The organism is Bartonella sp. CM120XJJH, from assembly GCF_042194715.1.
Taxonomy (GTDB): domain Bacteria; phylum Pseudomonadota; class Alphaproteobacteria; order Rhizobiales; family Rhizobiaceae; genus Bartonella.
The window spans coordinates 1-47,778 of the sequence record NZ_JBHINE010000018.1 but is presented as its reverse complement, the minus strand read 5'-3'; the positions used below and the strand labels follow the sequence as shown (position 1 = coordinate 47,778).

43 protein-coding genes, 3 tRNA genes and 1 pseudogene are annotated in these 47,778 nt (G+C 36.6%); 26 read left to right on the top strand and 21 right to left on the bottom strand.

Going from position 1 to position 47,778, the window contains the following annotated elements:
• Positions 1–119 precede the first annotated feature (119 nt).
• On the top strand, positions 120–905 hold the full coding sequence (locus ACFIKU_RS07395; RefSeq protein ID WP_375657120.1) for a DNA adenine methylase: 786 nt from the start codon (positions 120–122) through the stop codon (positions 903–905).
• Between the two features lie 99 nt (positions 906–1,004).
• Here the strand turns inward: ACFIKU_RS07395 and ACFIKU_RS07390 are convergent.
• The 3 genes from ACFIKU_RS07390 to ACFIKU_RS07380 all read right to left on the bottom strand — a co-directional run bounded on the left by ACFIKU_RS07390 (position 1,005) and on the right by ACFIKU_RS07380 (position 3,276).
• Positions 1,005–1,079, bottom strand: a tRNA-Val gene (locus ACFIKU_RS07390).
• Positions 1,080–1,176: 97 nt separating this feature from the next.
• The gene (gene cpdR, locus ACFIKU_RS07385; RefSeq protein WP_005773448.1) at positions 1,177–1,539 is read right to left on the bottom strand and encodes a cell cycle two-component system response regulator CpdR; all 363 of its coding nucleotides are present in this window, start codon (positions 1,537–1,539) and stop codon (positions 1,177–1,179) included.
• Between the two features lie 819 nt (positions 1,540–2,358).
• Positions 2,359–3,276 carry a serine aminopeptidase domain-containing protein gene (locus ACFIKU_RS07380; protein WP_375642364.1) on the bottom strand — a complete coding sequence of 306 codons (918 nt, stop codon included), beginning with the start codon at positions 3,274–3,276 and terminating at the stop codon, positions 2,359–2,361.
• 259 nt (positions 3,277–3,535) lie between these two features.
• On the opposite strand from ACFIKU_RS07380, the gene ACFIKU_RS07375 reads away from it, so the two are divergent.
• Positions 3,536–4,003 carry an Hsp20 family protein gene (locus ACFIKU_RS07375; RefSeq protein WP_375642363.1) on the top strand — a complete coding sequence of 156 codons (468 nt, stop codon included), beginning with the start codon at positions 3,536–3,538 and terminating at the stop codon, positions 4,001–4,003.
• 254 nt (positions 4,004–4,257) lie between these two features.
• Here the strand turns inward: ACFIKU_RS07375 and ACFIKU_RS07370 are convergent.
• Positions 4,258–4,334: transfer RNA gene (locus tag ACFIKU_RS07370), tRNA-Pro, on the bottom strand.
• Between the two features lie 614 nt (positions 4,335–4,948).
• Here ACFIKU_RS07370 and ACFIKU_RS07365 point away from each other — a divergent pair.
• Entirely contained in the window at positions 4,949–5,314 is a 366-nt protein-coding gene (locus ACFIKU_RS07365) for an iron-sulfur cluster assembly accessory protein (protein ID WP_015856470.1), read from the top strand.
• Positions 5,315–5,384: 70 nt separating this feature from the next.
• Here ACFIKU_RS07365 and mazG read toward each other — a convergent pair.
• From mazG to ACFIKU_RS07325, 8 genes and pseudogenes are all read right to left on the bottom strand, one after another.
• Positions 5,385–6,199 (bottom strand): annotated as a pseudogene (gene mazG, locus ACFIKU_RS07360) (nucleoside triphosphate pyrophosphohydrolase).
• Positions 6,200–6,231: 32 nt separating this feature from the next.
• The gene (locus tag ACFIKU_RS07355) at positions 6,232–7,161 is read right to left on the bottom strand and encodes a lipid A biosynthesis lauroyl acyltransferase (protein ID WP_375657122.1); all 930 of its coding nucleotides are present in this window, start codon (positions 7,159–7,161) and stop codon (positions 6,232–6,234) included.
• Between the two features lie 5 nt (positions 7,162–7,166).
• Positions 7,167–8,195, bottom strand: a complete 1,029-nt coding sequence (locus ACFIKU_RS07350) for a zinc-binding dehydrogenase (RefSeq protein WP_375657119.1) — start codon at positions 8,193–8,195, stop codon at positions 7,167–7,169.
• 58 nt (positions 8,196–8,253) lie between these two features.
• A complete protein-coding gene (locus tag ACFIKU_RS07345) occupies positions 8,254–9,528 on the bottom strand; it encodes a beta-ketoacyl-ACP synthase (protein ID WP_375642360.1) in 1,275 nt (424 codons plus the stop codon).
• A gap of 15 nt (positions 9,529–9,543) precedes the next feature.
• A complete protein-coding gene (locus tag ACFIKU_RS07340) occupies positions 9,544–10,719 on the bottom strand; it encodes a beta-ketoacyl-ACP synthase (RefSeq protein WP_375642359.1) in 1,176 nt (391 codons plus the stop codon).
• An 8-nt stretch (positions 10,720–10,727) separates the two neighbouring features.
• Positions 10,728–11,012, bottom strand: a complete 285-nt coding sequence (locus ACFIKU_RS07335) for an acyl carrier protein (RefSeq protein WP_375642358.1) — start codon at positions 11,010–11,012, stop codon at positions 10,728–10,730.
• Between the two features lie 188 nt (positions 11,013–11,200).
• Positions 11,201–13,519, bottom strand: coding sequence for an NADP-dependent malic enzyme (locus ACFIKU_RS07330; RefSeq protein ID WP_375642357.1), 2,319 nt, complete (start codon positions 13,517–13,519; stop codon positions 11,201–11,203).
• Between the two features lie 1,037 nt (positions 13,520–14,556).
• On the bottom strand, positions 14,557–19,116 hold the full coding sequence (locus ACFIKU_RS07325) for a hypothetical protein (protein ID WP_375657118.1): 4,560 nt from the start codon (positions 19,114–19,116) through the stop codon (positions 14,557–14,559).
• Between the two features lie 652 nt (positions 19,117–19,768).
• On the opposite strand from ACFIKU_RS07325, the gene hfq reads away from it, so the two are divergent.
• The 4 genes from hfq (at position 19,769) to ACFIKU_RS07305 (ending at position 24,601) form a co-directional block, all read left to right on the top strand.
• Entirely contained in the window at positions 19,769–20,008 is a 240-nt protein-coding gene (hfq, locus tag ACFIKU_RS07320; protein WP_005773461.1) for an RNA chaperone Hfq, read from the top strand.
• Positions 20,009–20,062: 54 nt separating this feature from the next.
• The gene (gene hflX / locus ACFIKU_RS07315) at positions 20,063–21,406 is read left to right on the top strand and encodes a GTPase HflX (RefSeq protein WP_375642355.1); all 1,344 of its coding nucleotides are present in this window, start codon (positions 20,063–20,065) and stop codon (positions 21,404–21,406) included.
• Between the two features lie 144 nt (positions 21,407–21,550).
• The gene (locus ACFIKU_RS07310; protein ID WP_375657117.1) at positions 21,551–23,377 is read left to right on the top strand and encodes a hypothetical protein; all 1,827 of its coding nucleotides are present in this window, start codon (positions 21,551–21,553) and stop codon (positions 23,375–23,377) included.
• 147 nt (positions 23,378–23,524) lie between these two features.
• Positions 23,525–24,601 carry a COX15/CtaA family protein gene (locus tag ACFIKU_RS07305; protein WP_375657121.1) on the top strand — a complete coding sequence of 359 codons (1,077 nt, stop codon included), beginning with the start codon at positions 23,525–23,527 and terminating at the stop codon, positions 24,599–24,601.
• Positions 24,602–24,621: 20 nt separating this feature from the next.
• Here the strand turns inward: ACFIKU_RS07305 and argC are convergent, their stop codons facing one another.
• The gene (gene argC / locus ACFIKU_RS07300; RefSeq protein WP_375657116.1) at positions 24,622–25,554 is read right to left on the bottom strand and encodes an N-acetyl-gamma-glutamyl-phosphate reductase; all 933 of its coding nucleotides are present in this window, start codon (positions 25,552–25,554) and stop codon (positions 24,622–24,624) included.
• Between the two features lie 322 nt (positions 25,555–25,876).
• Here argC and glyA point away from each other — a divergent pair, with 322 nt between their 5' ends.
• From glyA to nusB, 6 genes are all read left to right on the top strand, one after another.
• The gene (gene glyA / locus ACFIKU_RS07295; RefSeq protein ID WP_375642351.1) at positions 25,877–27,190 is read left to right on the top strand and encodes a serine hydroxymethyltransferase; all 1,314 of its coding nucleotides are present in this window, start codon (positions 25,877–25,879) and stop codon (positions 27,188–27,190) included.
• An 11-nt stretch (positions 27,191–27,201) separates the two neighbouring features.
• Positions 27,202–27,684 carry a transcriptional regulator NrdR gene (gene nrdR, locus ACFIKU_RS07290; RefSeq protein ID WP_375642350.1) on the top strand — a complete coding sequence of 161 codons (483 nt, stop codon included), beginning with the start codon at positions 27,202–27,204 and terminating at the stop codon, positions 27,682–27,684.
• Positions 27,677–28,804 (top strand): bifunctional diaminohydroxyphosphoribosylaminopyrimidine deaminase/5-amino-6-(5-phosphoribosylamino)uracil reductase RibD, encoded by a 1,128-nt coding sequence (gene ribD / locus ACFIKU_RS07285; RefSeq protein WP_375657115.1) that lies wholly within the window; start codon positions 27,677–27,679, stop codon positions 28,802–28,804. Before nrdR ends, ribD begins: the two co-directional genes overlap by 8 nt.
• Positions 28,786–29,403, top strand: coding sequence for a riboflavin synthase (locus tag ACFIKU_RS07280; RefSeq protein WP_375657114.1), 618 nt, complete (start codon positions 28,786–28,788; stop codon positions 29,401–29,403). The genes ribD and ACFIKU_RS07280 overlap by 19 nt, the downstream gene beginning before the upstream one ends.
• A gap of 82 nt (positions 29,404–29,485) precedes the next feature.
• The gene (locus ACFIKU_RS07275) at positions 29,486–29,941 is read left to right on the top strand and encodes a 6,7-dimethyl-8-ribityllumazine synthase (protein ID WP_375642347.1); all 456 of its coding nucleotides are present in this window, start codon (positions 29,486–29,488) and stop codon (positions 29,939–29,941) included.
• 2 nt (positions 29,942–29,943) lie between these two features.
• Positions 29,944–30,414 (top strand): transcription antitermination factor NusB, encoded by a 471-nt coding sequence (gene nusB, locus ACFIKU_RS07270; protein ID WP_375642346.1) that lies wholly within the window; start codon positions 29,944–29,946, stop codon positions 30,412–30,414.
• 77 nt (positions 30,415–30,491) lie between these two features.
• Here nusB and ACFIKU_RS07265 read toward each other — a convergent pair whose 3' ends face one another.
• Positions 30,492–30,971 (bottom strand): outer membrane protein assembly factor BamE, encoded by a 480-nt coding sequence (locus tag ACFIKU_RS07265; RefSeq protein WP_375642371.1) that lies wholly within the window; start codon positions 30,969–30,971, stop codon positions 30,492–30,494.
• A 222-nt stretch (positions 30,972–31,193) separates the two neighbouring features.
• Between ACFIKU_RS07265 and ACFIKU_RS07260 the strand changes: the two genes are divergently transcribed.
• The 5 genes from ACFIKU_RS07260 to ACFIKU_RS07240 all read left to right on the top strand — a co-directional run bounded on the left by ACFIKU_RS07260 (position 31,194) and on the right by ACFIKU_RS07240 (position 35,077).
• The gene (locus ACFIKU_RS07260) at positions 31,194–31,751 is read left to right on the top strand and encodes a DUF177 domain-containing protein (protein ID WP_375657113.1); all 558 of its coding nucleotides are present in this window, start codon (positions 31,194–31,196) and stop codon (positions 31,749–31,751) included.
• Positions 31,752–31,891: 140 nt separating this feature from the next.
• Positions 31,892–32,962 (top strand): phosphate acyltransferase PlsX, encoded by a 1,071-nt coding sequence (gene plsX, locus ACFIKU_RS07255; RefSeq protein WP_375657112.1) that lies wholly within the window; start codon positions 31,892–31,894, stop codon positions 32,960–32,962.
• Positions 32,963–33,011: 49 nt separating this feature from the next.
• The gene (locus ACFIKU_RS07250) at positions 33,012–33,986 is read left to right on the top strand and encodes a beta-ketoacyl-ACP synthase III (RefSeq protein WP_375657111.1); all 975 of its coding nucleotides are present in this window, start codon (positions 33,012–33,014) and stop codon (positions 33,984–33,986) included.
• 77 nt (positions 33,987–34,063) lie between these two features.
• Positions 34,064–34,378, top strand: coding sequence for an integration host factor subunit alpha (locus tag ACFIKU_RS07245; RefSeq protein ID WP_015856447.1), 315 nt, complete (start codon positions 34,064–34,066; stop codon positions 34,376–34,378).
• A gap of 195 nt (positions 34,379–34,573) precedes the next feature.
• Complete coding sequence (locus ACFIKU_RS07240) at positions 34,574–35,077, top strand: MerR family transcriptional regulator (protein ID WP_375657110.1); 504 nt, start codon at positions 34,574–34,576, stop codon at positions 35,075–35,077.
• A 1,049-nt stretch (positions 35,078–36,126) separates the two neighbouring features.
• On the opposite strand, the gene thrS is transcribed toward ACFIKU_RS07240, so the two are convergent.
• The 3 genes from thrS to ACFIKU_RS07225 form a co-directional block, all read right to left on the bottom strand.
• On the bottom strand, positions 36,127–38,103 hold the full coding sequence (gene thrS / locus ACFIKU_RS07235) for a threonine--tRNA ligase (protein WP_375657109.1): 1,977 nt from the start codon (positions 38,101–38,103) through the stop codon (positions 36,127–36,129).
• Positions 38,104–38,214: 111 nt separating this feature from the next.
• A complete protein-coding gene (gene yidD, locus ACFIKU_RS07230; RefSeq protein WP_375642340.1) occupies positions 38,215–38,565 on the bottom strand; it encodes a membrane protein insertion efficiency factor YidD in 351 nt (116 codons plus the stop codon).
• Positions 38,566–38,994, bottom strand: a complete 429-nt coding sequence (locus tag ACFIKU_RS07225) for an iron-sulfur cluster assembly scaffold protein (protein ID WP_375642339.1) — start codon at positions 38,992–38,994, stop codon at positions 38,566–38,568.
• Positions 38,995–39,119: 125 nt separating this feature from the next.
• On the opposite strand from ACFIKU_RS07225, the gene folE reads away from it, so the two are divergent.
• The 6 genes from folE to ACFIKU_RS07195 all read left to right on the top strand — a co-directional run bounded on the left by folE (position 39,120) and on the right by ACFIKU_RS07195 (position 44,625).
• Positions 39,120–39,731, top strand: coding sequence for a GTP cyclohydrolase I FolE (gene folE / locus ACFIKU_RS07220; RefSeq protein WP_375657108.1), 612 nt, complete (start codon positions 39,120–39,122; stop codon positions 39,729–39,731).
• 136 nt (positions 39,732–39,867) lie between these two features.
• Positions 39,868–39,952 (top strand) — tRNA-Leu (locus ACFIKU_RS07215).
• A 192-nt stretch (positions 39,953–40,144) separates the two neighbouring features.
• Positions 40,145–41,317, top strand: a complete 1,173-nt coding sequence (locus tag ACFIKU_RS07210; protein ID WP_375642337.1) for an alpha/beta hydrolase — start codon at positions 40,145–40,147, stop codon at positions 41,315–41,317.
• A gap of 137 nt (positions 41,318–41,454) precedes the next feature.
• Positions 41,455–41,961, top strand: coding sequence for a hypothetical protein (locus ACFIKU_RS07205; RefSeq protein ID WP_375657107.1), 507 nt, complete (start codon positions 41,455–41,457; stop codon positions 41,959–41,961).
• A 700-nt stretch (positions 41,962–42,661) separates the two neighbouring features.
• Positions 42,662–43,819 carry a tyrosine-type recombinase/integrase gene (locus tag ACFIKU_RS07200; RefSeq protein WP_375657106.1) on the top strand — a complete coding sequence of 386 codons (1,158 nt, stop codon included), beginning with the start codon at positions 42,662–42,664 and terminating at the stop codon, positions 43,817–43,819.
• A 275-nt stretch (positions 43,820–44,094) separates the two neighbouring features.
• Positions 44,095–44,625 (top strand): antA/AntB antirepressor family protein, encoded by a 531-nt coding sequence (locus tag ACFIKU_RS07195; protein WP_375657105.1) that lies wholly within the window; start codon positions 44,095–44,097, stop codon positions 44,623–44,625.
• Between the two features lie 166 nt (positions 44,626–44,791).
• Here the strand turns inward: ACFIKU_RS07195 and ACFIKU_RS07190 are convergent, their stop codons facing one another.
• From ACFIKU_RS07190 to ACFIKU_RS07180, 3 genes are all read right to left on the bottom strand, one after another.
• Positions 44,792–45,004, bottom strand: coding sequence for a hypothetical protein (locus ACFIKU_RS07190; RefSeq protein WP_015856478.1), 213 nt, complete (start codon positions 45,002–45,004; stop codon positions 44,792–44,794).
• Between the two features lie 131 nt (positions 45,005–45,135).
• Positions 45,136–45,363 carry a hypothetical protein gene (locus ACFIKU_RS07185; RefSeq protein WP_375657104.1) on the bottom strand — a complete coding sequence of 76 codons (228 nt, stop codon included), beginning with the start codon at positions 45,361–45,363 and terminating at the stop codon, positions 45,136–45,138.
• Positions 45,360–46,022, bottom strand: coding sequence for a lysozyme (locus ACFIKU_RS07180; RefSeq protein ID WP_375657103.1), 663 nt, complete (start codon positions 46,020–46,022; stop codon positions 45,360–45,362). Before ACFIKU_RS07180 ends, ACFIKU_RS07185 begins: the two co-directional genes overlap by 4 nt.
• Positions 46,023–46,182: 160 nt before the next feature.
• Here ACFIKU_RS07180 and ACFIKU_RS07175 point away from each other — a divergent pair, with 160 nt between their 5' ends.
• Entirely contained in the window at positions 46,183–46,485 is a 303-nt protein-coding gene (locus ACFIKU_RS07175; RefSeq protein ID WP_273783482.1) for a type II toxin-antitoxin system RelE/ParE family toxin, read from the top strand.
• On the top strand, positions 46,472–46,792 hold the full coding sequence (locus ACFIKU_RS07170; protein ID WP_273783426.1) for an addiction module antidote protein: 321 nt from the start codon (positions 46,472–46,474) through the stop codon (positions 46,790–46,792). Before ACFIKU_RS07175 ends, ACFIKU_RS07170 begins: the two co-directional genes overlap by 14 nt.
• Positions 46,793–46,838: 46 nt before the next feature.
• Here the strand turns inward: ACFIKU_RS07170 and ACFIKU_RS07165 are convergent, their stop codons facing one another.
• A complete protein-coding gene (locus ACFIKU_RS07165) occupies positions 46,839–47,366 on the bottom strand; it encodes an antA/AntB antirepressor family protein (protein ID WP_273783424.1) in 528 nt (175 codons plus the stop codon).
• Positions 47,367–47,778 lie beyond the last annotated feature (412 nt).

The window sequence follows — 47,778 nt, the reverse complement described above, 5'->3', positions numbered from 1 at the left end:
TTTATTGCCTTTATGTTTGTAATAGATTTTTCCCGTTTTGTGGACGCCATAGAGAATAGCTTCTCACACCTTAAAAAGTGGATAACAAAAAGTTAAATATTAAACCTCTCCTTTAAAATATGATGAAACAAGAATTTACACAAACATTGTTTGCGTGGATGGGTGGTAAACACTATCTACGTAAGAAAATTATACCGATTTTAAATAATATTGACCATGAAACCTATGTTGAACCATTTTTAGGTTCTGGTGTTATTTTCCTCAATAAAAGACCAGCAAAATATTCCGTTATTAATGATTTGAATGGAGAGATCACGAATCTGTTTCAATGTGTTCAAAATGACTTTGAAGATTTAGCCAAACGACTAGAGTGGTTTGTTTGTTCAAGACAGTTGTTTTTTGAACTTGCGGCTATTGAAGCAGAGAGCCTCTCCAAAGTTGAAAGAGCCGCACGTTTTTTGTTTCTCCAACGTTGTGTGATGTATGGGAAAAAAGAGTATGTCTCTTTTAGCTTTGGAAGGAAAAAGCCTATAGCATTTAATCCCGATAAGCTGTTATCAAGGATGAGACGTGTTAGACAGAAGCTTCTTGATACGACGATCTTAAATTTGTCGTGGGATCGGGTTGTCGAACTTTTTGATGCACCAGACAGTTTATTTTACCTAGACCCGCCTTATCTTGTGAAGAAGAAGTGTTACAGCTCTGGGAATTTTGTTGAAGATGATTTTGTGAACATGGCAAAAGTTCTCAAAGGGATCCAAGGTAAATTTGTCTTGAGTCTGAATGATTGTGATGCGGTTCGAGAGATTTTTAGGGATTTTGACTTTTTAGAATTAGAGACCCTTTGGACAGCAGGTACGGCTAAAAAAACACCCCGAAAAGAACTCTTGATTCGCAATAATTGAGAGCACGCTACAAAATCCTATTCCCTCACTTTTATTTACGTATCCCTCACTTAAAAAATATATGAAGTATCAATAACTTAATAGCAATATCAGGCTATATGGTGGGCGTGACAGGGATTGAACCTGTGACCCCTACGATGTCAACGTAGTGCTCTCCCGCTGAGCTACACGCCCATTTATTGATGTTGCATACACCATATAGAATGCCAGACGTCAATGCTTAATTTCATTTTCTCTTTCAACAGATGAAAATAACTTAAAAAAATACTTTTTAAGCAGCGATAAGGATCTTTTCAACCTCATTGACGAGTTCACGTAAGTGAAATGGCTTAGAGAGAACCTTTGCATCAGGAGGGGCATCGCTATTTGAATTGAGTGCTACCGCTGCAAAACCTGTAATGAACATTACTCGTAAATCAGGGTCAATCTCAGTAGCACGTCGTGCGAGTTCGATACCATCCATCTCTGGCATCACAATATCAGTCAGGAGAAGGGAAAATGGCTCTTCTTGTAAACGTTCATATGCGCTAATACCATTATCGAAATCGGCGACTTCGTAGCCTGCACGTTCTAGGGCTTTTACGAGAAAGCGACGCATATCGTTATCATCTTCTGCGAGCAGGATTCGTTTCATGATTATGTTCCAATGGCTCCATTTGTCAGAGTTTTGCCGCATCAATTATACAATATAGAGTATTTATAAAAAAGATGGTAAAATGCTCATAATTGAAATGAATGGCAAAATGGTTAATTCTTACATTCTTATTCAGAATACAGCATAATCGTTGTGAGTTGGTTAAATTCGAAATATATGTGATTTTGAAAAAGAAGGGGTTCTCTAAAACTTTTAAAATGATTCATTGCTATCTTTTCTTTTAAATTTGCTGATTGTTATCAGAATTCCATTAAAAAACTTATGAAAACCGTTATTGTAGGGATTTTCTTATATTGAGCAATTAGAAGAATATTGTGTTAATTTATTGTTTTTAAAAAGTTCTCCTAAGAAATAGAATTTTTATAGTTATTTGTTTTTATAGAGATTTGTAATAATTATTATAAACGCGCTTTATTTTAAGTTTTCTCTTAAATAGATTAAACATATTGTTTTTATAGATATAATATTAAATCATCCATTAAAAATATATCAAAAATAGTATTTTGATGATTTACTTATAAATATGTACCATGTTATATTAATATATATTTATTAATTATATAAAATATTTTTATGATGTAAAATAATATTTTTTAATGTAATGATATACTTTGTATATTAGTTTTTTTATTAGAATGCATGGTGAATATTTAGGCCATGGCTTGCCTGTAGAGGTTAGAAAACGAATTATATGAGTGGTTGGAAAGTAAAAACCGTTATATTAAAAAGCGTTTGTAGGCCCAATGCTCGTAGAAATTTACTTTTTTGATGGGGCGGAGCGGAAATTAAGATTTAGTTTTATTTTATAGATACATTACTGGGAATAAATGCATCAAATGCTGCCCAAAATTGCTTTTTATAATCTTCATTAACCATAATTGTATCCAGTTCAGCACCTTTAATAGTAATACTTTCTGTCAGACGTGTGTGTTGGCATAATTGCCGTACTTCAATGTTGTTTGCAATATTGTTTTGATTGGCAAGAATAAAGAGTGTTGGGATTCGTAAATCTCCGTGAAGTACATTTCTCTTCATAGAATCAATCGCATTAAATACCGATGCCATCCATTGCGATGTTGGGGGCTTAATGGAAGAGATTGGCACTTTATGCATGTGTTCCAATTGTATATTTTTTTGTTTTGTTTTGTTTAATTTTTTCCCATCTTTCGCTGGTATAAAGCCAAGACCTATATCAGAAAGAAATTGTGTTAATTTATGTTGAAAACCATTCGTTTTATTGCCGAATGGAGCGAAAAGCGGAGAAACACAGAGTAATCTACTAAACTGATGATTAATAAGATCTAATCCGCTAAGTGCTATCAATCCACCTATGCCATAGGTGAGCATAGAGTAAGGAGGCGGACAATTAGGATAAACAATATTTTTAAGAAATTTATATAAGTCATTAAGATCATTATTTATATCAAAACAGTGATGTCGGATTTTTTTTCTTATCTTGAAGGATTTTTTTTCTTGATCAAACCAGTCAAATATTGCTGTATGAAAACCGCGTTTAGAAATTTCATTTATTAATAAAAAATATTTTTCTAAAGCATTTGCGTAGCTTTTGAGAATAACAATTGTTCCTTTAGATTTTTCCACCTCAGGATATGTTATCCCAAAACGAATTTCGTGATCTATTGCTATTTTAAGAGTACCATGATGGATATTAGGAGGAGTGGAACCCCAGTCTATGGGATAAAGAGGTGTTTCCAATTGAAATCCTTTACAGTGTATTTGCTGCTTAGTGCTTTGAGATTTATGTAATGAAGAAAAAAGATTTAAAAAGGGGTATATTGCTTTTTAGATAGTTTTTATCAATTTAGGTCCAAAAGAGTTGAAATAAAGAAAAGCGATTACCAGATAATATGGTGTGGTTGCCATGATGGGACCGCAGGTTCACAAGCAAGTTTGCCATTTGGGAACTTTGTGAATTAATTATTAAGTTATAGTCGCTCTAGAGGAGGGCAATATTATGCGTCAAGTAGATTTTTCACCATTTTATCGTTCCACAGTAGGTTTTGATCATCTTTTTAACTGGTTTGATTCTAGAACACAACCAGATGAAGTTTCTTCTTATCCCCCTTATAATATCGAGCGTTTAACTGAAGATTCTTATAGAATTTCTATGGCGGTTGCTGGTTTTTCCCAAGATGAAATTGATATTGAAACGCATTGTAACCAGCTGATCGTTAAGGGAGATAGAAAGACTAAAAATGATGATAAAGAGCGAGAATTCCTTTATCGAGGCATTGCTTCGCGTGCTTTTGAACGGCGTTTTCATTTGGCTGATCATGTTAAGGTTATTGGAGCAGAACTTGGAGATGGGCTTCTTCATATTCAGCTTAAACGGGAAATGCCAGCGGAATTAAAACCTAAAAAGATAACCGTACAGATGTCACCAGCCATTACAAAAAATGATAACAGCGAAATTATCGTGTAGGAAAATTTAGAAAATATAAGACCGAATAATTATAAATTTTTCTGAAGAATAAAAAACGCGAGACAAAAGGTCTCGCGTTTCGTGTGTTCCTAAGAACGAATCTTATTTTAATGAAACAGCTTATCTCGAATTTATGATAAAATGTTATTGCATATTATTCTACGTTGAAGAAAAAAATCATGTATGTGCAATTGAAATGCATAATAATTCATTTTTTAAGTAAGCTTATTTTTTATTTTATAGAATTTAAAAAATGGTCGGAGCGGCGGGATTTGAACCCACGACCCCTTGACCCCCAGTCAAGTGCGCTACCAAGCTGCGCTACGCTCCGAGTTCGTGTAAAACGATTAAATGACTGTTTCTTTAAAGGCAAGAGAAAAAATAAACAGAATAAAATCTAAAATGCTTTTGCACTTAGAGTTTTTGAAAGTAAAAATTTGGGACATCAATATTTTGTTGTCAGTTCAAGATACGTAATGAATCTATAAAATTCTTTGTGATCATTAAACTTTTAGCTCTATAGCTAATAGATGTATGCATTTAACTACTTTTGCAGATTTTGAAGGGGTAAGATTGGTGACTTTAGGGGCATGGGTTGGAGAAGGAGGGGAGCAAATGAATGGGGGAGGTATATTTTTTCCTTATCGAATCGTTACTTTTCTAAAAAGATAAAGATTTTCAAAAGGAGAGGAGTGAATGTATGACATTGAAACATTTTCCTTTGAGTTTTTATAGACGAGGCATTTTTCATTCTATGTGGACAAAAAATGTAAGTTCTGGATTGTATAATCACAAATCTCATTTTATGGGTATGCGTTTTTATCCAAATAAACAAGATCAGAATGCATTAATTAATGTTTTGTTGTTTTTTTTCTAAAATACCAGATAGAATATTGTAGAGGAAAAACTTTCAAAGTTTCTATTGAACTAAGAAAAGAGTAAACGATGAGCCGTTTTTCGGTAATAAATTTGACGGAAGCAGCAGTGGATCGTGTTAAAGCGATTATGGATGCAAAAGATGCACAGGGTATTCTTGTTGGAATCAAAAAAGGTGGTTGTGCAGGGATGGAGTATACAATTACTCTTGTCAAAGAAAAGGGGATAGATGCGGATGTTGTTGAAGTGAATGGTGCCCGTGTTTTTGTAGCACATGATGCGGTATTATTTTTATTAGGGACGCAGATGGATTATGAAGTGACAACGCTTCGTTCTGGTTTTGTCTTTAAAAATCCTAATCAAGTTTCAGCATGTGGGTGTGGCGAATCGGTGGAACTTCGTCCTGCTACGCAGGATCAATATAAAACAAATTGAGCTGAGCTAAATTATAATTCAGTAATTTTAGGGGAAATTTTTCTTTTAAGTAGAAGAAATCTAATATTTTTTATTGTTCATTTTTAGCTTGCTTCCACAGTGCTTCCATTTCATTTAAGGATGCGTCAGTGAGTTTTTTAGATTGAGTGGATAGCTTTTCTTCAATATAGGCGAAACGATTTCGAAATTTTATATTCGTTTTTTTAATGCTTTTTGTGAATCAATCGCTAAGTGGCGTGCGAGATTAAGGAGAATAAAGTAGAGATCTCCAAACTCTGCTTCTATTTCTGAATTTTTTTTATTTTTGATTGCTTCTTTGAGCTCTTCAAGTTCTTCTTCTATTTTTTCAAAAACTTTATCACTTTTTTGCCAATCAAAACCTACTCTAGCTGCTGCTTCTTGTAAAGCAAGTGCCTCTTGGTTTGCTGGCTGGATTTGTTTTACTTGTGCGAGTATGCTTGTGGAGGAATTGGTGTTTTTTTCTTCGTGCAATTTTTTTTGTTCAGCCTGTTCTCTTTTTTTTATATATTCCCACTCCTCTTTTATAAATCCGCGTTTTTTTTGCTCGGCATTTCCAAAAACGTGAGGATGGCGTCGAATCATTTTTGCCGTGATTGCATAAACAACATCTTCAAAAGTAAAGCTGCCTTCTTCTTGTGCAAGGATAGCATGATAGATAACTTGTAAAAGAAGATCCCCAAGTTCTTCACAGAGATCCTTTCGGTTTTTTCGTTCAATGGCATCGATGACTTCGTAAACTTCTTCGAGCATATAGGGTATGAGGGATTCAAAAGTTTGTTTTTTATGCCAGATACAGCCACTATCAGCATTCCGTAATGCAGTGATAATTGCAGTGAGATCTTTGATATTTTTTGAGGCTAACATTTGCACTTCCTTTATAAGCAATAGAGCTTATGTTAGATGTCCCAACGTCTATGTAACCACATCCATTGTCCAGGATATTCACGGACCCAAGATTCAACAATATCATTTAACTTTTGCGTAGAAGCAGCTATATCGATATCGTTTTTTTCATCACGTGGAAGTTCTACATGCTCATATAACTCTAAACGATGACGTCCATTAGGCAAACGAATACAACGTGTTGGATAAATATCACAATCATATTGTCGAGCAAGTTTTATAATTAAGGGATTTGTTTTAAGGGGTCTGTTAAAAAATGTTCCCATGATTCCGCGGCGAAATTTTTGATCAACGAGCATACCAACATTTTCACCTTCTTCTAATTTGGCTGCTAATGCCCATGCTGCACCGGCCTTGGAGGGAACAAGATGTCCCATAGAAGTTTGTCGTGCTTTAAGGATTCGTTTGGCAACATAGGGATTATTAGGTGGTCTAAATAATACCGTAACATTAAGATCAAAACTTTGTGCACAAATAGGCAGAAGTTCGAAATTTCCAGTATGTGCAGTGAAAAAAATATGTGGTTTTTTTTCATTTTTTAATCGCTCAAATATTTCAACGCCTTTAACCTCAATGAAACCTGGTTCGTTCGTATGAGGATCAAAATCAAAAATTTTATCAAGAAAAATATATTCGGCTAGGAAACGTCCTATATTTTCCCACATTTCTATTGCAATCGCATGGAGTTCTTGCTCTGTTTTTTCTGGATATGCACTCCTAAGGTTTGCAAGTGTGATTTGATGACGATGTACAAGGGGACCAATTTTTTTTGCTAACCAAGCAAAAAAAGAAATTCCCATTTTGGCAGGAAAGCATTTTAGAATAAATAAAGAACCAAAGAGCAGATATGCCCATAACAAGTAGGATATTTTTTTAGCTATAATTTTAATACGATATATGAGATTTTTAAGAGAAAGCTTCATCATGATTAATCGATTTTAAGGATAATTTTACCAAAAACATCACGGCTCTCCATTCGTTTTAAAGCTGTATCAATTTCATCAAGCTCAACAATTGTATCAATGACAGGGTGTACAGTTTTTTCTGCCATTTTTTGCATGGCGTTTTTCATATTTTCCATACGGCAGCCAAATGAACCGAATATCTTAAGTTGTTGTTGGAATAATTGCATGAGATTGATTGGTGCTGAAACACCAGAGGTAGAACCGCAAGTCACTAAGCGTGCTCCTTTTTTCATACATAACAGAGAACCGTTCCATGTATCTACACCAACATGCTCAAAAACAACGTCAACACCTTTTTTTTGGGTTAATTTACGCACCACACCTTCAAAACGGTCTTTACGATAATTAATTACATGATCTGCTCCAAGAGAGTGTGCTTTTGCAATCTTTTCATCTGAACCTACAGTTGTGATAACTGTACAGCCTATGTGTTTTGCAAGTTGAATGGCTGCAGAGCCAATACCTGAACCACCAGCCTGTATCAGGATTGTTTCTCCTGCTTGTAGTTTTGCGTTATCGAAAAGCATGTGTTCTACGGTACCAAAAGTAATTGGAGCAACTGCTGCCTGCAATTCATCACATTGGGGAGGTGATGGAACTAATAAATGTGCTGGCAAATTGACAAGCTCACACGCAAATCCATCAAGGTGAAAACCGTAGACTCCCTTTACATGACTGCAAAGATTATCCCGCCCTTCATGACAAGCTTGGCATATTCCGCAAGTTTTTGCACCATAAATTGAGACAATCTGTCCAAGTTGGAGATGTTCAACGCCATCTCCTATTTGTATAACCTCACCAGAGGCTTCTGCACCAATGATGAGTGGCATTTTTCTTTTCGCAAAAGCCATGCCACGCCATCCCCATACATCAATATGATTAAGAGCAACGGCTTTTATCCGCACAGTTACTTCACCTATACTAGGTGAAGATGGCGGGGAAATATTGGTGATTTCAAGCCGACGATCATCAAAGAGTTGCAGTGCACGCATTATCATCCCCCTTAAATATATTATTAGGTTAGCGTTATAAAATTTTATTATTAAAGGATTATCCTTTATATGCAGTGATAACAAGACTCATATTTTGACCACCAAATCCAAATGAGTTTGACAAAACCGCATTGACACAGGCTTTACGGCTATGATGAGGAACAACATCTAAAGGGATAGCAGGGTCAGGATTATCATAATTTATTGTAGGTGGAAGTATCCCCGATTGAATGGTTAAAAGCGAAAAAACCGCTTCTATTGCACCAGCAGCAGTTAATGTATGCCCAATCATTGATTTATTAGAAGAGACTGGAATATGCTCTAAAAGATCACCGAATACTGTTGATAATGCAAGATATTCCATTTTCTCATTTTCAGGTGTCGAAGTTCCATGTGCATTAATATAATCAATTTCATTGATGGTTATTTTTGCATCATTTAAAGCTTTGCGAACGGATTCAATTGCTGGTGATGCATCGGGTTTTGAACGTGTACGGTGAAAATCATCGGCGGTTTCTCCACAGCCAGCTAAAATTCCTAAAACTGTAGCATTACGGTTTAATGCGCTTTGAAGAGATTCAAGAACAAAAGCACCTGAGCCTTCTGCCATAACAAATCCATCCCGATCACGGCTAAAGGGTTTTGCTGCTTTTTCAGCAGGATCATTTTGGATTGAAAGAGCAGATAGTAACGAAAAACGGATGAGAGATTCTGCTGAAACTGATCCATCTGTCGCAATTATGAGAGCTCGATTTGTCTCTCCCCGTCTAATAGACTCAACACCTAATTGAATTGCTGTTGCCCCAGATGCACAAGCAGTGGAAAGTGTAACAGGAAGTCCTTTTGTGCCAAATCTTTTTTGAAGTTTTTCTGCAATTGCACCAAATTGTGTGGTTTCAAAAAGCTTTTCATGGAGTTTATCCTTACAGACTTTAAGAAGATGTGCATAAGAAGGTTCATTATTGAATTCTTGCTCTTGATCAAGACTAAAACGTGCGGTCCATTCAAGTTCAACAGGAGGAGCAGCGAGAAAGAGTGGTCCATTAAAATTTTTTTTATCAATAGCAGCTTGTTCCAAAGCTTCTTCAGCAGAAAGATGTGCAAGCTTCTCAGAGAGAGCTGAAGCACCAAGTGTACTTTCTTTGAGAAAATCAATTGTTCCAGCAATATATGTATTTAATCCCTCAACGGGAAAACGTGTTATTTTGTGGATACCGCTTACACCGCTTGTTAATTTTTGCCAATTTTCATGTTTCCCTTGTCCCAGTGATGTGACAATGCCTGCTCCAGTTATTGCTACAAGTGGACGTCCAAAATGATCATGATATTTCACTATAGAAATTCCCCTTCAAATAACTGTAAGACGCACAATACCTTCAGCTCTTTTTATACCGATAGTTGTAACAAATATTTCACGTACTTCTTTAGAAAAAGGTTTTTCATGAGGACTTAACGCTGGAAAACTGTGTTTTTTTTCAATTGAAAGTGCTGCAAGAGCTAGAGCTAGAGGAAATTGCGCTTCCCGCATATAACCAAATAATGTTGTAATGCCACGGTAAGATAGATCAGCATTGTCAAGAGCATTTTTCTCTGCTTTTGTTGCTTCGTGAGCTCCTGAGGCTGCTGAGATGGCTAAGGCAGATTTAGCGCCCGCAGTTTTTAACATTGTTGCAATTGACTCTCTAAGCGGAATTTTGGTTCTATCTGTTTGGTCTGTAATAATTTGGCTAATTTCAGCATAAGCACGTGCGTTGCGTTTTTTTGCATGTTCTCCACTTTCAAGAACTAGGAAGATACCACCAGAACCGGCTATGATACCGCCGCCGGGGTGGATTTCACGATCCCACACTGGGCTCCATCCATTATGGGTTAAAAGACCAGCAAGCTCATGCGCCAACAACATATCATAACTTTGTGCATTATAGGAACCTCCTACAAGAGCATGGGTACTTTGACCTGATCGAATACGAGCTACAGCAATTTGAAGTGCAGAAAGCCCACTGCCTTCTTCTCCCATAAATGTACGAGATGATCCAGTGACTTTATGAACAATTGAAATGTTTCCTGCCAAAAGGTTTGAAAGTTGTGCCAAAAATAATGTTGGACGAAGTTCAGTTGAAAGAGCAACATTTAACATAGAGGCATGATCGGCAACTGTGCGCGCTTTAGAAAGAATCTGTGTATCAACAGTAATATCACGCTCTCCTCCACTTGCTGCTACGATCATATCCATTGTTGAAGTGAGTTGTTCATTATTTTTCATGCCGGCATCATCAAGAGCAAGACCAGCCGCATAGGTACCAAGACGCTGCCATGTTCCCATTTGCCGTTGATCGCTTTTTTTAGGAATTTGTAAACTCCAATCAATTTCAGGCAATTTATGAACCGTGTAGGGTGAAAATGTTGTACAATCTAGATTTGGTGTACGGTTTGGATTATTTAAGAGATTCCAATGTAGATCAGTTCCTTCCCCCAGAGAGCTTATGAGGCCTATACCAGTGATGAATACGGATTGATTATGCATGATGAAAATTAACCTGCCTGTTTTAAGGCAACGAGATCATCAATTTTTGCACAAAGGTTTTTAAGAACAAAGTATTCTTCTGTTGCAACGGTACCTTCGTTGACTTCTTGTGTCCATTGTTCTAGAGGGACTTTTATTCCGAAAGCTTTATCAATAGCGAAAACAATATCAAGAAAATCAAGACTGTCAATTCCTAGATCGTCAATTGTATGACTTTCAGGTGTAATTGTATTGCGATCAATTTCACTGATTTCTGCAATGATATCAGCAACTTTATCAAACGTGGAAGGCAATGTAAGGGTTCCTTATTATAGAGTTAGTAAATTCAAAATACATTTAATATTGCTCTTCTAGCCTTTTTTCTCTTTAAAAAAAAGACTTAATCCAGAATATAGCTGTCTTTTCTATAGAGAAAAGAGGTTTACAATACATGAAATACTATATCTCAATATTAAAAAAACTTTGAAATTTTATTGCACATTTATTTTACGAGACTATTTTTTCTATTGGCCGCAAGGACAGCAAGGGCTGTTATATTAACAACTCCCCGTGAAGTTACTGAAGGCGTTAAGATATGGGCGGGACGTGCTGCCCCGATTAAAATAGGACCAACATGGAGTGCATTTGTGAGGCTTTTAACAGTGTTGAGCGTGATATTGGCTGCATCAAGTGTTGGAAAGACAAGCAAATTAGCTTCACTTTTAAGACGAGAATCAGGAAAAACACGATCACGAAAAACTTTGGAAAGGGCAGCATCACCATGCATTTCGCCATCTGCTTCTAAATCAGGGTGTAATTTGGCAAGAATTTCTGTTGCACGTCGCATTTTACGCGCACTTTCCGTGTTTTTAGAACCAAAGTTTGAGTGTGATAATAAGGCTGCTTTTGGTGTTATTCCAAATGCTTCAACTTCTTGAGCTGCCAACACAGTCATTTCAGCGATTTCTTCTGCAGAAGGATTTTCATTAACGTAAGTATCTGTGAGGAAAAGAGTACGTTGTTGAGAGATAAGCAAACTCATAGCAGAAAAACGGTGAACTTTAGGATCAAGACCGATAATTTGTTCAATCAATTCAAGTTGTCGTTCAAAACGTCCTTCTAAGCCGCAAATCATTGCATCTGCTTCTTCACGCATGACGGCAAGGGCAGCAATAGCCGTTGTTGATGTTCTCACTACGGTTTTTGCCATTTCAGGCGTAACACCACGCCTTCCTGTATAATGAAAAAATAAATTAACATAATCACGAAAACGTGGATCATCTTCAGGGTTTGTTAATTCAAAATCTATACCAGGACGAATTCTTAAACCAAAGCGTTTTAATCTCGCTTCCACGACATGAGGACGGCCGATAAGGAGAGGCGTTGCTGTTTGTTCTTCAATGACAACTTGTGCTGCACGAAGGACGCGTTCATCTTCACCATTGGCATAGATGACGCGTTTACGTTTTGCTGTTTTTGCTGCAGCAAAAACAGGTTTCATTGTTAAACCAGAAAGAAAGACAAATCGATTGAGGATATCATAGTAGGCTTCCATATCTTCAATGGGACGAATGGCGACACCAGTTGCCATTGCTGCTTTAGCGACAGCGGGAGCAATACGCAGTATTAAACGCGGATCAAAAGGAGAGGGGATCAGATAGTCTGGTCCAAAATTGGGTGGTTCTTTTGAGTATGCACGTGCTACAACATCTGAAGTTTCTTCACGTGCAAGGGCAGCAATAGCATGAACAGCGGCCATTTTCATTTCTTCATTAATTGCACGAGCACCTACGTCTAATGCACCACGGAAGATATAGGGAAAACAAAGGACATTATTAACTTGATTAGGATAATCAGAGCGTCCTGTGCAGATCATTGCATCTGGCCGTATAGAGCGTGCTTCTTCAGGCATAATTTCTGGTACTGGATTAGCTAGCGCTAAAATGAGTGGATTTTGAGCCATTCTTTTAAGATATTCAGGCTTTAAAACACCACCCGCAGATAGGCCTAGAAAAATATCCGCATCATCAATAATATCAGATAAAGTTCGTGCGTCCGTTTTTTGTGCGTAATTGATTTTCCAACGATCCATAAGGGTCTTGCGACCTTCATAAACAACACCCTCTAAGTCACTAAGCCAAATATTTTCAACTTTCGCCCCAAGACGAACCAAAAGATTAAGACAAGCTAGGGCAGCAGCACCTGCACCTGAGGTAACTATTTTTGCATTTTCAATTTTTTTTCCTGAAAGATTTAAGGCGTTTAATACAGCCGCAGAAACAATAATGGCAGTTCCATGTTGGTCATCATGAAAAACTGGAATATTCATTTTAGCACGAAGCTTTTCTTCGACGTCAAAACATTCAGGAGCCTTAATGTCTTCAAGATTAATACCACCAAATGTAGGTTCTAAGGTCGATATTGTTTGCACCATTTGTTCTATATCGGATGCATCAATTTCAATATCAAAAACATCAATATTCGCAAATTTTTTAAATAAAACGGCTTTGCCTTCCATAACTGGCTTTGAAGCGAGTGGACCAATGTTTCCTAAACCAAGAACAGCAGTTCCATTGGATATAACAGCGACTAAATTAGCACGGGAGGTATATTGGGCAGCAAGAGTGGGATCTTCATGAATCGCAAGACATGGTGCTGCAACGCCTGGAGAATAAGCAAGAGCCAAATCACGTTGATTATCAAGAGGTTTTGTTGCTTGTATTTCCAATTTTCCAGGTTTTGGGTGTTGGTGATAAAAAAGTGCGGCACTGTCAAGTTCAGCTTTTGGTGAACTGAAATCACTATTTCGTTTTCTAGACATTTTTATGATATCCAAGTTAGCGTATGTGTATACGAGATGTCCCATCTACGATAAGGTTTTGTCCACTAATAGATCCTCATTTCTCTGAATATCAAAATGCATGAGCATGAGCAAATTTTTCTGGATCGTAAAACCAGTTCGATGATTCTTTTTGTTTGTGTGCATGAATAATTTCATTGATAGCAGCACGATTAGTTTTTTCTTTTCCTTAATAAAACGCGTAAAAATTGATTAGTTACAAACAAATAAAATATTACTAATGATTACATTACCAAGCCATTATTTTTTTTGCAATGCTTACAAAATAAGGAAAGAAAAGAAGAGTGTTGTCTATTAACTTCATTTTCTTTATTTAAATTTCTATAGGGAGCTAGAAGAAATTTTAAATAACAATTTGCAATTTATAAATTGTTTTTGCAGCTATTTTAAAGGAAATTGGAACTTTAAAAATTAAAGTTGTTTTGTTTATTATTCAATTAAACTCTTAATAATGCGAGCTGTATATTTTTAATATACTGACAAATGTGTGTTTTAATAAATGAAAGGTATATCCGAAACAGCTGTAATTGCATGTTTTATACCTAAAGTTCATATATTCCGTATAATACGTTGCTTTATAATTTATAATGGATCATCTCGTATGTTGAGTGAAAAATTTTAATATAATACAATTCATTCATTTCAAATCCACCTATAATAATAAAAAATATTTACTTATATATTTCAAGCTAAGAAAGAAATAGAAATATTTCTTATAAACTATTTCACAAAAGCACGAAAAATATTGAGAATGAGCAAATAAATAATATTATCAGTTTTGTATCTTTATGAAACTATGAAAAATAAAGGGATTAAGAGAAGGATAAGAAAATATGCTTCAGGGGTATTGCTTAGGATATCAAAGAAAACCGCATGCCAATTATTCAGCCTTTGAAGTACAAAGCTACAGTTGAAAGAAAAGGACTCTACGATGAACCACTAAAACAACTGGAGAGAGAGAAAAAGTGGAAAAAATATTTTTCCACTTTCTTATTTGTTTATTGGATTCGACCACTTGCATGAGCAAGCATAGTATAAACTTTTCCGGTATCTGATATCAGGTATTTGCGAACTGAGTTGGAAGAACCAGAACTGTGCAATATATCACGTAAGAGCTTTTCGAAATCTGTAATATATTGACTCACTGAACGTTTAAACTCAAAATCGCTCATATATTTTCTCTTAATCATTTCAAATATTTTTTGTCCATTTAAAGTATAAAGGCGTTCTGTTACGATATTTTTTTGCCCACGTTGATAATGATCCCATAGCTCAACAATGGCATTATGATTAATAGCTTGCACTATACCAGAGGCTAATGAATTAAGAGAGCTGTTTGCAGGAGATGGTTTTGTTTGCACTGATGTTAAAACATTATCACTAGGGGGAGCATCATAAAACGTTTCTTCACGTGAAGCCCTTTCTAAGAGATTTGACACCCATTTATTTGGTCTTTTTTTGCTTTGATCTTGTTGCAAAATAGGCTTAGGTGGCACAATTTTTTTAATGGACTCAGTGGAACTGTCACTTCTTTGATTAAACATTGATGATGCAGGAAATTCTGATATCAGCTGTTTTTTTGCGCTCTTTTGATCATTTTGTATAACACTGACTAGATCTTGTAACGCTGTAATCTGTTCATTCAAAGCTGTGCGAATTGTTTGCGTTGTTTCTTTTGTCTTTTCTGGAAGTTTTTTTACATTTTCATCGATATCATCATTAATCTTTGAAAGCTCTAAACGAACTTCATCAGCGGAACGACGTATATCTTCTGCTGCTTCTGAAAAACGCGTTGATGCTTCACTAACAAGCCTATTAAGTGATTGTTGGAATGAATTTGTGGAGTTACGCGCATTCTTATCAGAGCGTTCAAGTGCTAAGTTAAAGATTTTTTCATAATGCCCAATCATTTGATTAATTTCATGAGATTTTGAAACAAGAGCATCGCTTAATACAGAAAGCGTATTATGTTTTTCTTCAAGTGTTGCACTAAGTGAATTTTCAGATTGTTCAAGAACGTGAATAGTTTGGGAAAGTGTCTTTGCATGTTCACCAAAGCTACTTGTTATATGATTAATTTGTTCAAAGGTATTCTTTGAAAGTCCTTGCAGAATTTCAACATTATTATTGAGCGCTTGATTTGAGACTGATAAACGCTCTGCTACTTGGTCCGTGTTGCGGAAAAAATTATTCGCACTCTCATTAAACTGACCATCAATATTTTGAACAGCTGACAATAAAACATTGCTATTTTCGTGAAAATTGTAAATTGATTGATTCAACTGTGTTAAGATGGATGAGACATTATTAACAAGCTCTTCCTTCATAACCGTTATTGTTTGAAGTGTTTCAGAGTTAGCTTTGGTTAAGCTATTCACTAAAGATTCATTATGTGCATAAATTCTTTGTTCAGCATCTTGTGTGGAAAGAGAGAGTTGTTCACCGATATGCTGTGTTAAAGAATCTATTGATTCTGTCGTATTTTGCGCTGCTTGATTTAAGTGATTTGTAAGCTCTGTTATTTTTCCAACATGTTGTGAAATTTGTGTTGTTGTTTGATTTCCTGCATCTTCCAGACGGCTTGTTACATCAGAGAGCTGATATCCTAAATTATTTTTAAGATTTTGCATAGAGTGATGAAGAACATCACAGCGTTCATTAAGGACCTGCTCTATTGCTGTTGTTGATGTATGAATAGTTTCGTTCAATAATGCGTGTGCATTATGACTGGCTGTTGCGAAAGCTTCGACAGTATGCGCTGTTTGTTCAGATAGAACTGACAGAACTTTTTCACTGGTATCATAAACAGTTTTTTTGACATTTGATACAATGCGATTGCCTGATTCTGAGAGAATATTTTCTGCTTGTGCAGTAACATTTGTAACAGATGAAAGAATTTGTTCACTCGTAGAAGAAAGAATATCAGAAGCTTTTATAATCTTATTATGCAGGTTATCTGTAACTGTATTAACAGAGTCTTCTAAGGTTACACGCATATTGTCAACACTGCTTTCCAGCGCTTGTTGAATTATCTGACTTTGCTCATTATTAAGCATGAGAGACGTTTTTAACGTGTCAGAACGTTCCTCAATAACAGATGTTTGCATATCAATGGCTTCACAGATTTGGCTAAATTTTTCAGATAATGTTTCCTCTAGCGTTGTTGTTCGTTCAAAAATTTTGTGTGCACGATCTTCTAGATCTGTATCGAATGATTCCATACGTGTTTCAAGGGTTTCAAAGAAAACACCACTCGATTGAGAGAGAGTATTCTTTAAAATTTCGGCATGGCTTTCAATGTTTTTGATATGATCTTGAACCGTTTCAGTAATGTTTTTATTATTGGCGACAATTGCACTCTCAACTAAATCTATTTGTTGTTTCAATGCAATATCGACACGTATATCACTTTTTGCAATGAGGTTATGGATTGTTTCCATGCGTTGCTCAAGTGTGCGTGCTTGATCGGCAAGAACTTCATTGAGAGAAAAACTATTAATTGCTAAAGAGTCACGCAGAGCATCGGCACGGATATCAATATTTCTCGCTTGTGCTTCTAAAGCATCTTGAGTTGTATTGCAGCTTTGTACAATGACATCTTGTAGTTTTTCAGTGCATTGAATGATGTTTGTAATATGATTTTCAGCTTGTTTATCAACGACTTGAATATTGTCAGCCAAAACTTTTTCAATATGAGAAGTATTTTGGGACAAGACATCAATTTGATTTCTTAATGTATCCGCAATTTTATTCTTCTCGTTATCAAGCATATCTGCCATAAGAGCTCGTTGATCAGAAAGTTGTACTTTAAAATCTTGTGAACGTTCTTGTATAATATCAACAATGGCATTGTCGACATACTGAATTTCTTCTCTCAGACTTTCTTTACTTTTATCAATTGCAGAAAGAATAGCTTCACGCCCATTTGTAAATGCATGGGTAATGTCTGCTGTTTTTTCTTGGAGGTTTTCATTTATTTTCAAGACATGAGATTCCAAGAAGTTACCAAGTTTTTCAGCATTATCCTCTAAAGCCTGACTGCGTTCTATAAAGGAATCAATGATGGAATCACTATGTTCTTTAAGAGAAAGATCAACAGTTGCTAAACGTTGTTCAAAGGCTCCAATTGCTTGCGAGGTTACGTTATCAAATTTAGAAGAGAGTTTATGTGCCTGGTCGTCAAGCTTTAAGATCTTCTCATCAAAATTCTGTAGAGATTGATTATTACGATCAATAAGAGCTTTATCCAAGGCTTTAAACTTTTCATCGACAGCGTGCAAAGTTTGATCTGTTACTGCTTGTATATGTGTTGCAATTTTAGCAACGTGCACTTCCGCTTTTTCAGCTGTTTCATTAAAAGTCTTTTCTATTTGTTTTTCATTATGATCAAATCGTTTTGCAAAACCATCGAAGTTTTTTCCTAATTCATGAAAAAATTCTGTGTTTTTCTGCTGAATTTGTGTTGTTGTTTTGTTAAATTTTTCAACAAGCTGATTTGTTACGCCATCACCGGCATAGGAAAGTTTTTCAACAAGGTCTTCACCTTGTTTTTGTAAAGTTTGAGACAGGGTTTGTGCAAGCTTTTCAACATTGGTTACAATGTTAGAGGTAACCAAACCAAATTCATCACTCAGTTGTTCTTGGGTTCCTTTAATTGTTGATTGTACGCGATCTGCGTGATTCAAAATGGCTATGCGTTCATTACTCAATTCTTTGATTAATGTGTGAATGCGTGATTCATTCTCAGCATAGGCTTGTTCTAGATTGTGAACTTCACCTTGAATGATTGCTTCAAGCTCAACAGCACGTCCGAGGGTACGTTCAATACCTTCGTTCATTGCCGCTACTTCTTCACGAATGGTTTGCCCTATAGCAATAGCTTGTTTTTCAGATAGATGTTGTGGTTCACTAAGGCGCTGTGCAGCATTTGTCATAAGAAGAGCAATATTGTGCAAGTCATTTGAACGTTTTGTTAATTGAGCAACGCCCCAAGATATAAGGATAGGAATTGCGGTTCCGGCTGCTACAGCAAGTCCTGTTGGGGATGTGACAAAAGTGCTGATATTGGATAAGGAGCTTAGTCCGGTAGGTGCGAGCTTATGCGCAATAAAAGCGCCTCCCGTTGCCCATAAAGCACTAAGCGCTGTTGTATACCAGTAGACTCGAGAGGAAGAACGCTGCTTGAATGGTCCAAAATTTACAGGGGTTGTTATATCATCATTTGCAGGAAGAAGTTTTGTAGGCAACAATGTATTATGAACAGTTCCACCTGAGATATCAGGTGAAGGTTTTGGAGCAAAAAGCTGTTCAACAACGGATTTATCAACAACAGCTTCATCATGAATATTAGAAACAAAAGTTGAAGTACCGTTTTCAGCAAAAAATTCTTCTTCTGCCATTGCAATTTTTTGAATCAGATCATCGACATTAACAACATTTTCAGAATTATTGGATGATATCGTTTCAAATTCTGTGTGATCGAAATCAAAGTTCATAGCTTTTGTGAGGGCTTCTTCAACTTCAACTTCAAATGTTTGCAATTTGGTTCTGCGTGCCATACTCGCCTCGTACTCTTACAGACGGAAAAGGGATACGTCCTCTTCCACATAACTTCTACATACTAGCTGTTAATTATTTAGAAAGGAATATGCTTAGGAAAAAATTTTAAAAACTTATCAAGATAAAGTTAACGCGGTTTCTTATACCCTGGTTAAAAATATTATAAAATATAATAAAAACAATTTATTATTTGAATCTAACAAAAACAAAAATACTGTTTACAACTTGTGTTTATAAAAAACTTTATAAGCCGGTAGTTTTTGAAATAAGGACAATTTAAGTGCGGTTATATATAGTAAGGTGTGAATGCCTCTATTTAATACCGACGATCGTTAATAAATATTGTTGTCAGCTTACTTTTATTGATTCTAAACGAAGCAGATTCATCATCACATATAGTCTGTAATAGCTTAGGATGTATAAAAGTATGTCTTTGAATTGTAAGCTCATAAAAAAGTAAACGTGGAAAAATTTTTAATTTAATATAGCTTTTTGTAAGTTGCGCTTTATTATTGCCTTAAAGAGCCGTTTTTTCTCTAATTTCAGTTGTTTGTTGCTAAATTTTGAAGCTTCTACGTTGACAATTGGATATTTTTCAGTCGATATGCATGCACGAATATTTTATGCAATTGAGATGAAGGTGTAAGAATAATGGCAGAGCGATCACAACACCTGCAAGATGTGTTTTTAAATACGGTGCGTAAGCAAAAAATTTCCCTTACAATTTTTCTTGTCAATGGCGTTAAGCTCACAGGTATTGTAACTTCATTTGATAACTTTTGTGTTCTTTTGCGCCGAGATGGACATGCGCAATTGGTTTATAAGCATGCTATTTCTACGATTATGCCTGGGCAGCCTGTACAGATGTTTGAGGGTGAAAGTCCTGAGTAAACATATCATTTTAAGATAGACCTCTTATCCCATTTTAAAAGTACTTAGATTGCTATGATAAATGAAAATGAGAGATTAGGAGGGGTATTTTCGCAGAATACAGGAAAGGTGCGCGCACTTGTTTTAATACCGATTTTTCAAGAAAATAGAAGTGAAAGCTCTTTGAGAGAGGGTTCTATATCTTCTCGTGTTAAAGAGGCATTGGGATTAGCGCGTGCTATAAGGTTAGAAGTTGTTAATTATGAAACGATTAATATTGCAACGCCTCGCTCTGCGACTCTCTTTGGAAAAGGTAAAATAGCTGCGTTAACCTGTTATATAGACGAATATTCTATTGAGCTTGTGATTGTAGATCATTTTTTAACGCCAGTACAGCAGCGTAATTTAGAAAAATTATGGAATTGCAAAGTTATTGATAGAACGGCTTTGATTCTTGAAATTTTTGGGGAACGTGCACGAACAAAAGAAGGCGTTTTGCAAGTAGAGTTAGCGCATTTGTCCTATCAAAAAGGGCGACTTGTGCGTAGTTGGACACACTTGGAAAGACAACGAGGGGGGCGTGGTTTCCTAGGTGGACCTGGTGAAACACAAATTGAAGCAGACAGGCGTCTTTTACAAGAGAAAATTATTCGTATTCGCCGCGAATTGGAAACGGTTATTAAAACACGTGCACTTCATAGAGCAAAAAGGAAAAAAACATCTTATCCTGTTGTGGCACTGGTAGGATATACGAATACAGGAAAATCAACTCTCTTTAACCGTTTAAGCGGTGCAGATGTTTTAGCAAAGAATATGTTATTTGCAACGCTTGATCCGACTTTGCGTAAAGTTGTTCTTCCCCATGGAAAAACTATTCTTTTGTCTGATACTGTAGGGTTTATTTCTAACTTGCCAACAAATTTGATTGCAGCTTTTAGAGCAACCCTTGAAGAAGTGGTTGAAGCGGATCTCATTCTTCATGTAAGAGATATGTCAGATTTAGATCATCGTGCACATGCCCAAGATGTTTTAGAAGTGCTTTCAAGCCTTGATATCGATATTGATGATATGCAGCATATTATAGAAGTTTGGAATAAGATTGATATGTTGGATGAGCAGGCATTGAATGTTTTACAAACAAGCGCAAAAACACGATTAAATCCTGCTCTGATGGTATCAGCACTTAAGGGCGAGGGACTCGATCAATTATTAAGAGCCATTGAAAAGCGAATTTTTGGAGAGGTGCAAAGCATTGAATATCTTTTAAAACCGCATGAAATGTCGCTTATCGATTGGTTCTATGAAAACTCTGCGGAAATAGTGCAAGAAGGACATGATGATGGGTCTATTACCATTAGAGCCGTTATTACTTCTGAAGCAAAAAAACAATTAGAGAACATCAAAAAAAATATGAATTAAGTTTTTTAAAGCTATTGCTGAACATTTGTGCTCAAATTTTATGTTTTTCTTATCTGAAAATAATATGACAGCAAGTTAAGAGGATAGTTACTACTTTCTCTTAATAAAACAATATGAAGAAGTATTTTGCTGGTTAAAATAAAGATGAGTCTTAAGTGTCATAAAAGGCTATTCATACGTACCGTATGGCGAAGCATTTTGATTGTTTTGCTATTGCAAATGCTATGTACGTCTTTGATTTGGTTGTATTATTTTGTCCAGCCTCGTGGTTACCAAGCAACTTTAATATTTTCATTATCTGATTCTGTAGGAAAACCGTTACCAATTAAAAAGCAAGACAATATTATCGCTTTTTTGTTTTCACAGCCTATGTTCTTTAATGATTCGCATTTTTCTTTAAGTGCTTCTTATAAGAAAAAAGATCATGAAAATATCCGTTTATCGCGTCATGGTGATTTTATCGATCTTACTTTTGAAGCTGAGACACTTGAAGCAGCTCAACGTGGGTTGGAAACTTGGTTTTCCGCATTTTCACAAGCAATCATAAAACAGAAACAATTCTTATTAAATGATAAATTAGAAGACACACAATATGATAATACTGCAATCGTTAATATCGTGCAGGGATTTCGTACATCTGTTGATTCTTTTATTCAGCATGGTGTAAAACAAACAGAGCTTCATGATCTTTCTATGCAATTAACGCAAGCAACCTTAAAGCGCCTTCATTTAACAAGTTTGAATTCAATGATTAATATGATGCGTGAAAAGGGACAGTCTTTACTGTCTTTATCATTTATTGCAGGTAATTCAGCAATTGTTGCTCTGGAATCTAAACGTGATCTTTTGGAAACGCAAAGAGCACATATGGCAGCGCAATTGGGGTGGGCACATCCCCAAATTAAAGCAATGAGTGCGGAATTAGAGACAGTTTCTCAACAATTAAAAAATAAAATTTTACAAATCGTTTATCAAGTTCATTCAGATGAAGTTATTGCAACGGAATTAGAAGAACAGCTCAAAAAAAGAATGAAGTTTTTTGTAAAAGATCAATCCCAATCTTTGAATGAAATATTTAACGAGTTTGAAAATAAAATAAAAGCAGCAGTTTATGCACAAAATAAAGCGATGAGCAAATCTGCTCAACGAAGAGAAAAAACTATTGGTTCATATCGGAGCTTGAGTGATGATCCTCTTCTCTTGCAAAATACAAATATCCACGTGGTTACGCCAACAACGTTAGCACCAATTTCTTTTATGGCTCTTTATGGAAAAAATATTCTTGTGAGTGCATTGGTCAGCTTCCTTACTCTTTTGCTAGGAATACTGTTATTTTATCCGTGCTTTAAAAGCAAAAAAGACCAACTCTCTGAAGAGGATTTGAGATCAAAAGAAAATGCTCTTAAGAAGAACGAGAGTATTTTAGTTTCTCAAGAAATGAAAAAATTTGAAGCTTTTATTACGATAGAGGGATTATCTGATGTTTTGAAATGGCGTGCTTCAAGCATTATTTCAATCATTGGACCAGAGGCTGCACGGACAGCGGCAAAGCTTTCACTTCATCTCACAAAAGAGAACAAAACAATTTTGTTGGTCGATATTTCTGGTCAACAAATAGAGAAAGTCATTGGCCCACATCGCGGTCTGAGTGATATTTTAACGGGCAATGCCAAGTTTCATGATGTTATTTACCGTGATTATGATACGGGGGTTGATATTCTTCCTCAGGGGTTAACAAGTGCTATTTCTGCACAGGATTTCTCAAATGACATTTCTCATATATTACAAGAATTTAAAAAAGAATATGATTTTATCATCCTAGAGATGGCAAGCGAACCCAAATATGGATTTGAGCAATTTGCAGAGCTAACAGACTATTATATTTGTAATACTGTTCTTAATGAACAAGAATGGATGATGCGGATGGTGGACAGCTTTCCAAAAACTGTTTATCGGGTTGTTGCATCATAAACCTTTGTAAAACAGAAATATGTATCGCATGTTATAGTGGTACGCTTGTTTTTTGCTAAAGTTATAGTACATACTAATATACACAAAGAGTTAATGTTTAAATTTTAAAATGCATTGTAGTTGGAGAGAACCGTGAGTCAATCAGGGATGGCAGTAAAGAGATTAAACAATAGCATTTTAACGCCTGTGCAAAAGAAAAATAGAAAACAAATACAGGTGTGGCTTTACTCTATTTTATTGCTTTGTTTGGCAATTGTCTTAGTGGGTGGTGCTACTCGTTTGACGGGATCAGGATTATCTATAACGGAATGGAAGCCAATACACGGCGTTATTCCACCGATTGGTGTGGATCAATGGCAAGAGGAATTTTTAAAATATCAACAGATAGCACAATATAAGCTGCTTAATCCTGATATGACCTTAAGTGCTTTTAAGGTCATTTTTTGGTGGGAATGGGCGCATCGTGTTCTTGGGCGTCTTGTTGGTCTTGTCGCTTTATTGGGAATCATTTGGTTTTGGGCGACTAAGCGTGTTGAAAAAAATATCTTACTCCCGCTTATTGTCGTACCTATTCTTATCGCCTTTCAAGGCTTTATTGGTTGGTGGATGGTTGCTTCAGGGATTGGGCAAAGCAATTTAACAAGTGTGAGCCAATATCGTTTGGCATTTCATCTTATAACGGCATGTTTTGTTATTATTTTTGTTACTTATTTATCTCGAGGACTTGCAGAATACTCAGAAAAGCCTGCAAATCAAAAGGTGCAATATTTTGCGGCTTGGCTTGTTATTCTCGTCTTGATAGAGATTTATTTTGGAGCTTTGGTTGCAGGGCTTCATGCTGGAAAAGTCTATAATACATGGCCTCTTATGGATGGGCAGATTATTCCGGATGGATTGTTGCTGCATCGTCCTGTTTGGCTCAATTTATTCGAAAATTCCTTAATGGTTCAATTTATTCATCGGTTTTTTGCTTATTTTTTATTTATTGTCTCAGTTGTTCATGCTTTCTATGTACAAAAAAATGTTCCACATTCAACCCATTCTCGTCGTGCATTTCTTATCTGTGTTATGATTATTATCCAAGCACTTTTGGGTATCTTAACACTGTTACATGAGGTTCCGATAAGTTTAGGGCTCATTCATCAAAGTATGGCACTAGCAGTGTTATGTTTTGCGGTTGCGCACTGGCGAGCGACAAAAGGGGCATATCGGGTTGTTGAATAAAAGTTTGTGTTTAGGGAGGTTTAGTCGCTTGAAAGCATTAAATCGAGGTTTTGGATAGCCGCAGCTGATGCGCCTTTTCCTAAATTATCGAATATGGCACTGAGATTAAAAATGCCTTCACGATCATTTCCAAATACGAACAGTTTCATATCATCGTTATTGGCTAAACACTCTGGATTAAGTCTTTGAAGTGAAGCAGTTTCTTCTTGTGATGCAACTAAAATGGTATTTTGTCCATCGTAATGGTTTGCGAGAATTTCGCGCAAATCAGAACAGTTTGCTGATTTTGTGAATAAATGGCGATGCAGTGGAAGATTCACAATCATTCCCTGAGGAAAACGACCAACACTTGGTGTAAAAAGTGGGGTTTGTTTGATTTGTCCATAGATTTTGATTTCTGGCACATGTTTGTGTTCAAGATTAAGACCATAGATAAAATAATTTTCCTGAATATTTTGTTGGGATTGATTTCCCATTTGTAAAATCAACTGTTTTCCACCACCGGTATAGCCGGAGATTGCATTAATCGAGATGGGATAATAGGCGTCTAGCAGTCCTGCTTCACGGAGTGGGCGAATCAAACTAATGGCACCGGTGGGGTAGCATCCGGGATTGGTTACATAACGTGCTGCTTGGATGCGCTTTCTTTGTCCTGCTGTCATTTCAGGAAAACCGTAAACCCAGTCTGGTGCAACACGGTGGGCTGTCGAGCTATCAATAATCCTAATGTTTTTATTTTTTTTAAGCCAATGAACTGTTTTACGTGCAGCATCATCTGGAAGACACAAAATAGCAATATCGGCTTGATTAAGATAGTCTTGTCGCAGATGAACATTATGGCGATCTTTATGAGCAAGAGAGAGTAGTGTTAAATCTGTACGCTTCTCTAAGCGTTTTTGTATTTGTAGTCCGGTTGTGCCATGTTCACCATCAATAAAAACTTTGGTTAGCATTCTTATTTGCCTTCGTATTAACTTTACCTATTATATTCAGCTTTTCACATTATCAATTATTTTTAATCATTAAATTATTGAATTTCTTTAGATTATAGATACCTTTTGTAAAAGGTGTAAACAAATAAGCGTGTAAAAGAAGAAATGTAAATTCATTTTTCACCATTCTTGAGAGGGAAGTTTTTCGCTGTTTTTATAACAAAGAATAAGATAAATATTTGCGTCATTATTTTTTAGTGTAAGTAGTTTAAAATGTTTGGTTTGCATGGTTTGCTGTGTTATCGTTCAGTGACTTTATTTTTTTATGTTAGGAACATGTTTTATGACTCAGCAAGAAAATGACGCACAAAAGCGCTTTTTTAATGATAATTTACAAACTGTTGATGGTGCAATCTTTGATGCAATTAGAGGGGAGTTTGAGCGCCAACAACATGAAATTGAATTGATTGCTTCAGAGAATATTGTTTCAAGAGCGGTTCTTGAAGCGCAGGGGTCTGTTTTAACTAATAAATATGCAGAAGGTTATCCAAGAAACCGCTACTATGGTGGATGTCAATTTGTTGATGTCGTTGAAGATTTAGCCATTGAAAGGGCAAAACAGCTTTTCGGTGCTGCTTTTGCAAATGTACAGCCTAATTCTGGTAGCCAAATGAATCAAGCTGTCTTTTTAGCTTTACTTCAGCCTGGTGATACATTTATGGGATTAGATTTAAATGCTGGTGGTCACCTTACGCACGGGGCATCTGTTAATATGTCAGGAAAATGGTTTGATGTTGTTTCCTATGGTGTGCGTAAAGAAGATCAGATCATTGATATGGATGATGTTGAGCAGCTTGCAAAAGAGCGTAAGCCCAAACTTATTATAGCGGGTGGCTCATCTTATCCACGGCTATGGGATTGGAAACGATTCCGTGAAATTGCAGATGAGATTGGTGCTCATCTACTCGTTGACATGTCTCATATTGCTGGTCTTGTTGCCGGTGGCGTGCATCCTTCACCTGTTCCACATGCGCATATTGTAACTACAACCACACATAAGTCGCTTCGAGGTCCTCGTGGTGGTTTAATATTGACAAATGATGAGGCTTTATCCAAAAAAATTAATTCTGCAATTTTTCCTGGTCTTCAAGGTGGTCCTTTAATGCATGTGATTGCCGCGAAAGCTGTTGCGTTTGAGGAGGCTTTGCGTCCCTCTTTCAAGAGTTACAGTGCCAATGTTGTCGCTAATGCGAAAACTTTAGCAGAAACATTACAGGGTAATGGTTTTAATATTGTTTCTGGCGGTACAGATAATCACTTGTTGTTGGTTGATTTACGTTCCAAAAATCTAACGGGTAAACGTGCTGCATTGGCTTTGGGACGCGCTCATATTACCTGCAATAAAAATGGTGTTCCTTTTGATTCTGAAACGCCATCTATAACATCGGGAATTCGTTTGGGATCACCTGCTATCACAACGCGTGGTTTTTTAGAAAAAGAGTTTATTCAAGTTGGTCATCTGATTTCAGAAGTTCTTGATGGTCTTCGGAGCGCAAAAAGTGATGAAGATAATTATGCCGTTGAAATGGCTGTTAAGAAAAAGGTAAAAGATTTAACGAGTCAATTTCCTCTTTACTCTTATCTTAGCACTCGTTAAGGACACAAAAGATGCGCTGTCCTTACTGCCAATACGAGGATACACAGGTTAAAGACTCACGTCCAGCCGAAGAGGGGGCAGTGATTCGCCGCCGTCGTGTGTGTTCCGTTTGTGGTGGACGTTTTACGACTTTTGAACGTGTTCAGTTGCGTGAGCTCTTGGTTACTAAAAAAAGTGGACGATGTGAACCATTCGATCGTGATAAGTTAATGCGATCAGTTGATGTGGCTGTACGTAAGCGCAATATTGATCCTGATCATATTGAACGAGCAATTTCTGGTATTGTGCGCCAGCTTGAAAGTTTGGGAGAACCAGAGATTTCTTCAGAAAAAATTGGACATCTTGTGATGGAAGCATTGAAAAGAATTGATGATATTTCTTATATTCGTTTCGCTTCTGTGTATCGAGATTTTCGTAATGCAAGCGATTTTCACGATGTTATAGATGAATTATCAAAGGGTATTGCGGATACAGAATCTCGTTTTGATGAATAAAAAAGTGCAAGATGAACGGTTTATGGCTGCAGCTATTCGTTTAGCAGAGCGTCATGTCGGTCTTACAGGTGAGAATCCTTCCGTTGGTACGTTAATTGTGCAAAACGATAATGGTGCGGGGGCATTTATTGTTGGCTATGGCGTAACAGCTATTCATGGGAGTCCTCATGCGGAAGTGCAAGCTTTACACATGGCTGGTTCTTTGGCTCAAGGAGCGACTGCTTATGTTACTTTAGAGCCTTGTGCGCATTATGGAAAAACTTCGCCGTGTGTAAATGCACTTATTGATTCAGGGATTTCTCGAGTTGTTGTTGCGCTGACTGATTGTGACAAGCGTGTTGATGGTCATGGTATTGCTCTTTTGCGAGCGGCGGGTATTGAAGTGGTTGAGGGCATTTTAGCTGAAGAGGCTTTTGAATCCTTATGGACGCATTGGTGCATAAGGAAGATACAACGCTGTGCGGTCACTTTTAAAATGGCAATTTCTGCCGATAATGGTATTGGAAAAAGAGAGAAGGGTAGCGTAAAAATTAGTGGAACACTTTCTCATGCCCATACGCATATTCTACGTGCTCAAAATAATGCTATCCTCGTTGGTATTGGTACTATATTAGCAGATGATCCACAGCTCAATTGCCGCTTGCCAGGGATGGAGATGCGCTCACCAATTCGTATTATTTTGGACGCAGATTTATCTATCCCCCTTGATGCAAAAGTTGTCCAAACAGCCATGAAAATTCCTACATGGGTTATTTGTGATGTGGATCTTTCAAAGAAAAGCAAAAAAAATGCATTGGAGCAATATGGTGTGTCTGTTTATTCAGTAGAGATGAACAATGGTTGTGTAGAACCCTTTACTCTTTTACAGATGCTTTATAAACATGGGATTAATAGTGTTTTATTGGAAGGGGGCGTAAAGACAGGGGAAAAGTTTTTGAATGCTGGTTGTGTTGATCATTTGATATGTTTTTATACCCCCATTGTTTTAGGAAAAAATCGTATTGAAGCCCCTCATTTTGGAAATTATCTCTCGCAGTTTCATGAGATTGAGACAAGAATGTTTGGCAATGACCGTTTTTATAAATGGAGACGTAAGACATTATGTTCACAGGAATTATAACGGATATTGGTTGTATTGAAGATGTTCAACCTTTAACGCAGGGGATACGATTAAAGATTTCTACACGCTATGCTATAGAAAGCTTGGCAATTGGCGCATCAATTGCTTGTTCAGGAATTTGTCTGACAATTGTAGAGCGAGGACTAAAACAAGAAGATTCTAATTGGTTTGTTGTCGAGGCGTGGGAAGAAGCATTACGTTTAACTAATCTTGCACAATGGACAAAAGGAACTTTTGTTAATTTGGAACGTTCGCTTCGATTAGGTGATGAAATGGGAGGACATTTGATTTCTGGTCATATTGATGGTTTGGCTGAAATCATTGATCAAAAAAATGAAGGGGATGCAATTCGTTTTTATTTAAAAGTTGCAAGACAATTTATGCCTTTCATTGTCAATAAGGGATCTATTGCACTTAATGGGACGTCTTTGACTGTTAATGGTGTTAAGGATTGTGTTTTTGATGTTCTTATTATTCGCCATACACTCGAAATGACAACGTGGAAACAAGCTAAAATTGGAGATCAGGTCAATTTGGAAATTGATCAACTTGCTCGTTATGCTGCAAAAATTTTTGCTTTAAAAAGAGAAGATGAATAAGTCAAAACTCTATTGATCGTTTTCAGAATTTTATGCTTTATAGCCTTGATTTTTTTTGATTCGTTTTTTGTGGAATTCCATTATGATGAAAGAGATACGTAAAAAACTTCACGTATTGATTGTTGAAGCACGCTTTTATGAGGGGATTTCTGATGCGCTTTTGAGAGGTGCAGTGAATACTTTGCAAAAAGCTGAAGCAAGTTATGATGTTGTAACCGTTCCTGGAGCATTAGAAATACCAAGTGCAATAGCTTTTGCTGAACAAAATAAAATATCTTATGATGGTTATGTTGCTCTTGGTTGTGTTATTCGGGGTGAAACATATCACTTTGAAATTGTTGCTAATGATTCTTGTCGTGCATTGATGGATTTAACTGTTCATCAGCACTTGGCTATTGGAAATGGTATTTTGACTGTTGAAAACGAAGAACAAGCATGGGCGCGTGCAAAACTAGATGACAAAAATAAAGGTGGTTTTGCGGCTGAAGCTGCTTTATGTATGATCGCTCTAAAAAAGAGATTTGGAGATAATCGTTAAATATGGCTGATATAAAAAGCAGACATTTTCCGCGTTCAGCCAATAAACGTGGAGCAGCAAGACTCGCTGCAGTTCAAGCCCTCTATCAAATGGATATCGTGGGTTCGGGGGTGATGGAAACAGCAGCTGAGTATGAAGCTTATCGTTTGGGAAAAGACATCGATGGAGACCAGTATCTTGAAGCTGATTTTCAATGGTTTTTGTCTATTATAACGGGTGTTGTAAAAGATCAAAAGCAGCTTGATCCTCTGCTTCATCAACAGCTCTCTGCAGAGTGGTCTCTTTCACGTCTTGATTCTATATTGCGAGCAATTTTACGAGCAGGTTTATGGGAGTTGATCAACCGCAAAGATGTTCCCGTTGCGGTTGTCATGAATGAATATGTTGACATAGCAAAAGCATTTTTTGAAGGTGATGAGCCAAAACTTGTTAATGCAGTTCTCGACAGTATGGCAAAAAAAGTCCGCCTCTAAGAGCTACAAACTCTCCCATTATTAGGTCTGATAATATCAAACCTAATAATATTGGAATAGTATGCGGACTATATGATTTAGTTATGGGGTGGCAAATTGGCAGGGCCTTTTATAATTTGAATTAAGAAAGGATGTTCTTTTGTTACAGTTGGCGTTGTTTGTGTAATAAAATCAAACACTTGACCGTCTTGCAATCCGTAATTTGCAACTTTCGCAACCTGATCATTTTTATTGAAGTAAATGGCTAAAACTTTGCGATCAATAATCTTTGTTTTCATAAACTGCATCCCACGATAGCGTGTCTGTGAGATGTAATAAAAAACTTCATTATCATATTTTGTTTTTAGGGAAGGGGTCCCTAAAGTTAAAAGAACTTGCTCTTGACTTGAGCCAACAGAGATAGAGCTTAGAGCATTTTTATCAAGAACATAGCCCTCTCTATAAATTTGGCTCGAACCTGAAGAATCAAGAAGACTACACCCCGCAAGCATTCCTATGCTTGCTATTGATAGACCAATCAATAATTTACGTTTGATTAAAGTTATTATGTGAGGCATTTGAAACAATGATATCTCCTTTTTATACTGAGATGTTAGGACAAGAAGGCAACCTCAAGTTTTTTCTAATTTTAACTTAATCTACCGTAGCTTACACTGAGTTTCCTTGTTATAAAGCAAATTATGCCATATAGAATTTCTTTAGAAAAGAAAAAAATGCATAAATACTTGAGATAAATAAAAACACAGTGCTTTATGCGTTTTTATGTTTGGGAGTTGTCAATGAATGTTCAAAATGTTCCTCAAATGACATTTGCTTTGGCTTATCCAATATCCGTACGTTCTCTACCTGCTAAAGGTATAAGGGTTCATCTTTGTGCAAACAAAAAAGAATGTACACATTTAGCCCAGAACCATAATTTAATTGAAGTAAAATCTTGTGAGGGAAAATTCCATATTTTCCCGTGGAAAAAACGCGGAGTGCGTATAAAAGGTCTGTTGCAAGCGCGTATACTACAGTTATGTGTTGTTACATTAGAACCATTAGAAAATATCCTTTGTAAAAATATTGAGGTTGTTTTTGTTCCTGAAGATTCAAATTTGATGGAGCCCAAAATATCAGAGGATACTGGAGAATTGTTTTTAGATGTGGAGGGGCTTGATACTCCTGAAGTGTTTTATGATGATAAAATTGATATTGGTGCAATCATGGAAGAATTTTTTGAGTTGTCTATTAATCATTATCCACGTAAAGAGGGGATAAAGATGAATATGGTTGAAAATTTAGAAGAAGCAGAGCGAAAAATTTCTCCATTTTCTGTTTTGAAAAATTGGAAGTGATTGTAAAAAAATATCTATTGTATGCTAAACGGTATTTTCTGCGGAGTGATTTTCGCAAGATTGGCTTTGTGAATGTTCAGGAGCCAAAAATCATAATATGTATTTAAAGATGTAAATGAAAAGATGTGGGATATGCAAGCGTGATTAGAATTTCTGTGGATGTCATGGGCGGTGATTACGGTCCAGAAGCAGCTATTGCAGGAGCAGCAATTGTACAAAAATATTTATCAAATATTTATTTTCTGTTTTATGGAGTAGAGGAGGCTGTTCGTCCGGTTTTAAAAAAATATCCCTGTTTGGATTCTGTATCGCGCTTTTGTCCTACAGAAAGTTATACGCGCATGGATGAAAAGCCAAGCCAAGCACTTCGTAATGGACGTGGTAAATCATCAATGTGGTACGCCATTGAGGCGGTAAAAAATGGTGAAGCTGATGCTTGCATTTCTGCTGGTAATACGGGTGCACTCATGGCCATGTCTTATTTTTGTTTGAAAATGCTAGCAGAGGCAGAACGTCCTGGTATTGCGGGTATCTGGCCAACACTTCGCAGTGAGAGTATCGTTTTAGATATTGGAGCAACAATTGGTGCCTCTGCTAGCCAGTTGGTTGATTTGGCGGTTATGGGCGCGGGTATGTTTCGCGCTTTATATCACACTGAAAGACCAAGTGTTGGACTTTTAAATGTGGGAGTGGAAGAGGTTAAAGGACTTTATGAAATAAAAAAAGCAGGAATGATATTGCGTGAAGTGCCATTAGACGGATTGGAATATAAAGGATTTGTTGAGGGCAACGACATTGGAAAAGGAACAGTTGATGTTGTTGTAACAGAAGGATTTTCTGGTAATATTGCTTTAAAAACCGCAGAAGGAACTGCGCGACAGATAGGAGAGATTTTAAACTCCGCACTGCGCAGTTCTTTTTTAACATCTCTTGGTTATTTTTTATCGCGGGGTGCTTTTCGTATACTGAAACATAAAATGGATCCCGATAGGGTGAATGGAGGAGTGCTTTTGGGGTTGAATGGTGTTGTGATCAAAAGCCATGGGAGTGCTAATGCTAATGGTTTTGCTTCTGCTATCCGCGTTGGTTATGAGATGGTTAATAATGGGCTTTTGAAAAAAATAACTGCTGATTTGCGACGGTTTCATGAGAATAAAGAAACACTTTTTGATCAAGAAGATGAAGCGGCGGTGAATGGAGAGCCCTTATGATAAGCTCTTATAATAGAAATAAAAAATTTGAAGAAAAGGTAAGAGCTGAATGATTCGGTCAATTATATGTGGTGTAGGGAGTGCTTTGCCGAAAAGAAGTTTATCAAATGATGAGATTGCAAAGTTTGTCGAAACGTCAGATTCATGGATTGTTCAGCGTACAGGAATACGCCAACGTTATATTGCCAGTGAAAATGAAACGACTGTTTCTTTAGGGGTTGAGGCTGCGCAAGCAGCACTTACAAATGCTGGTTTAACAATAAAAGACATTGATTGTATTATTTTAGCAACGTCCACCCCGAATCGTACTTTTCCTGCTTCTGCTGTTGAAATTCAGCATGCTTTGGGAATGAGCCATGGATTTGCTTTTGATATTCAAGCTGTTTGCTCTGGTTTTATTTTTGCTTTAACAACGGGAGATTCTTATTTACGGTGTGGAGGGGCTAAAAGAATTTTAGTTATTGGATCCGATACATTTTCTCGAATTTTAGATTGGGAAGATCGTACGACATGTGTTTTGTTTGGTGATGGTGCGGGTGCTGCTATTTTGGAAGCTCAAGAAATTGAGGGGGAGATTGCTTTTGAGCGTGGTATATTGTCTGCGAAACTGCGCTCTAATGGTGCTTATATAGATAAGCTATATGTTGATGGTGGACCTTCAACAACACAAACGACAGGTTATTTGCGTATGGAAGGACGAGAAGTTTTTAAATATGCTGTTGGTATGATAACGGATGTGGTTGATGATTGTTTTGCAGCTGCAGGTATGGATTCTTCACAACTAGATTGGTTTGTACCTCATCAGGCTAATAAGCGCATTATTGAAGCATCTGCTAAAAAGCTGGGAATTTCACTAGATAAAGTTGTGATTACCGTTGATCAACATGGTAATACGTCTGCGGCATCAGTTCCGTTGGCTTTAACAGCAGCTGTTTGTGATGGAAAAATAAAAGAAGGAGATCTTATCATGTTAGAAGCCATGGGAGGTGGATTTACATGGGGTGCAATTCTTATTCGTTGGTAAATCATGGCTACTTGACCATATTTCAAGAAAACGTATAAGTCATTTTGTAATTTTTAATATTTTAATAGGTGGTTATAATGACAAGTAAGACAGTAACGCGTGCAGATTTAGCGAGCGTAGTTTGTAAAAGAGTGGGCTTGTCACATACTGAATCAGCAGCTTTAGTCGAATTGGTTTTGGATGAGATTTGCAACTCACTTGTAAGAGGTGAAGCGGTTAAATTATCTTCTTTTGCAACTTTTCAGGTTCGCAGTAAAAATGAACGTGTTGGACGCAATCCAAAAACAGGTGTTGAAGCACCTATTCCGCCGCGACGTGTTGTGACGTTTAAGGCTGCCAATGTCCTTAAACAGAGAATTTTAGATTCGCATCGTGCAAGACAGAAAAAATGATATCTCATAAATAAATGCCATGATATGTTTGGTATTTGTTAAAAAATGTATAAAATGAAGTTCTTTGTTTTTTAGAAAAAGACTGTTGAGTAAGTCGTCAATGATGGTCTTATTTTTGACTAATCTTGTTGAGAAATTGGGACAGAATGAGTCATTGTAAAGTAATTTATTTTGTTTTAAATAAGGTGTTGCAAAATGGATAAAAGCTCTGATGCTTTTCGCACAATTAGCGAAGTAGCGGAGTTATTAGAGCTTCCGCAGCATGTCTTAAGATTCTGGGAAACACGTTTTAGGCAGATTAAACCAATGAAACGTGGGGGAGGAAGGCGCTATTATCGTCCAGTCGATGTTGATTTGCTCAAGGGTATTAAGCAGTTATTATATGATCAGGGTTATACGATAAAAGGTGTGCAACGCCTTTTGAAAGAAAATGGTGTTGCTTTTGTGACTGCATTGGGTAATGGTGATCTTGATGCTATGAATGTGGCCATAGAGAAGAAACATGCAGGACAAACTTCTGAAAATGCTAGCAATAAGCCTAAGAAATCTTCTTTTGGGCTTTTGAGTTTCATGAGGAATGAAGGAGAAACATCTGTCGGTTCTGTGAATCTTTACAAAGATAAAACTGATAAAGCATTGTTGCAAGAAATCCTGTTTGAGCTCATTGAATGTAAGCGTGTTCTTGATAGAGCACGATAACGATAATATTTTTTTATTTTATATGTGGTTCTTTTTTAGCAAAACATGTGTTTTGAAATTGTTTACAAATCAATATCTAGCATCTGGCGTGGCAATGTGTTGCGTAGATATTTAGATGTTTTATGAATGTGCTCAGAGTTTGATACGTCCAACGAGTAGTCATATATCGTATGTGTGTATTTAACGAGTTTTTTATTTGGTAAAATATGAAGAGGGGAAAGGGTACACGCTGAGTTTTGCTATTTTTCTTTGATTTAGCTTTATAAAAGTTAAGGCAATATCTCATCAGTGTAGATTGTGTGATGTAGAATGCTGTTGGTTTACCAATTCATGTGCTTGTTTTAAAGAGGCGTTTCTTAAGGCTTCTTAAGCTTATTTTACCATGATGCCTCGTGAATGATATAATGGTAAACCCGTTGAGCACCGCTATTTTTATACTTATGAAGGAGCAAGTTGTTATCATCATTATAGTTTATAGCCTGCCCTCAATCATTTTTATCCAGACACTCATTCCGCTTGTTTCGTGCAAGCGAATGATTTTGATAGATTCAACATAAACATATTTAAAATGAGAGAGCCTTATGATATTCGAAACCTTATTTAATATGAATAACGGTATATTATCATTATAAATCAATGTACTGTCTTTTTTATAAGGGCTTATCTTACGAATAAGTCATATCATTGTTTAGCTAATTTTACATATTTTTTATTAATAAATATAATCTTGTTTTCGGTCTCCTTGATTGATGTTGCTATCATTATCGTGATGATCTATCCTTGATAATAGCACTATCTTTTCATTATAAAGCTAAAAGATGAATGTTATCATTAATATTCAATTGTCTATGATTTTTACATTTAAACAGCTCATAGCGTACATTCAATTTTTTCACCAATCCACCTTGTAAAGAGTGATCACGTGATTCTTTCTGGTGATCGGTAATTGTGCATGAAAGAAAAACGTACGACAACATCAAATCGTTTTATTTTGTGCAAAAATTGAAGATTTATAGTAAAAAATTAATGTATTATCATCTTCTGTGATGTTATGCATTTATTACACGTTGCAAATCCGGAGGTGTTGCCTCATTTAAGAGTTGTTTAATCACATCTTCTACAGATAAAAGGGTTTGATTTGTACTTCCTAAGCGGCGCATATTTACGCTGTTTGTTTCAGCTTCACGTTTACCACATACCAAAATTACGGGGACTTTTTGTAAAGAATGTTCTCGTATTTTATAGTTAATTTTTTCATTACGGAGATCTATTGTTGCGGAAAGCCCTATAGCTTTAAGTTTTGCCATTATTTTTTGAGCATATTCATTTGCTTCGGATGTAATTGTTGCAACAACAACTTGTTCAGGAGCAAGCCAAAGTGGCATATGTCCAGCAAAATTTTCGATTAATATACCAAGAAAACGCTCCATTGATCCAAAAATAGCACGGTGGATCATAACAGGTTGACGTTTTTCTGAATCTTTATCAATATAGAATGCACCAAAACGTTCAGGGAGATTAAAGTCTATTTGTGTTGTTCCACATTGCCATTCACGACCGATAGCATCCTTTAATGTGTATTCAAATTTTGGACCATAAAATGCTCCTTCACCTGGAAGGATGCTTGTTTTGATTTGTCCTGCAAATTTTGTTTCAATTGTTTTAAGAACAGATTCCATGATACTTTCTGCATGATCCCACAATGCATCAGACCCAACTCGTTTTTCTGGACGTGTTGAAAGCTTAAGACTAATTTCTTTAAAACCAAAATCAGCATAAGTTGATAAAATAAGATCATTAATACTGAGACATTCATCGGCTAATTGTTCATCAGTACAAAAAATATGTGCATCATCTTGCGTAAAACCACGCACACGCATAAGACCATGTAAAGAACCTGAAGGCTCATAACGATGAATAAGTCCAAATTCCGCAAGTCTAATAGGCAAATCACGATAAGATTTTAAACCATGTTTAAAAATTTGCACATGGCCAGGGCAATTCATTGGCTTAAGGGCATAAACATTCCCATGATCTGAATCTTCTGCTGCTGGAATTACTTTGAACATATTTTCTTTATACCAGCCCCAATGGCCAGATATTTCCCAGAGTGACCTATCGAGAACTTGTGGAGCATTAACTTCAGCATATTGATGATCATCAAGGCGTCTACGCATATAGTTGATCAAATTTTGGAACATTTTCCAACCTTTTTTGTGCCAAAAAATCATTCCTGGCCCTTCTTCTTGAAAATGAAATAAGTCCATTTCACGTCCCAAGCGGCGATGATCACGTTTTTCAGCTTCTTCTAGCATATGGAGGTAGGCTTTTAAGTCATTTTCATTTGCAAATGCTGTTCCATAAATTCTCGTGAGCATTGGATTATTGGCATCGCCACGCCAATAAGCTCCTGCGATCTTCATTAATTTGAAAGCATTCCCAATTTGCCCTGTAGATTGCATGTGTGGTCCGCGGCAAAGATCAAACCATTTTCCTTGATAATAAATTTTTAAATCTTGATTTTCAGGAATGCTATCAATAAGTTCAACTTTATAAAACTCCTTTTTTTCAGAAAAAATTTTTCTTGCTTTTTCACGAGACCAAATTTCTTTTCTAAAAGGTTTATTGCGTTGGATAATTTCACGCATTTTCTTTTCAATGACGGTGAGATCATCTAATGTAAAAGGTTGTTGGCGTGCAAAATCATAATAGAATCCATTCTCAATGACAGGACCTATTGTTACTTGCGTTTCAGGAAAGAGTTCTTGCACTGCTTCAGCAAGGACATGGGCGCAATCATGCCTTATGAGCTCAAGAGCGCGTGAATCTTCTCGGGTAATAATCTCTACTTGACCAGATTGTTCCAATGGATCCGATAAGTCTCGTATGATACCATCAAGACTATAGGCGACTGCTTTTTTTGCAAGTGATTTAGAAATGGATTCTGCTAATTCCAAGCCTGTTATTTCTGCGGGGTAATTACGTTTTGAACCATCGGGAAAAAAAAGAGAAATAGAGCAAGACATAAAAACACCCATTTAATCCAATTCCGCTAACGATTGCGGATGGTTTCGTGAAAATTAAGTAAAAAGCTTATAGACTGATTTTTTATCAATACATACGAAAAAAGGAAAGGATTATTTGTTGTGTTTGTCAGAAATTTTCCAGTAACGCCAAGGTTTATAAAAACAGCAAGAATTTCCAAGCGAAATAGGCACTGGATCAAAGCCATCTGTTCCAAAGGGACCACAACGTATGATACGAAAGAGTCCCATCCACGCACCAGCCCAAAGCCCATGGCGTGCAATCGCTTCATATGTATATTCTGAACAAGTCGGGGCATGGCGACATTGATTGCCTATAAGACTCGAAAGTGTTATCTGATAGAAACGTATTAAGAAAATACCCAATAATCGTCCTGGTGTTTTTTGCCACGTGCCTGTGTAGTTTCGAGTCAATTTTTTTTGTCGAGCTTGTGATTTGAACATTTATTTTTCTTCAATTTTTTGAATGCAGTCTATCGTTGCATCAAAGGGGAGTAGTGTTGCTGCATGGCGCATTTTATAGTCTTTAATGGGCTGTAAGCAAGAAAAATCCTCAAATGGAGCTTGAGGAGAAGGACCATTTTGTGTTAGCATTTGATATATAACTTCACGCAATATTTTAAGATCTTGTGTTGTTTGTCCGATAATATGAGATGCTAAAAGTGAAGCCGAAGCTTGCCCTAGTACACATGCATGTATTTCATGGGCAAAATCCGTAATAATACCATTTTCCACTTTTAAATCTACAGTGATTGTTGAACCACAAAGATGTGCATGTTTTCTTGATGTTGCATCAGGATTATTAAGACGCCCAATTTTGCCTATATGTGCAGCATATTTAAGTATTTTATCATTATAGATATTATCAATCATATGCTATTGCCTGAAATTTTGAGAGTTGTGATTGTTTAAACTTTTAATTCGCTTATATAGAGATTATACAAAATGAAATAGGTATGGAGCAAATGCTTTGTATAGAGTAAGCTTGGAGTTTTTGAATGCGTAACGTTGTTAAAGAAGACGCGAATTTATCTGAAGAAAAGCGTCCGAGTATTGAAGAGGTGGAAGAAGCGATTCGTACATTACTCTTATGGATAGGGGAAAATCCAAATAGAGAAGGGCTTTTAGATACTCCAAAACGTATGGCCAAGGCATATCGAGAGCTGTTTAATGGTTATAGTCAATCGGTTAAAGAAACCTTAGGCACAGTTTTTGAAGAGGTTTCAGGATACAATGAAGCCGTAATCGTAAAAAATATATCTTTTTATTCACACTGTGAGCATCATATGATTCCAATTATTGGGAAAGCACATATAGCATATCTTCCTAATGCAAAAATTGTTGGCCTTTCAAAAATTGTACGTATTGTAGATATTTTTTCTCGTCGTTTACAAACACAAGAAGCTATGACAGCGCAAGTGGCTCACGCGTTAAAAACGTATCTGAAGCCTCATGGTGTAGCAGTATTGATTGAGGCTGAGCACATGTGTATGGCTATGAGAGGAATCCAAAAACAGGGCTCTACAACAATTACAAAAAACTTTCATGGTTATTATGAAAAAGATCAAGCGGCACAAGCACATTTTATGATGATGATTCAAAGATCATAGTAAAGCCCATATTTCTCGTAATCTCTATTAAGTTATAAAGCATCCGGATAAAATAAATTATGAGAAAAAGAAAATTGGCTTGTACCTTTCTTTATGATTTGTTAAAGGCTAAAAACCAAGTTTTTTCTTTCTACGTGCGGTCGTGGCGGAATTGGTAGACGCGCAGCGTTGAGGTCGCTGTGGGGCAACCCGTGGAAGTTCGAGTCTTCTCGACCGCACCAGTTAGCGGTGAGTCTCTCCATAATGACATGAATTTATTTAGAGAGAGGGTATGTATACGCATTATAGAAAAATCTTTGTTATATGTTATTTGTTGGTGTGTTTCTAAGAATGTTTCATTTTTTATTACTTTATCTATGCATTTGAAATGTTATATTTTTATAAGGTGGGGTGACATTGCTGTGAGAAGTATAATGATTCTGAAATATTTAACACTTCTTATTTGTATTTCTTTATTGTCAGCATGTAGTGATTCACGTGCTGTACTTTGGCATGGTGTGCATGCAACTCCTTCTATGACTGCAGTAGAAAGGGAAGTTGAAGGGAATCCGGTTCCTCCAAAAGCTATTGTTCCAGTGTATGTTGCAACAAGTCGTATGATGCAAAATAATTACGCTCAACCTTATGGTGCAGAGCGATCAAATAAAGTTCATTATAATCGCATTGATGTAGGAATTCCTCAGCAACATGTAAAGGGAGTTGTTGAAATAAATGCGTATAAACCTACGCATGATAAGTATTTTGCAGCAGTAGCATTGCAAAAATACGATAATAAAGAACAGTTTAAACAGCAATTAAATGCTGCTTTAGCAAAAAAGCCAAAAGGAAAAAGAGAAATTTTTCTTTTTATCCATGGGTATAATAATAATTTTGCAGATGGTACATTTCGTACAGCACAGTTTACACACGATTATTCTTTAAATGTTGTCGCTGTGCATTATTCTTGGCCTTCCGCCGGATCTGTTCCTCTTTATATTTATGACCGTGACAGTGCTAATTTTGCTCGTGACGGATTGATAGAGCTTTTAACACTTATTAGTGAAACCAATGCTGATCAAATTTCGGTTATTGCACATTCTATGGGCAATTTTGTTATAATGGAAGCATTTAGAACTTTAGCCTTACAGAAAAAATATAAGCCTATTCGTCGTATTACAAGTTTATTAATGGCTGCACCAGATATTGATGTTGATGTATTTGAGCGCCAACTTAATGATATAAAAAAACTCCCGCAGCCAACAGCTATTTTAGTATCCAGAGCAGATAAAGCTCTCGCGGTTTCAGGGCGCCTTACGGGTGGACATCATCGTGTGGGCGATGGCTCAGATATTGAAATGTTGCGTAAAAATGGAATAGCTGTTCTTGATTTCTCTCATGTGGATGGGGGAGCACACAATGTCTTTGCATCTTCGCCAACGTTGATGGCTCTTTCTCGAGAAGGTTCTTTGGCTTCCACAATTATGCAAGGCACAGAATTGTCACCTAGTCAAGCCCTTCTTGCTGATAGTAGTAGTGTGTTGGAGAAAACAACACATCTTATCCTTTATACACCTGTACGTTTTCTCTCTCCGAGGATTCCTCGTTGATAGTGAAAAGAGAGAAGGGATTCCATCGAATAATGCATTGGAGGTAATATTTTTTAGCACTTTCTTTAGAATGGTTTTGTAAGATGAAAAATAAATAGCGGGATGAATATAAAAAACAGTCATTAGGTGGATTTTTGATGATTGCACAGGAACGCTATGTTAATACGCCTACAGTTATTGATTATTTATCTCATTCCGCAATTAAGTTGTTAGACATTCATGCTATGCTTGTGAAGGTGAGAAAAGGTGATATGGGGGAAAAACCAAATTTATTGCGTCAAATTGATTCTACAAAAAAACAGTTAGATGAGATAAGCCATGCTCTTATTTTAGAATATCGTAAACGCCAAGAAAATGAGCGTTTTTTTAAACAAATTCTGCTATCCATTTCCGATCAACTTTTTGCGCTTAATAATGGTTTTAAGGAAACAGGACGTCTTTTTTTTCAAGAAGTTAGAATACTTCAATCTCAGATGCAATGCTTATATGAGGGAAAGGAGAGGCTGCATTTGTTGAATAGCCAAGAATCTTTTTGTTCTCCATCAAAGATTGATGAAGTCATTAAACAGTTACAAAAAGCACGAGAAAAACTTATTCTTGAAAGCCCACATCTTTTTGAAAAAAGCACAAAAGCTAAACAATAAAAGTTCTTTAGTTGAGCAGATAGATAATTTGAATTTTACAGCAAAAAATGCTGTTAGATAGAAGGCTATAATCTTTTTTAAGAAAAGAATTTGCTTTAAGAAATGAAACACATGTATTTTATAATCACACTCTTTATCGCATTAAAGCTTTAAAAGACTTTGGTTATATCTTTCCTAAAGTTAAGGCTGATGCATTAGGTGGCTTTATTGAAGAAAATGTTTGTGGAAAGAACTTAAAAAAACTATCTGATTCTTTTAATAATGGCTCACCGGATAATTTTGCTAATATTATGGAGTTGTTAGTATATTCATTAGAAACTTAAATTCTAATATTGTTCTTGATAGGAATCAGCTGAATTTAAAGCATTAAAAAAGAAATTTGATAAAAATAACACGTTTTTTTAATTCACGCCCAGCTCCATCTTCTCCTGAATTTAAAAATGCTCGGAAAATGAATAAACTACAGGTGGAACAAAAAAAGCATATGGTGCCCCCAGAGAGCGAATCAGGCTTTATTAGCAAGAATCAGATTGTGTAAAGATGCGCAAGGACGTATTGATGTCTATAGCTTTTTATGATTCAATAAAAAAAGTAAGTATTAAAGAAAAAATCTCAAATCAGAAATTAAAGGTGGTCTAAAAGGTGGACCCAAAAAGGTGGACGAGCAATGCTTGAAAAGGTGGACGAGAGGGGACGTTAAGTGAGGGCGATTCATCGGTTATCAGCATCATTCGTAAAGACGTCTCCGCAGGGTAAATATTGTGACGGGGCAGGGCTATGGTTAAATGTTCGAAAAGACAATACACGCTCTTGGTTTTTTCGTTATACGCACCACAATAAGCGCCGTGAAATGGGACTTGGTCCTGTTACGAAACTCTCTTTAAAAGAAGCGCGTGAGCTTACAAGATATTATAGTGATATTCTTAAAGAAGGCAATGATCCTATTGTCTTTCGAGAACAGACTATTTTAAAACAGCAAAGCAATATTTTTCAAGAAATTGCAAAAGCGGCTTTTGAAAGCAAAAAAGCAGAGTTGAAAAATGAAGGTAAAAACGGCCGATGGTTTTCTCCACTAGAGTTGCACGTGATTCCACACATTGGTAATTTACCTATAGAAAAATTAACAGCCAATATCATTCGCAATGTTCTCGCACCCCTTTGGCATGAAAAAGCAGATACGGCAAGAAAAGCACTTAACCGTATCAATATTTGTTTGAAATATGCTGCGGCTCTTGGTCTAGATGTTGATCTACAAGCTTGTATGAAGGCACGCGCGCTTTTAGGAAAACCACGTGCGACATCAACAAATATTCCTGCTATGCCATGGCAAGAGGTTCCGGCATTTTATCAAAGCTTGGATGATAAGATCCTTTCAAATTTAGCACTGAAGTTATTGATTTTGACAGGAGCACGATCATATCCATTGCGCTATTTGCGCCTTGAACAAATTGACAAAAATATATGGACGATACCAAAAGAAAACATGAAAGGTATTGTAGGGAAAGTCTCAGACTTTCGCGTGCCACTAAGTGATGAAGCTTTGAGAGTTATTGAAAAAACTCTCCCCTTTGAAAAGAATGGTTTTCTCTTTTCTGGTCTTAGAGGCAACCCCATTTCTGATGCCACCATGGCAAAGTATATGACAGTTTGTGGTTTGACTTATCGTCCCCATGGTTTTCGTTCAAGCTTACGGGATTGGATAGCAGAGACAACGTCAACACCATTTGAGATTGCCGAAACTGTTCTTGCACATACAGTTGGGAGTTCAGTGACAAAAGCTTATATGCGGACAGACTTTTTAGAGCAACGGCGCTCTCTCTTGGAACAATGGGCGTCTTTTATATCAGGAGAGGCTTGACAGGATTATAACAATGTGTCTATTGTCGAATGAGGTGCTTGAAAAACACCTTAAAACAACTAGCGGATTGGTTGCCGAAATAACTGATCTTCCGCAATTTAAAAGCTTTGACTCATTGTATGCTAGACGCGTATAATAGCTTTGTCGGGTGTGGTTATGCCATATAATACCCTTTACGGGGAAAGCATAACGACGGGCTAGTTGCCGTGTTTTTCAGCACCCGGCATTTTTATAAAAAGTGTCAATGAAAAACATCTAACAACTAGGAGTTCGCTATGAACACTCTTATAGAAATTACGGAACAAATCATTGATCAGGAAACTGTTCAAACCGTTAACGCGCGTGAGTTACATACGTTTTTAGACGTTAATATACGCTTCAACGATTGGATTTCACGACGGATTGAAGAATATTCTTTTCAAGAAAATCAAGACTTTGTGAGTTTTACTCAAAAAAGAGTAAAACCTAAAGGCGGTCGTCCAAGCATAGAATACCACATCACTCTAGACATGGCAAAAGAGCTCTCAATGGTTGAACGCAATGAGAAAGGGCGACAAGCGCGCCGTTACTTTATTGAGTGTGAAAAGAAACTAAGAAGCCAATTTGTTGATTATGAAGACACACGTTTTGCTTTCCCAAAAGATTGGGATAAAATGTCTCCAACTAAAAAGGCTGTTTACATTTATGGACCTCTCCATATGCATCTTGTCAAAGCCTTTACGTTGGTAGAAGAGAGCAAACATTACAAAATGCTTGTTAAAGAGGCAAAACAGGTCTTAGAAAAACCTATTGTAAAAGCTGCTTAGCTTAAAACACGATTCATCTCCCCGTTTTAAAAGCGGGGAGGGGGTAATTTTTTAATTTTTTGAAAACCACTGTTTTAAATGTGTAAAGCTATTATTGATCGCCTCCATGAGACGAGCAAAATTAAGAAACCATTTTCTAAAGGATTTCGCACGTCTCAGAGTATGTTTAGAGTCGGATATTTGGTTTTTGTGTAAAAATACTTACAAACGCATCCATAATACGTGAAAAATCAAGCGCTAATAAGAGTATAATGAGTACAATCCATTTCGTATAACGAGACATCACTTTTACACTTTTGTAGGTCATGATGATTTCTTGAAGTATTTCTTTTTCTGCTTCTGTAAGCTCTATATCGTCTTGTGTTTTTTTTCTAGCCATGTTTCCACCCACACAAGCGTTGACCTAGATTATTGTGCTTTAAGATCTCTCTTGCTAAATTGGAACTGATGGCGTTCAGATCTTTCCGGCTTAAATAAATTGGCAACCAGCCAACACAAGAAGAAGCATATTTATTTGTTGCGCAACCAATCAGAGAGAGCAGCACGCACATCAGCATCACTTTTTTGATTAACTTCACTTTCCACCTCCAGACGTGTTTTGGCTGCTTTTAAAGCCTTTTCTGTTTGCTTTTGTTGCTCTGCTTTTTTCCCAAGAGTAAAAGTTCTTGCTAAAATTATAAAAAAAGCGGCTAAAGCCGCACCTGTTATCATCAGATTTCTTTTCATCCATAAGATCATAGGCGGTGCTCCTGAAAGCGTTTAGCAACAAAGAAGATACCAGCACATGCGGCTAAAATCATAATGGTTGCCAAAGCCCATTGGATTGGTCCATTTCCTGCTAACAAACCACCAAGACCTGAAAAAGAGCCAATAATCGGTGCAAGAGCTTCTGCTTTGAAAACCCCCGTTGATGCTTGCGTTTCTACTGTTTGATAATTGGAGGAAACATAAGCCCCTTTTGCCCATAAGCCTGTTTCTGCCGCACGCCGGTGTGCTAGACCTTGCAAACGCTTACCGCCTGCTTTGGTCCATTTCTGTAGCTCTGCAGGGACAGCTTCATATTCACCTTGATTGAGCTTTTTTAACAGTGTCGAGTTACAAAAAGCATCTGTTCCTACATTATAACAAAAGGACACTAACGCTGCGAATTGTTCATTCGTTAATGAAACTGTAACAGCGCGTTCAACGACATTTTCAAATTGTCTTAAGTCTTGGCAAAGAAGTTCTTCTGCTTGCTTTTCAGTGATTGTCATGCCTTCGTAAATAAAAGGTTTTCCAGCACTGTTTGTATGTCCATAACCTATTGTCCATACCCCAATGGCATCTTTATAGGCGTTCAAACGCAAACCTTCCCATTGTTTAATAAGTGCAAGTCCTTCTGATGATATTTTTCGCATTTACTTCTCCATAAAAAAAGCTCCGCAAAAAGCAGAGCTGGATTAAAAAATTGACATCTTTCCCATTCGGAAAGATAGCTTGGTTAAGCTTCATGTCGCTTTTTCATGGGAACAAAAGAATGTATTTGACATTGTAATGATTGTATCTTATAAGTTACAAATGTTTACAGTATACAAAACAAAGCATTTTATAAAATGGCTAGATTCTTTAAAAGATGAGATTGCGCAAGCGCATATTGTTAAACGGATAGCAAGAATAGAAACGGGATTTCTTGGAAATGTAAAATTTTTCCGTGGAATTGGAGAGTTAAAAATACATCATGGTCCTGGCTATAGAATCTATTTTGTAAAACAAGGTAAACAAATCATTTTGTTATTAAATGCGGGTGATAAATCTACACAACAAAAAGATATCGAAAAAGCTCTCCAATTAGTAAAGGAAATGAAACATGGAAATTACTAAATTTGACACAAGTGAATATTTCAAGACACCTGAGACACAAAGGATTCTTTTAGAAGATGCTCTTGAAAGCAAAGATAGCAAGTATCTTGCCCATGCTCTTGGTATAATAGCAAAAAACCAAGGAATGAGTAAAATCGCCCAAAATACAGGGCTATCAAGAGAGTCTCTTTATCGTTCTTTAAGTGATAAAGGCGACCCACGGCTTTCTACTTTTCTCAGTGTTTTGAGTGCTTTAAATTTGCAGATTAGCTTAACGCCTATCCAAAATAATTGTAAGGAACAAGCGGCTTTAGAAGAAGCATCTTGACCACCTCCCCATTTTTGAGAACGGGGAGGGGAGGCATATTTTTTACTTAAGCGGCTTTCACTACAGATCTTTCTAAGACTTGTTTTGCTTCTTTGATTATGGCTTTGTAATGCTTGCTTTCTTCTACCAACGTAAAGGCTTTGACAAGATGCATGTGGAGAGGTCCATAAATGTAAACAGCCTTTTTAGTTGGAGACATTTTATCCCAATCTTTTGGGAAAGCAAAACGTATATCATCATAATCAACAAATTGACTTTTTAGTTTCTTTTCACATTCAATAAAGTAACGACGAGCTTGACGTCCCTTCTCATTGCGCTCAACCATCGAGAGCTCTTTCGCCATATCTAAGGTGAGATGATATTCTTTACTTATAACATTTTTACGTTTCTCATTTTTGAGAAACGTAAAACCATAATCTTGATTTTCCAAAAATCCATATTCTTTAATACGGCGTACAATCCAATCTGCAAATTTAGAGTTGACTTCTAAAAACGTATGTAATTCACGTGCGTTAACTGTTTGAACAGTTTCTTGACCAATATTTTGTTCTTTAATTTCTATAAGAGTGTTCATAAGAATTCCTTACTATTTAGATGTTTCTTAATGACACTTTTAAAAAGTGCCGGGTGCTAAGAAACACGGTAGTAAGTCCGTCGTTATGCTTTTCCCAAAAGGGTATTTTATAGCGTAACTACACCCGACAAGATCATTATATGCGTGTAACGTACAATGAGTCAAAGCCTTTAAACGTGCGGAGAAGAGATTTGTTTCGTAACCAAATCCGCTTACTATTAAGGTGTTTCTTAGGCACCTGATTCGATTATTCATATTGTCACTACATTGTCAAGCAACTTTCTATAATTTTTTGATATTTTTGCTAATTGATATCCTCTTCGTCCATATGGATAACGCCGTCTCCTTCGTCGCATGCGTTTGGTGGGGCGTTTGGATCAAGGGTGTCGTCTTTGTCTGGTGTTGTGTTTGC

What these genes read in the sequence shown, in the direction of transcription:
- ACFIKU_RS07395 (WP_375657120.1), top strand. Translation starts at nt 120, where the DNA reads ATGATGAAACAAGAATTTACACAAACATTGTTTGCGTGGATGGGTGGT.
- cpdR (WP_005773448.1), bottom strand. Translation starts at nt 1,539, where the DNA reads ATGAAACGAATCCTGCTCGCAGAAGATGATAACGATATGCGTCGCTTT.
- ACFIKU_RS07375 (WP_375642363.1), top strand. Translation starts at nt 3,536, where the DNA reads ATGCGTCAAGTAGATTTTTCACCATTTTATCGTTCCACAGTAGGTTTT.
- ACFIKU_RS07365 (WP_015856470.1), top strand. Translation starts at nt 4,949, where the DNA reads ATGAGCCGTTTTTCGGTAATAAATTTGACGGAAGCAGCAGTGGATCGT.
- ACFIKU_RS07355 (WP_375657122.1), bottom strand. Translation starts at nt 7,161, where the DNA reads ATGAAGCTTTCTCTTAAAAATCTCATATATCGTATTAAAATTATAGCT.
- ACFIKU_RS07350 (WP_375657119.1), bottom strand. Translation starts at nt 8,195, where the DNA reads ATGCGTGCACTGCAACTCTTTGATGATCGTCGGCTTGAAATCACCAAT.
- ACFIKU_RS07340 (WP_375642359.1), bottom strand. Translation starts at nt 10,719, where the DNA reads ATGCATAATCAATCCGTATTCATCACTGGTATAGGCCTCATAAGCTCT.
- ACFIKU_RS07330 (WP_375642357.1), bottom strand. Translation starts at nt 13,519, where the DNA reads ATGTCTAGAAAACGAAATAGTGATTTCAGTTCACCAAAAGCTGAACTT.
- ACFIKU_RS07325 (WP_375657118.1), bottom strand. Translation starts at nt 19,116, where the DNA reads ATGGCACGCAGAACCAAATTGCAAACATTTGAAGTTGAAGTTGAAGAA.
- hfq (WP_005773461.1), top strand. Translation starts at nt 19,769, where the DNA reads ATGGCAGAGCGATCACAACACCTGCAAGATGTGTTTTTAAATACGGTG.
- hflX (WP_375642355.1), top strand. Translation starts at nt 20,063, where the DNA reads ATGATAAATGAAAATGAGAGATTAGGAGGGGTATTTTCGCAGAATACA.
- ACFIKU_RS07310 (WP_375657117.1), top strand. Translation starts at nt 21,551, where the DNA reads ATGAGTCTTAAGTGTCATAAAAGGCTATTCATACGTACCGTATGGCGA.
- ACFIKU_RS07305 (WP_375657121.1), top strand. Translation starts at nt 23,525, where the DNA reads ATGGCAGTAAAGAGATTAAACAATAGCATTTTAACGCCTGTGCAAAAG.
- argC (WP_375657116.1), bottom strand. Translation starts at nt 25,554, where the DNA reads ATGCTAACCAAAGTTTTTATTGATGGTGAACATGGCACAACCGGACTA.
- glyA (WP_375642351.1), top strand. Translation starts at nt 25,877, where the DNA reads ATGACTCAGCAAGAAAATGACGCACAAAAGCGCTTTTTTAATGATAAT.
- nrdR (WP_375642350.1), top strand. Translation starts at nt 27,202, where the DNA reads ATGCGCTGTCCTTACTGCCAATACGAGGATACACAGGTTAAAGACTCA.
- ribD (WP_375657115.1), top strand. Translation starts at nt 27,677, where the DNA reads ATGAATAAAAAAGTGCAAGATGAACGGTTTATGGCTGCAGCTATTCGT.
- ACFIKU_RS07280 (WP_375657114.1), top strand. Translation starts at nt 28,786, where the DNA reads ATGTTCACAGGAATTATAACGGATATTGGTTGTATTGAAGATGTTCAA.
- ACFIKU_RS07275 (WP_375642347.1), top strand. Translation starts at nt 29,486, where the DNA reads ATGATGAAAGAGATACGTAAAAAACTTCACGTATTGATTGTTGAAGCA.
- nusB (WP_375642346.1), top strand. Translation starts at nt 29,944, where the DNA reads ATGGCTGATATAAAAAGCAGACATTTTCCGCGTTCAGCCAATAAACGT.
- ACFIKU_RS07265 (WP_375642371.1), bottom strand. Translation starts at nt 30,971, where the DNA reads ATGCCTCACATAATAACTTTAATCAAACGTAAATTATTGATTGGTCTA.
- ACFIKU_RS07260 (WP_375657113.1), top strand. Translation starts at nt 31,194, where the DNA reads ATGAATGTTCAAAATGTTCCTCAAATGACATTTGCTTTGGCTTATCCA.
- ACFIKU_RS07250 (WP_375657111.1), top strand. Translation starts at nt 33,012, where the DNA reads ATGATTCGGTCAATTATATGTGGTGTAGGGAGTGCTTTGCCGAAAAGA.
- ACFIKU_RS07245 (WP_015856447.1), top strand. Translation starts at nt 34,064, where the DNA reads ATGACAAGTAAGACAGTAACGCGTGCAGATTTAGCGAGCGTAGTTTGT.
- ACFIKU_RS07240 (WP_375657110.1), top strand. Translation starts at nt 34,574, where the DNA reads ATGGATAAAAGCTCTGATGCTTTTCGCACAATTAGCGAAGTAGCGGAG.
- thrS (WP_375657109.1), bottom strand. Translation starts at nt 38,103, where the DNA reads ATGTCTTGCTCTATTTCTCTTTTTTTTCCCGATGGTTCAAAACGTAAT.
- yidD (WP_375642340.1), bottom strand. Translation starts at nt 38,565, where the DNA reads ATGTTCAAATCACAAGCTCGACAAAAAAAATTGACTCGAAACTACACA.
- ACFIKU_RS07225 (WP_375642339.1), bottom strand. Translation starts at nt 38,994, where the DNA reads ATGATTGATAATATCTATAATGATAAAATACTTAAATATGCTGCACAT.
- folE (WP_375657108.1), top strand. Translation starts at nt 39,120, where the DNA reads ATGCGTAACGTTGTTAAAGAAGACGCGAATTTATCTGAAGAAAAGCGT.
- ACFIKU_RS07210 (WP_375642337.1), top strand. Translation starts at nt 40,145, where the DNA reads ATGATTCTGAAATATTTAACACTTCTTATTTGTATTTCTTTATTGTCA.
- ACFIKU_RS07205 (WP_375657107.1), top strand. Translation starts at nt 41,455, where the DNA reads ATGATTGCACAGGAACGCTATGTTAATACGCCTACAGTTATTGATTAT.
- ACFIKU_RS07195 (WP_375657105.1), top strand. Translation starts at nt 44,095, where the DNA reads ATGAACACTCTTATAGAAATTACGGAACAAATCATTGATCAGGAAACT.
- ACFIKU_RS07190 (WP_015856478.1), bottom strand. Translation starts at nt 45,004, where the DNA reads ATGGCTAGAAAAAAAACACAAGACGATATAGAGCTTACAGAAGCAGAA.
- ACFIKU_RS07185 (WP_375657104.1), bottom strand. Translation starts at nt 45,363, where the DNA reads ATGATCTTATGGATGAAAAGAAATCTGATGATAACAGGTGCGGCTTTA.
- ACFIKU_RS07180 (WP_375657103.1), bottom strand. Translation starts at nt 46,022, where the DNA reads ATGCGAAAAATATCATCAGAAGGACTTGCACTTATTAAACAATGGGAA.
- ACFIKU_RS07175 (WP_273783482.1), top strand. Translation starts at nt 46,183, where the DNA reads ATGTTTACAGTATACAAAACAAAGCATTTTATAAAATGGCTAGATTCT.
- ACFIKU_RS07170 (WP_273783426.1), top strand. Translation starts at nt 46,472, where the DNA reads ATGGAAATTACTAAATTTGACACAAGTGAATATTTCAAGACACCTGAG.
- ACFIKU_RS07165 (WP_273783424.1), bottom strand. Translation starts at nt 47,366, where the DNA reads ATGAACACTCTTATAGAAATTAAAGAACAAAATATTGGTCAAGAAACT.